The following is a 55,206-nucleotide window of genomic DNA, read 5'->3' as shown; positions in this document are numbered from 1 at the left end:
AGGGCGCGCGGGCGCGCGGCGACCTGCGGCTGGCGCCGGCCAACCTGTCGGGCGTGCGCATGCTGCTCAAGGCGCTGCGGCAGTGTCAGCCGGTGGGCGTGCTGCCCGACCAGGTTCCGCAGAACGGCGAAGGCGTGTGGGCGCCGTTTTTCGGCCGCCGTGCCTATACCATGACGCTTCCCGGCAAGCTGCATCAGCTGTCCGGCGCCCCCATCATCCTGACTTATGCGGAACGCCTGCCGCGCGGCGCCGGTTTCGTGCTGCGCTTCGTCGCCTTCGACCAGGCGCTCGGCGAGACGCCCGAACAGCAGGCGCGCGCCATCAATGCCGCGATGGAGCAGCTGATCGCACGCTGCCCCTCCCAATATTTCTGGAGCTACAACCGGTACAAGGTGCCGCCCGGCGTTCCAGCGCCCGTTCAGCAGGAAACCGCTTGATGAAATTATTGCTTGGATTGATGTGGCTGCTGCACTGGCTGCCGCTGCCCATACTTGGCCGCCTCGGCGAGGCGGTCGGCAGCCTGCTGTTCATGATCATGAAGCCGCGCCGCGATATCACGCTGACCAACCTGCGTCTGTGCATGCCGCAGCTGTCCGAGGCCGAACGGCGCTCGCTCGCACGCAGGCACTTCCAGAACTACGCGCGCAGCGTGCTGGAGCGCGCCCTGCTGTGGTGGGCGCCGCGGCAGCGCCTCGAGCGCCTGATCGTGGTGGAACCGGCCATGCCCGTCGCCGAAATGACGGCGGGCCCGACCATCCTGCTCTGTCCGCATTTCGTCTGCCTCGATGTGGCCGGCCTGGCGGTGATGCTGGAGGGCCCGACCGCCTGCTCGATCTATACCCGGCAGCAGAACGAAGTGTTCGACCAGGCGCTGCGCAAGGGCCGCACGCGCTTCAATGCGGATATCAAGCTGTTTTCCCGCGGCGAGGGGGTCAAGCCCATCATCCGCGCGCTGCGCCAGGGCATGCCCTTCTTCATGCTGCCCGACATGGACTTCGGCGAGAAGGACGCGGAGTTCGTCCCCTTCTTCGGCATTCCCGCCGCCACCCTGACCGCGCCCGCGCGCATTGCCTCGGCGACCGGCGCGAAGGTGATCCCGGTCATCGCCACCTATCTGCCGAATTACCGGGGCTGGAGGGTGCGGTTCTATCCCGCCTGGGAAAATTATCCGGGCGGCGACATGGTAGAGGCGACGCGCCGGATGAATGCCTTCATCGAGGAACGCATCCTGGAAGCCCCTTCCGAATATTTCTGGGCGCACAAGCGATTCAAGACGCGCCCGCCCGGCGTGCCCGGCGTCTATGCCAAGGGCGGTGCGGACCAGCTGCCGCTGGAGTCCTGAGCGCCTTTGCACCGTTGGGCCCGACCGCTTGTCCAGATTATCTATAATCGAAGCCATGAAACTCAAATTCACCAAAATGCACGGCGCCGGCAACGACTTCGTTGTGATCGACGCCATCAGCCAGCGCATCGACTTCACCCCGGAGCAATGGAAGGCGCTGGCCGACCGCCGCTTCGGTGTCGGCGCCGACCAGATGCTGGTGGTTGAAAAGCCACAGTCCCCCGGCGTCGATTTCCGTTATCGCATCTACAACGCCGACGGCGGCGAAGTGGAACAGTGCGGCAACGGCGCGCGCGCCTTCGTCCGCTTCGTCACCGAGAAGGGCTTGACGAAAAAGCAGGCAATCAAGGTGGAAACCATGTCCGGCATCATCGAGCCGACACTCGAAGCCGACGGCGGCATCACGGTCGACATGGGCGCGCCCATTCTCGAACCGGAACGCGTTCCGTTCGATGCCGGCGGCCTGCAGGGACGGCAGATGCACCAGGATCTTTTGTGGCCGCTGGACGTCAACGGCGGCACGCGCTGGATATCGGTGGCATCCATGGGCAATCCGCACGCGGTGCAGGTGGTCGACGATGTCGAGGCCGCGCCGGTGCACCAGGAGGGCCCGCTGATCGAGCGCCATGCCCGCTTTCCGAAACGGGTCAATGCCGGCTTCATGCAGATCCTCGACCGCCACGCGGTCAAGCTGCGCGTCTACGAGCGCGGCGCCGGGGAAACGCTGGCTTGCGGCACCGGCGCCTGCGCCGCCGTCGTCGCCGGCATCCGGCGCGGACTGCTCGACTCGCCGGTCAGGGTCGCGACCCGCGGCGGCGATTTGCTGATCGCCTGGCAAGGCGAAGGCAGGCCGGTGATGATGACCGGCCCCGCCGTCACCGTTTTCGAAGGCGAAATCGACATCTGAGCCGCCAGGGCTGTTTCGCCTTGACCGGCTTAGTCAACGTCGAGGCAGATTGCCGCCCCGGCTATTAGAATCCGGCAACCCGCGGCCCGTCTTTCCGCCGGGTTGTCGGGTAAAATCACGGCTCGATCCTTGGCCGGCATGCATGCCGTTGCGAAACCTTCCGGCTGTTGAATGCTGCGACCATCACAGAACTTCCCTCCCCTCCTATGACCTACGAACTGGATTCCAACGCCGTCGCCAATTTCCTGTCCGACAATCCGCGTTTCTTCGAAGAGCACAGCGAACTGCTTTCCCGCGTCAAGCTGACCAGCCCGGTGGCCGGCCGGGCCGTCTCGCTGCAGGAGCGCCAGATGGAAGTGCTGCGCGAAAAGATCAAGGTGCATGAACTGCGTCTGTCGGAATTGCTGCGCATCGCCGAGGAAAACGATGCGATCACGCAAAAGTTTCTGCAATGGACCCGCTCGCTGCTGCTGGCACGCAACGATGTCGACATGCCGCATACCCTGGTGAGCGGGCTGCAGGCCACCTTTTCGGTGCCGCAGGCGACCCTGCGCATCTGGGGCGTGGCGGAAGACTATGCGCATACCTGGTTTGCGGCGGAGGTGTCGGAAGATGCCAAGATTTTCGGCAACGGCCTGACCGCTCCCTACTGCGGCGCCAATCAGGACTTCGAAGCGGCTTCCTGGCTGGAAGACCCCGCTTCCGTACAGTCGATCGCCATGCTGCCGCTGCGCGTCGGCGGCGCGCCGGAAGCCTTTGGCCTGCTGGTGCTCGGCTCGGCGGATCCGCAGCGCTTCACCGCCGACATGGCCACCGACTACCTGACCAAGATCGGTGAAATCGCCAGCGCGGCGATGAACTGCCTGCTCGACTGACCGCGAACGACCGCGTACCGTGAATTCCGAGATCAACCGGGCTCGCCTCGCCGCCTATCTCGACCATCTGGAAAAGCAGCGCAAGCTGGCGCCGCATACCGTCACCAGTTACCGCCATGACTTGCGGCTGCTGGCCGGGATGGTCGACAAGCTGCCCGGCGCGCCGCCCATGTCGGAAGTCGGGCATTTTCATATCCGCAAGTTCGCCTCCCAGCTGCATGCACAGGGCCTGAACCCGCGCTCCATCGCGCGCAAGCTGTCCGCATGGCGCGGTTTTTTCGAGTGGCTGTCGGACCAGGAGCCGCTGCCGGCCAATCCGGTGGACGGCGTCAAGGCGCCCAAGCGCAGCAAGCCGCTGCCGAAAGCCTTGTCGGCCGACGACGCGATCCGCGTGGTCGCCGAAAGCACGCCGGGACGCGATGCGCAGTCGCCCACCCAGCTGTGCAACCGCGCCATGTTCGAACTGCTGTATTCGAGCGGATTGCGGGTATCGGAACTGACCTCCCTCGACCTGCGCTTCGTGCGCGAAGGCGAGTATCAATCCGCCGGCTGGATCGATTTTGCCGAAGCCGAAGTCAACGTGACCGGCAAGGGCAGCAAGCAGCGCAAGGTGCCGATCGGCAAGCCTGCGCTGGAAGCCCTGCGCGCCTGGGTTGCCGTACGCGGCTCGCTGGTCAGGCTGGACCCGCATCCGCTGTTCCTGACCGAGCGCGGCAAGCGGGTGACGCCCGGCATCGTGCAATTCCGGCTGAAGAAGCATGCGCAGGCACTTGGCATTCCCGCCAACGTCCATCCGCACGTATTGCGCCATTCCTTCGCGTCGCACGTGCTGCAATCGTCAGGCGACCTGAGGGCCGTGCAGGAAATGCTCGGCCATGCGTCGATCGCCGCTACCCAGGTCTATACCTCGCTCGACTTCCAGCGCCTTGCCGCGGTCTACGATGCGGCCCATCCCCGCGCCAAGAAGAAAGCCGATACGGAGGGCTGATCCCGTCGCCATGGCGACCGCCGCCTCACCTGACCCCGACCCGCGGCAGTCGCCGCAACCATTTTGAACCGACTCCATATGCTGACCATTACCCTTAAACCCGGCAAGGAAAAAAGCCTGCTGCGCCGCCATCCCTGGATTTTCCCGACCGCGATCGACCACATCGAAGGCAGGCCGGACGAGAAGAACAAGCCGGGCGCCACGGCGGTCGTGCAATCGGCGTCGGGCCAGTTCCTGGCGCGCGCCGCCCATAGCCCGAAGTCGCAGATCCGCGCACGCGTCTGGAGCTTCAACGAAAGCGAGCCAATCGATCATGCAATGATCAAGCGCCGCATCAAGAAGGCACTGGCCCATCGCATGAGCATGGTGAGGGACACGGATGCGATCCGCCTCATCTTCGGCGAGGCCGACGGCTTTCCGGGCCTGGTGGTGGACTGGTACGCCGGCAGGACAGGCCATTTGGTGTGCCAGTTCCAGTCGGCCGGCGTCGAGGCATGGAAGGCGCCGATCGTGCAGGCGCTGATCGCCGAGACCGGCTGCCCCAACGTCTATGAACGATCCGATGCCTCGGTGCGCGAACGCGAAGGCATGCCGCTTGTGACCGGCACGCTGGCCGGCGATGAACCGGGACCGGAAACCCTGGTGGCCGAGAACGGCGTGCGCTACGCGGTCGACATCAAGACCGGCCACAAGACCGGTTTCTACGTCGACCAGCGCGACAACCGGCGACTCGTCATGGAACACGCGGCCGGGCGCGAGGTGCTGAACTGCTTCTGCTATACCGGCGGCTTTTCGCTGGCGGCGCTCAAGGGCGGCGCGGCCGGCGTGACGTCGATCGACTCGTCCGGCGAAGCGCTGGCGATCGGCCGGCGCAACGTCGAGCTGAACGGCTTCGACGCCGGCCGCGCCGAGTGGCAGGACGCCGATGTCTTCAAGGCCCTGCGCGCCTTTCGCGAACAGAACCGGAGCTTCGACCTGATCGTGCTCGATCCGCCGAAATTCGCATCGTCGCCGGACCATGTGGATCGCGCGGCGCGCGCCTACAAGGACATCAACCTGCTGGGTTTCCAGCTGCTGCGCGAAGGCGGCCTGCTGTTCACCTATTCCTGTTCCGGGGCCATCAGCGCCGACCTGTTCCAGAAAATCGTGGCCGGCGCCGCCAATGACGCGAAAGTGGATGCCCGGATCCTGAAACGCTTATCGGCCGGCGTCGACCATCCGATGACCACCAGCTTTCCCGAAGGCGAGTACCTGAAAGGCTTGCTGCTGCAGAAAGCGTAATGCCAATCCCAAGTCGTAACGTGCCATGAGATCGATGGATGTTTTCGACTGACGAGGCCGATGCGCATTGTCAGGAATCCATAGCGGGCGATGGATGACGAGTGCAGCGCGGCCGGACGGAAAAAGACGCGATCTCATGCTTCATGGAATGACTTGGGATTGGTATAAGGTCAGGCCGCACTGCCGCCACGGCGCCCGCGACAATTTCTGCAACTCGATTGCAAATTGCGTCATAATTTTCATTCCGGGACCGATGAGCGGCTCCGGCGCTGCGCATGCCGATGCATGCCAGGCATCTTCCACTCTTACCCGGTCTTGTTTTGCAGCATGGCAAAGAGCACAAAAGCGAAAATTTCCGCCGGCCCGCCCGCCGATACCGCCGCGCGGGCAGAGGCGCAGTTGCGCCAGGCTTCGGTACGCATCACCGCCGCGCGCGTCAATGTCCTGGCGGCATTGCTGGATGCGCCGCGCGCATTTTCCCACCAGGACATGCAGGATGCGTTCACCGACATGGACCGCGTCACGCTCTACCGCGCGCTCGACTGCCTGATCGATGCCGGCCTGGCGCACAAGATCGCCGGCGACGACCGCGTGTTCCGCTACAGCGCCGGCACCGAGCATGCGGCTTCGCCCGACCCGGAAGTCAGGCACCACCAGCACGGCCATTTCAAATGCACCCGCTGCGCCAAGGTGTTTTGCCTGGACAGCATCGGCGAGGCCGGCCTGCTGCGCGACGCGCTGGAAGAAAGCCTGGGCAAGGGCTTCCAGAGCCATGACATCGAATTCACCATCAAGGGCTGGTGCGCCGACTGCGCCCAATGAAGCATTAAAGGAAACACCCGATGACACTGATCCCCGCCACGATACTGACCGGCTTTCTCGGTGCCGGCAAGACCACCCTGCTCAACCGCATCCTGCGCGAGCCGCATGGTCACAAGATTGCCGTCATTGAAAATGAATTCGGCGAAGAGAACATCGACAATGAAATCCTGGTGCAGGACAGCAAGGAGCAGATTGTCGAAATGAGCAACGGCTGCATCTGCTGCACCGTGCGCGGCGACCTCATCGTCGCGCTCGCCACGCTGGCGCAGAAGCGAGATGCCGGCGAAATCGACTTCGATCATGTGGTCATCGAAACCACCGGCCTGGCCAATCCGGGGCCGGTGGCGCAAACCTTTTTCATGGACGATGAAGTGGCCGCGCATTACCTGCTCGATGCGATCGTCACGGTGGTCGATGCGCGGCATGCGATGTACCAGCTCGACGAGCATGAGGAAGCGCAGCGCCAGGTGGGCTTCGCCGACAAGCTGCTGCTGTCGAAGACCGACCTGGTGGATGAGAATGCAGTGGCGGCGCTCGGCGCGCGCCTGAAGCGCATCAACCCGCGGGCGCCGGTATCGAAGACGGATTTCGGCAAGGTGCCGATCTCGGAAGTGCTCGATCTGCGCGGCTTCAATCTCAACGACAAGCTGGAAATCGATCCGGACTTCCTCTCCGAAGAGGAGCAGGGCCATGACCACGCCCACCATGATCATGACCACGGCTGCGATGAGCATTGCGGCCACGATCATGCGCATCACGACCATCATCATGCGCATCATTCCGACGACATCGCCGCCTTCGTATTCCGCAGCAACCGGCCTTTCAATACCGCCCGCCTGGATGAGTTTCTCGGCGGCGTGGTCCAGGTCTTCGGACCGCGCATGCTTCGCTACAAGGGCGTGCTATGGATGGAGGATGCGGACCGCAAGGTGCTTTTCCAGGGCGTGCATCAAATGATGGGGACCGATATCGGCGCGAAATGGACCGATGGGGAAGTGCGCGGCAGCAAAATGGTTTTCATTGGAAAAAACCTGCCGAAAGACTCCATTTTGCAGGGACTGGAGCAGTGTTTGGTATAAACTGTTGCCGTTTTTGATTTTTATTCATGCAATGAAGATGGTGGTTTGGCAAGATGCAAGGACGTCGTATACCGCTTGATGAAGCCTGAAAATGCCCTCAGGGCAGGCATGACATAGTTCGGGCCGGGGGAGCTGACAGTCGGGCGGTTCACTTAGCGAGGGCAATATGAACGCAACGGTCACCAAGTCCGCCCCGAAACGCAACGCCGTGAAAAGCGCCGATAAAACCGCGGCGCTGGTCCGAACGGCGACCGCCAAGGCGGGCAATCCGGGATCGGTTCAGAACAAGATCGCGCCCAGCCCGGCCTCCAAAAACGCCGCCGCACTCAAATCTGCCGCCGCGGCAACAAAATCGATTGCCAAACCTACCCAAAGCACGGTAAAAAGCAACTTAAAACCTGCTGCGAAGACAGCAGGAATGAAGAATGCCAAGGGGACGATTTCGAAAACGGCAGCACCCACCAGGGCGCAGAAAAAGTCCGTCGCCGACGCGGCCCCGAAAGCGAGCAAGGCAGCAGCAACGGATTTGAAACGGTCGTCGAGTACCTCCGCTTCAAAGGTCGGTTCCAAAGAGACGTCCAGCCCTTCCATGAGCGGTAACAATGCAAGGGATGGATTAATGGATACAATGGAAAAACCCGTAGTTTCGAAAGTAAGCGAAGTGGCTACCAAAACAACTAAACCCACCCCGGCCGTCCAGGATGGCACCCTGTTGACCGAAGAGCAGATCCTTCAGATGAACGAGAAGGACTACATGAACGAGGCGCAGTTGGCCTTCTTCAAGGCGCGCCTGCAGCAGCTTGAGCGCGACTTGCTGAAAAACGCCGGCGAGACCACCGAACATTTGCGCGAAACCGTCCTGGTGCCCGACCCGGCGGACCGGGCGACGATCGAGGAAGAGCACGCGCTCGAACTGCGTACCCGCGACCGCGAGCGCAAGCTGCTCAAGAAGGTGCAGCAGGCCATCGCCAGCATCGATGCCGGCGACTATGGCTGGTGCGAGGAAACCGGCGAGCCGATCGGCATTCCCCGGCTGCTGGCCCGACCGACCGCGACACTGTCGCTCGAAGCGCAGCAGCGCCGCGAACTGAAACAGAAGCTCTACGGCGACTGATCACGGCGCCGCAATATTGCGGCGCCGTCTCCTGTCGCTCGCCCTCCCGCAAGCGTACGATGCCCCGGCTCGTACGCTTGTTTGCTTTTCGCGCTCCCGATGCGATGGGAAGCTTGCATAGCTATATAATGCAACCTGGTTGCACACAAGTGCGCGCCGATAGTCCCGATAGTCCCGATAAGCCCTGATGCCGCATGATGAGAGCGAAGTGTGAGTGGGGTACAGGGAAGAATCGGTTGAATCGGTTTGCCTCGGGTTGCGGGACAAGGCGAGAGAAGCGCCGCGGGCGGGGAGCCCAGCGCCGGACAACGCTGCCATGCGCCCCAGGCAGGTCGAGGCAGGTCGAGGCGACCTTATACCAATCCCCAATGCCGCTCTGATTTCGCTGCATTGATCTGCCGCCGCGCAGGTATGCTCCCGACGTCTTAAAATTCAAATCATGCCGTTCCGATCCTGCCAACACCAAACAAGCGGTGCGCTCGCCTTCCTGCTGGCGATGGCACTCCTGCTTGCGCAATGGTCGGGCCTGGCTCACCGGATCGAGCATGCCCGCCTGCAGGCCGGCATCACGCAGCAGGCGGATTCCCCGGGCGAATCGTCATCCGGGTTTCACCACTCCTGCCTCGCGTTCGATGCGGCCGCCATGGCCGACGGCATACACGCGCTTCCGCTTGCCGCCCCGCTGCTCAATGCCGTGAGGGTGCCGGCATTGCTGGCGGCATTCCGCTCCTGGGATGCGCCGCCCGTCTGCCATTTCTCTTCACGCGCGCCGCCCGCTGCCTGACCATCTGCTTCGATGCCGCGGCGGCGGGTCCGTCGCGCAATGCCGTTGATGCCGCCCAGCCCGTCGCCCAGCCCGGTGCGCCGCGCAGGCGGCTCATTCCTACGCATGTCACCATTCAGCAAGTAACGACCATGGCCATTCAACGCACACTGATGGCAGGCGCCGTATTGTCGGCGCTCGCCTCCCCCACTCTATCCAACGCTCAGACCGCAGACCCGACCCTGCCTGCGGTAACCGTCACCGCGGCACCTTTCGGCAATGAGGAAAGCGCGCAGATTCTCGCGCCTGCCAAGGTATTGACCGGCAACGAACTGCGCAACAAGCTCGGTTCCTCGCTTGGCGAAACGCTATCGCAGGAACTCGGCGTCACGGCATCCGGATTCGGCGCCGGCGCATCCCGCCCCATCATCCGCGGGCTTGAAGGCCCGCGCGTGAAGATTCTGCAGAACGGCATGTCCGTCTCCGACCTTTCCACCCTGTCCAGTGATCACGCTGTCGCCGCGGACGCCGCCACGGCGCGCCAGGTTGAAATCCTGCGCGGTCCCGCCGCGCTGCTTTATGGATCGGGCGCCATCGGCGGCCTGGTCAATGTGGTCAACGACCGCATACCCACCGAGCTGCTGTCCAAGCCGTCCGGTGAAGCGGAGCTGCGTTTCGGCTCGGCGGACCGGGAACGGATGTTCAGCTTTTCGGGAGACGGCGCCGCGGGCAGCATCGGCCTGCATCTCGACGGCAGTGCGCGCAATACCGACGATTACCGCATCCCCGGCCTTGCCGCACCTGGCGATCCGGCATCGGCGTCCGGCCGCCTCCCCTCTTCCTTTACCCGTGCGCGCAGTCTCGGCTTCGGCGCCTCCCATGTCGCCGACTGGGGCTACATCGGCGCATCGGTCGATACCCGCGACGATCGTTACGGCATTCCGACCGATGAGCGTTCCTTCATCGATCTGTCGCAGACGCGCGGCGACATCGCCGCCCACATCAAGCAGCCCTTTGCGGGCATCGAGTCCGCTACCATCAAGCTCGGCACGAGCGATTACAAGCACACCGAAAAGGAAGCGGACGGCACGCCCGCAACCGATTTCGCCAACCGTTCGCACGAGACGCGCTGGGAACTCACGCACCAGCCGATCGCCGGCTGGCGCGGCACCTTCGGCCTGCAGAGCGAATACGCCAAGCTGTCGGCCCTGTCGGCCGAGACCGGGCGTCCCGACACCATTCCGGCGACCAGGTCTTCCTCGTTCGCGGCGTTCCTCGTCGAGGAACGCGATTTCGGCCCGCTGCGCGCCAGCGCGGGCTTGCGCAGCGAGGTGGCGAAACGCCGTCCGGAAGACGAGGCATTCGCCGACCGGCGCTTCCGGCTGAACTCCTATTCGCTCGGCGGCCTGTGGAACTTCGGCCAGGGCTACGGCGCCGGCATCACCTACACCATTGCGCAGCGCGCGCCGGCGGCCGAAGAGTTGTATTCGAACGGCCCGCATGAATCGACGGCCACGTTCGACATCGGCGATGCGGGCCTGGACAAGGAAAAGTCCCGCAATCTGGAACTGACGCTGCAAAAGACCGAAGGCCTGGTGCGCTGGAAAGCCAACCTGTTTGAAAACCGCATCCGCAATTACATCTTCGGGCGCGTCGACGGCACCACCGTCGACGAAGATGGCGCCGCAGACCCGGCAGGCGAGTTCAGGACTCGCTTCTGGGCGCAAGGCAAGGCGACCATCCGCGGCGCGGAAGCGGAAATAAGCTACAACCAGCGTGGCAACGGCCTGTCGCTGCGGGCCTTCGCGGACACCTCGCGCGGCAGGCTCGACGGCGACGGCAATCTGCCGCTGCAGCCGGCGACACGCTACGGCGCCGAAGCCGGCTACCGGCAGGCATCCTGGCGCGGCGGCGTCTCGCTGCTGCGGGCATTGCGGCAGGATCGCCTGGCGGCCTTCGAATCGACGGTCACGCCGGCCTATACGATGCTCAATGCCGATCTGTCGTATACGGTGCGCGGCGGCGCCGCGCAATGGACCTGGTTCGCGCTCGTTCGCAACCTGCTCGACAAGGACATCCGATACTCCACCTCGCTGTTGCGCGATGTCGCCCCGCAGCCGGGCCGCAACCTGATCGTCGGCGTCCGCGCCCGCTTCTAGAAGCGGTTTCGGCAATCTGTCCCGCGCAGGCGCGGCGATGTCCTCTGGTCTGCCGGACAGGATGCACAAGCTTGGCAAGCCGGCCAGGGACTTGACGATAACCTACCTCCGGAAGCGGCAAAAATGTGACAAAAAGTCATCATCTGCCGCTTCCCCGCGACAACTCCGCATGGGGATGTGTTACCTTTACACACTTGTAATTTTCCTCCAGCCGCCCAGGCTGCGGACAGCACCGTTTTCCAGGCAGGGATATCTTGGGTATTTTTTCGCTTTTCGGGAAGAAGGACCGCCAGCCGGCCAAACCGGCTGACAAGGATGCTTCTCGCACAAAGCGCATCCCGGGTTCTTCCGGCAGCACCTCCCCTTCCGCGCCATCTCCGGCATCTTCCGGCTCCTCCAGCTCATCCCATTCGTCCAGCGCCTCTTCCCGCAATACCGGCAAAGGCGTGACGGCGAAGCGCGACACGAATACAGCGTTGGAGACCGCATTGAAGATCGATGCGATTGAAACGGAAATGTCCATCGAATATGTCAACCTGCCCCTCAATCAGCGTTCGCGCGCCAGAACCACATCGTCCGATGCCGCTCCGGTAAAGCCAGGGCCGGAAGTGGAAGCGAAGGCGGCTCCGCACGACGCATCCAGAAAGCCGGCACGCCAGGAAAAGACGGCGGCACCCGCTCCGGCCGCCCCGGCCACCCTGCAGCCGCTCGGTCCGGAAGTCGGCAGCACCACGGAATTCCTGCTCGACGGCCAGACCGCCGTCAGCAATATCGCGACGCCGTCCTCGGAGACGGATGCCGTGATCGAGGAAGCCGCGATCATGTATGCCAACGGCCAGGCCTCGCTCACCACGCAGATGCTGCAGGCGGCGATCGCGTCCGACGATCTCGGCGAGTTGCCGCAGACTGCGTGGCTGATGCTGCTCGACCTGCACCAGATCAGCGGCAGGCAGGCCGAGTTCGAGGAACTCGCCATTGACTATGCGAGCCGCTTCGAGACCTCGCCGCCCGCATGGACGGACAGGCCGTTGCGCAATCAACCCCAGACGACCGCCGCCGCGGCGACGCCGACGGTTCCGTTCTCGGGCAAGCTCGACGGCGGATGCGAGAAGCAGATCGAACGCATCCGGAACCTGGCGGAGCATCACCGCACCCTGCGCCTGGAGTTCGCGAAAGTCACGGCGGTGGATGCCGCCGGCTGCGGACTGCTCCTGGCCACGCTGCGCAAGCTGCAGAAGAGCGGCCACGACCTCGTTCTCGTGGGTGCATCGGAACTGGCTGACCGGATCCGCGCCATCATCGAGGTCGGCCGCCGCGACGATACCGAAGATTGCTGGCTGCTGCTGCTCGAAGTGCTGCAGCTGCTGAACCGGGAAAAGGAATTCGAAGAGCTGAGCATCGATTACTGCGTGACTTTCGAGGTATCGCCGCCGGCCTTCGTTGCACCGTCCGACGGCATTGTGAACGCCCCCGACGAATCATCCGCACCTGTCCGCTCGGAGCATTTCATGATGCCCGCCGTTGTCTCCGGCCAGGTCGATGAGCTCATCGTTGCGATCGCCACTTATTCCGACGAACACGATCCGGCCATCATCGACTGCTCATGCCTCGAACGCATGGATTTCAATGCCGCAAGCCGCCTTCTCACGGGCCTCAGCCCATTCTGCGGCAACGGCAAGGCAATCGAATTCCATCACGTCAATCATCTCGTTGACGTACTGCTGAAGGTAATCGGCCTCAGCGAAATCATCCGCATCACCCCCCGCAGGAACTGATCCGCCGCCTTCTTGCCGCCCTTCAGGCAGCATGTTCCGCCAGCCGGAGTACACTTGTATTCTGGCGTCCTGCCCTCATCTGCGGACAATTATCAGCATCCGAGGCATTCCCCATGGAACAATTTCACGGCACCACCATTCTTTCAGTACGCCGCGGCAGCACTGTCGCGCTCGGTGGAGACGGTCAGGTTACGCTTGGCAACGTGGTCATGAAGGGCACCGCGCGCAAGGTGCGCAAGCTTTACCAGGGCAAGGTGCTGGCAGGTTTCGCCGGCGGCACCGCCGATGCCTTCACGCTGATCGAGCGCTTCGAGGCCAAGCTGGAAAAGCACCAGGGCAACCTGATGCGCGCCTCGGTGGAGCTTGCCAAGGACTGGCGCACCGACCGCATCCTGCGCCGCCTGGAGGCCATGCTGCTGGTGGCCGACCGTGAAGCGACCCTGATCATCACCGGCAACGGCGATGTGCTGGAACCCGAGGCAGGCGTCGGCGCCATCGGCTCCGGCGGCGTGTATGCCCAGTCCGCCGCCAAGGCGCTGCAGGAAAACACCGATCTGCCGCCCGCGGAAATCGTCAAGAAGGCGCTGACCATCGCCGGCGAGCTCTGCATCTACACCAACCTGTCGCACACCATCGAAACCCTGGAATAACGCGTCCGCCGTGCCGCGCAAACCATCATGAACATGACACCCCAAGAGATCGTTTCCGAACTTGACAAACACGTCGTCGGCCAGGCCCGCGCCAAGCGCGCCGTCGCCATCGCGCTGCGCAACCGCTGGCGCCGCCAGCAGGTCGCGGATCCGCTGCGGCATGAAATCACGCCGAAGAACATCCTGATGATCGGCCCGACCGGCGTCGGCAAGACCGAGATCGCGCGCCGCCTGGCCAAGCTGGCCGATGCGCCCTTCATCAAGATCGAAGCGACCAAGTTCACCGAAGTGGGTTACGTCGGCCGCGATGTCGATACCATCATCCGCGACCTGATCGACATCGGCATCAAGCAGACCCGCGAATCGGAAATGCGCAAGGTGCGCTCGCATGCGCAGGACGCGGCCGAAGACCGCATTCTCGATATCCTGCTGCCGCCGGCGCGCGACTTCGGTTTCAGTTCGACGCCGAATGCCGTGTCCGACGGCGACAGCGGCAATGCCACCCGCCAGACCTTCCGCAAGCGCCTGCGCGAAGGCTCGCTCGACGACCGCGAAGTTGAAATCGAGGTTGCCGAGGCTGCGCCTCACATGGAAATCATGGCTCCGCCCGGCATGGAGGAAATGACCGAGCAGATCAAGTCGATGTTTTCCGGACTCGGCGGCGGGCGCAAGAAAAAACGCAAGGTCAAGATCCGCGAGGCGATGAAGCTGCTGCTCGACGAGGAAGCCGCCAAGCTGGTCAATGAAGACGAGCTCAAGCAGAAGGCCATCACCAATGTCGAGCAGAACGGCATCGTGTTTCTCGACGAGATCGACAAGATCGCGACCCGCTCCGAAGTCGGCGGCGCCGACGTGTCGCGCGCCGGCGTGCAGCGCGATCTGCTGCCGCTGGTCGAAGGCACGACGGTCAACACCAAGTACGGCATGATCCGCACCGACCATATCCTGTTCATCGCTTCGGGCGCCTTCCATCTCGCCAAGCCGTCGGACCTCATTCCCGAACTGCAGGGCCGCTTTCCGATCCGCGTCGAGCTGGAGTCGCTGGCCATCGCCGATTTCGAGCGCATCCTCACCAGCACGGACGCCTGCCTCACCCGGCAGTACGAAGCCTTGCTCAATACCGAGGATGTGAAGCTGGACTTCACCCCGGAAGGCATCAGGCGCCTCGCGGAAATCGCCTACTCGGTCAATGAAAAGACTGAAAACATCGGCGCGCGCCGTCTCTACACCGTGATGGAAAAGCTGCTCGAGGAGATTTCCTATGCGGCCAGCGAATCCACCGGCAAGACGGTGACGGTCGATGCCGGATATGTCGACGAAAAGCTGGGCGCGCTGGCGATCGATGAAGACCTGTCGCGCTACGTGCTGTAGCAATTCCCATCCTGTCCTGTTCCAGTGCGTGCGTCCGCCACCGGCACATCATGGAACGGGACAGGCACAGCGAAGGACACCGCAATGGCAAACAAGGCGCTCGCGAAACGGCAGAAAATGACGATTCGCACCGAACCGTCTCAACAACCCCTCAAGGCGCGCAATGTTGCCGTGGCGGGAGCAAAACGCAAGGCGCTCGCCACCGGCACCACCAAACATGCAAGCGGCCTCAGCCTGCATGCGCGCCTGTTCGGAAAGCTCTCCGGAGAATCCGGCGGCGAAAAATAGCAAATCCAATACCAGTCCCGCGCCAAATCCTGGGACGGGCATTCCGTATTCGAATCAGGCAACGATTGACCACGCCGCCACCGCTTGATCCGCAGTGGCTTGGCTTGGCAGAGAGACTTAGCGGCTTTGCAGCGGCGGTGCACCAGGCACCGTGGATGTGCCGCTGGATCCGATCGAGCCCGGGACGACGGGCTGCGGCGCCGGCGTCAATGCGCCTGGAGGAGTCGCCGGCTGTGCAATTCCCGTGCTGCCCGCCTGCGCGGGCGGAGTGACTACCACGGTCGGCGGTGCATTGGTGACGGCTGGTTGCGGTACGACGGGAGGCTGATTGCCGGTTGCCGCCGGAGGTGCTGCGGCAGGCTGCTGGGGGATGAATACCGGTGGCGCGGGCTGTGCGGTTGGCGGCGGTGCGGCAGGAGCGGCCGGCGGGTTCGGCGGCGTGGCGGCCGGGACATTGCCCGCCCCGGGCATGCTCGCCCCCTGCGAGCGGTTGCCCATCATGCCCCGGCCCGGCGGCATGGGCTGGGTTGCCGGACGCGGCGCGGCTGCTGGCGAGGTAATGCCGGCATCCCGTCCGGTCTCGGGTAGTTCCAGGCGCTTCGATGCCCCGTTCTCCGACAGGATCACATAACCGGGATGCACTTCCTTGACGGTCACCCCGGGCACCACTTCGCGGTCGACCCGGATCGCCTGCGGCGGCTTGCCGTCGGCGCTGATGATGGCCACGCTGTCGCGTGCGCTGCCGGAAAAGATCACGCCGCGCAGCTGGTAATTGCTGGCGGCGGCAACCGGGGCGGCACGCCCGCCGAAGAGAGCGGTGGCGGATTCCGGCCGGACTTCCGGCGGCGCTGCGCGCGGCGGGGCCGCCACCGGACGTAGCGGCGGCTTGAACATCTGCAAACCCCAGTATGCGATCGATGCGCACAGCAGGATGAACAGCACAAAACTGATGGCGAGCGGCAAGCGCTTCATCTCATTCCTTTTCTAGTTATCATTTTTCCGCACCTCCCGGCATTCCTGTCGCGGCATTAATGGTGCCTAGCGCACCAGCTGATTGATTTCAATGATCGGCATCAGCACCGCCAGCACGATCAGCAGCACCACCACGCCCATCACCAGGATCAGCGCCGGCTCCAGCAGGCCGGCAATGGTCAGCGCGCGACGTTCCAGGTCCTGTTCCTGCGCATTCGATGCGCGTTCCAGCATGGCGGGCAGTTCGCCGGTGACTTCGCCGGCGCGGATCATGTGAATCAGCATCGGCGGGAAATGCTTGTGCGCCGACAGCGCGCGCGCCAGGCCCACGCCTTCGCGCACGCTGGTGGTGGCTTCCTCGACCTGCTCGCGCATGGCCACGTTGGAGAGCGTGTCGCGGCTGGTCTGCAAGGCGCGCAGGATGGGCACGCCGGAACCGGTGGTGATGGCCAGCGTGCTGGCGAAGCGGGCCGTGTTGAGGCTGCGCTCGAACTTGCCGTACAGCGGCGCGGTCAGCAGCCAGCGATGCCAGCGGTACTTGATGTCGGGATTCTTCAGCGCATTGCGCCACAGCAGGAAGGCGCCGATCAGCACCAGTGCGACAATCCAGCCATAGCTGCGCACGAAGTCGGAAATGGCCAGCATGATCACGGTCAGCAGCGGCAGCTTCTGCTTGGTATTGGCAAACACCGAAACGATCTGCGGCACGACGTAGGCCAGCAGGAAGATCACGATCGCAAACGCCACCACGGTGACGATGGCCGGATAGGTGAAGGCCAGGCGCACCTTCTGCACCAGCGAGTTGCGGCGCTCGATATAGTCGGCCAGCCGCGACAGCACGCGCGACAGCTGGCCGATCTGCTCGCCGGAGGCAACCAGCGCGCGGTAGATGTCGGCGAAGTCGCGCGGATGCTTGGACAACGCATCCGACAGCGAGGAGCCGCCCATCACCTCGGCGCGGATCGAGGCCACCAGGTCGCGCACGTAGGTGCGCTCGGCCTGTTCCAGCAAGGCGGTGAAGGCTTGTTCCAGCGGCAGGCTGGCTTCCAGCAGGCTGGCCAGCTGGCGGGTGAACAGCGCCAGCTCGGTCGTTGACAGCTTGTCGCCGAAGGCGCGGCTGCGCGTCTGGCCGAGTTCATCGACCTGGGCGGCGATGGCATCGACCACGATGGGCACCAGCCCCTGCGCGCGCAGGTCCGAGCGCGCCGCGCGGGCGCTGTCGGCATTGACGACGCCCTTGCGGGTGGCACCCGCGGGATCGACGGCTTCATAACGAAATGCGGGCATGTCGGGTCAGGTTTCCATCAATACGTTCGTTGCTGCGTTCATGTCGGCGCTCACGGTCTCAGTCCTTGGTCACGCGCAGCAGTTCGGCCTGCGTGGTGACGCCCTCGGCCAGCCAGCGGTCGCCGTCTTCACGCATGGTCTTCATGCCGTCGCGCTGCGCGGTGGAGCGGATCTCGGCCTCCGGCGCCTGATCATGGATCTGCTTGCGGATCTGGTCGGTCGTGGTCAGCAATTCATAGACGCCGACCCGCCCCTGGAACCCGGTATGGCCGCACTTGTCGCAGCCGACCGCAAGCCACTGTCCGCCGTCATGCCTGCGGCAGACCGGGCACAGCTTGCGCACCAGGCGCTGGGCGACCACGCCGAGCAGCGAGGACGACAGCAGGAAGGGTTCGATGCCCATGTCGAGCAGACGGGTCACCGCCGACGCCGAGTCGTTGGTGTGCAGCGTGGCCAGCACCAGGTGACCGGTCAGTGAAGCCTGCACCGCGATCTGCGCGGTTTCCAGGTCGCGGATCTCGCCGATCATGATGATGTCCGGATCCTGGCGCAGGATGGCGCGCAAGGCCTTGGCGAAGGTCATGTCGATGCGGGAATTGACCTGGGTCTGGCCGACGCCGGGCAATTCATATTCAATCGGATCCTCCACCGTCAGGATGTTGGTGGCCGGCGCGTTGAGCCGGGTCAGCGCCGCGTACAGCGTGGTGGTCTTGCCCGAGCCGGTCGGGCCGGTAACCAGCACGATGCCGTGCGGCTGGCTGATCAGGTGGTCGAACTGCTGCAAGACGTCCGGGCTCATGCCGAGATGGCTGAGGTCCATGCGTCCGCCTTCCTTGTCGAGCAGACGCAGCACCGCGCGCTCGCCGTGGCCGGTGGGCAGCGTGGAAACGCGGACGTCGACCGGCTTGCCGCCGACGCGCAGCGTGATGCGGCCGTCCTGCGGCAGGCGCTTCTCGGCGATGTCGAGCTGGGCCATGATCTTGATGCGGGAGATCAGCGAGGCATGGATCGCCTTCTTCGGCCGCACGATGTCGCGCAGCGCGCCATCGACGCGGAAGCGCACCACCGAGATCTGCTCGAAAGGTTCGATATGGATATCCGACGCCTCCTCGCGCAGCGCCTGCGTGAGCAGCGCGTTGATCATGCGGATCACCGGCGCATCGTCGGCCGATTCGAGCAGGTCCTCGATGGCCGGCATGTCGAGCATCAGCTTGGCGAGGTCGAGATCGGATTCGACTTCATCCACCACCTGCGCGGCATCGTTGCCGGAACCGGCATAGGCTTTGGCGATCGCCATTTCGAGGTCTTCGCGCGACAGCGACTTCAGCTTGACGCGGCCGAAGCGGCGGCTGACTTCGGCAATCGCCGAGGGCACGGTGGCATCCGATACCCAGACTTCAACGGCATTGCCGGCGGCTTCGCTGCGGCGCGCAAGCAGCGCATGGTCGCGGGCGAAGGCATACGGGAGAAGACGGGCATCGGTGAGGACTGTACTCATTACTGCATTCCTACTGTCTGTTGGTTGCGGGGGCGCCCTGCTGCTGCCCGGAGCCCGGCGCCGGCGAGGGAGCCGGTGCCGGTCCCTGCGACGGCGCGGGTGCCGGCTGGGGCGGCGCGGGGGGCGCCTGGTTGGGCGACAAGGGCGGCGGGTTCTCCACGGTGCCGGCCGGTATCTGCGTGCGCGGGTCGACGTTGACCACGCCGCCGCCTACCGGGCGGCCGTTCTGCAGCGGCGGCACGACCGGGGTGCTGACATCGCGCAGCAGCAGAGGATTGGTTGACTGCGCATTGCCCTGGACGTTCCGTATGTAGTCGTAGCGGTCCGCGGCGAGATTGATGCTTTGTTCATTGCTGCGCAGGACCGTCGGTTTCAGGAAGACCATCAGGTTGGTTTTCCGGCCCGAACGGTTGCGGTATTTGAACAGGTTGCCAACCACCGGCAGGTTGCCCAGGCCCGGCACCTGCTCGACGCCGTCGGTGACGCGATCCTCGATCAGGCCGCCGAGCACGATGATCTGGCCATCGTCCACCAGCACGTTGGTTTCGATCGAACGCTTGTTGGTGATGATGTCCGAGGCATTGCTGGTCGGCTGGATGTTCGAGGTTTCCTGGTAGATGGCCATCTTGACCGTGCCACCTTCGGACACCTGCGGACGCACCCGCAGCGACAGGCCCACGTCCTTGCGCTCGATGGTCTGGAACGGGTTGACGCCGGCCGCGCCGCCCGAAGCGGCGGTGGTGAACTGACCGGTCACGAACGGCACGTTCTGGCCGACGATGATGCGGGCTTCCTCGTTGTCGAGCGTGATCAGGTTGGGCATCGACAGGATGTTGGCATTGCCTTCGGATTCCAGCGCGCGGGCCAGCACGCCCAGCGTCAGCGAGCCGCCGACCTGGCGGAAGATGCCGAGATTCAGGCCGTTGCCCGGAGGCAGCGGATTGCCGGAGGTGACCTGCGAGATGGCCTGGCTGATCAGGTTGTTGCCGCCGCCCTGCGTGGTGAAGCCGGTCGCACCGCCGACGCGGTAGCTGCTGGTTTCGTCGCCCGACAGGCCGGCCCACTGGATGCCGAGTTCGGCGGCACGGTCGGCGCTGACTTCGACGATCAGGGTTTCGACATAGATCTGCGCGCGGCGCGCATCCAGCTGGTCGATCACGGCGCGCAGGTTGCGGTAGACCGCTTCGCTGGCGGTGATGATCAGGGCGTTCGTCGCGGGGTCCGCCTGGATGAAGCCGCCGGCGCCGCCCGTCGGCAAGGGGTTTGCCGACTGCGTGTTCTGGTTCAGCGCGCCCTGGCCGAGCTGGGTCTGGGAGCCGGGTGAAACCTGCTGCGGCTGCTGCGGCTGCTGCTGTTGGGCCTGATTGCCGAGGTTGGCCTGCGCGTTCGGGTCGGAGGCGACCACCGCGCGCAGCGTCTGCGCCAGCCGCACGGCATCGGCATTGCGCAGGTAGACCACGTGCACGTTGCCGGGCTGCGAGGTTTGCTGATCGAGCTTGGCGATGAGGGACTTGGCCAGGTTGGCGCGCGCCACCGACGGCGCGCGCACGATCAGGGAATTGGTGCGGGTATCGGCCAGTACGGAGACGCGGCCCGCGTCGCCGCCGGCGGCCGGACCGCTCTGCTCCAGCAGGCGGTTGACCATCACCGCCACATCGGTGGCGACCGCATTGCGCACCGGGACCACGTCGAGGTCGCCCACGGCCGGCGAGTCGAGCGCGGCGATGATGCGCGAGAGGCGCTTGAGGTTGTCGGCATAGTCGGTGATGACGATGCTGTTGTTGCCGGGGTTGACGTTGATGGTGTTGTTGGGCGAGATCAGCGGACGCAGCACCTGCACCATGTTGGCTGCGGACTCGTAGTTGAGGCGGAAGATCTGCGTCGCGATCTGGTCGCCGCGCACATCGCCGGTGGTCTGGATCGGCCCGGCCTGCAACTTGGCGTCGGCTTCCGGCACCACCTTGGTGACGCCGTCGCTCCTGACCATGGCGAAGCCCTGCAGCCGCAGCGAAGAGGCCAGCATCTGCAGCGCCTGCTGCTTGGTGACCGGCTTTTCCGACACCAGGTTGATGGTGCCCTTGACGCGCGGATCGATGATGAAGGTGGTGCGGGTGTAGTGGCCGATCGCCTTGACCACCGACTCGATCTCGGCGCCGACGAAGTTGAGCGTCGCCTGATTGGAGCTCGGGTCCTGCGCGTTGACGTTCGGCATGCCGGCCATGGCGCACAGCAACAATGCGGCGGCGCTGATGCGGCGCCACGGCGCCGTCGTCAGACCGGAGGTAATGGTCGCGGACATCTTAGCCGTCCGTCGGAATGTTTCTGCTGATCGATTTTTTTTCATTTGAACTCTAGCGCGATAACATCTTTGCCGTTTTCTCGTCGGCGTTGTCCCAGCAAATTCAAGAGATTTGCCAGCCGTTCTTCCTGCCCTTCTTCTGCTTCGGCCTTGCCGGAAAACCGCAGTCTTCCATTGGCCAGCGAACCTGTGCCGCTCAGCAGCAGCGGACCTCTTATGCTTTTCAGGGCCAGCTGTGCCTGCTGGCCGCGCCAATCCATTATCAGTTGGTAAGCTCCCAGCGGTTTGATCGGTGACAGACGCGAGGCGATGTCCTCCATCTGCAGCGTCGTCGTGCCGCTGACTTCGACCGCATTGCCGTTGCGCGCCACCTGCAGCGGCGTCCAGTTCAGCACCATGCGGCCAGAGGGCTGGATGGTGTTGAGCGGAGCGCCGAGGCCGGCGAGCCGCTCGGCCGGCAGCTTCAGGCCGCCGGGCGTGACCTGCCACTGGTTCCAGCTGCCGGTGATGCGCACGGGCTGGGTCAGCGCTTCCTTGTTCTCCAATGCAATATCCACCTGGCCCAGCAGCACCAGCGGCGACAGGCGCCAGTTGAACCGTCCCGGCAGCAGCGGCGTCACCGGATCGTTCGGTCCGGGCGCGCCGCCGATGAAGCCCGAGCCGTTCCACAGCGTGCCCTGCGCATCGCCCAGCGTCAGCCGGCCGTTGGTCTGCTTTTCCAGCAGCAAGCTCATCCACGATGCCGGGCAGAACACCACCACGGTCAGCGCGACGGTGACGGTCGCGGCCACTAACCATATCATGAGGCGTCGCACTTTTATTGTTTCTCCCCTGCTTTGCCCATGGCATCCTTCATTGCGGCTTTCATTGCGCCTTTCATTGGCTTTTCTGCTGGCGCAGCGACAGCGTCGCGTTGACGGTATCGGGCTGCGCCTGGGCTTCGACCACGGCATCGACCACGCCGACCCTGGCCGTGCGCTGCAATTCCGCCAGCCATTCCACCGTGCTGGCGAAGGATACGCCGGCAAGCTGCACCCGCGCCAGCTCGCCGGTCAGGCTCAGGCTCTGCGCCTTCAGGCCCTTGTCGGTCAGCGAGGCCTCCAGGCGCTCGCGGGTGATCGGCGGCGGTGGCGGCGTGTTGGCATCGGCATTGGCGCCTGCCGCCACGCCCGAGCTGGAAGCTTCCCTGGCCAGCGCCTGCACTTCGGCCGACTGCTGGCGCAGCGCTGGCAGCCGCCGCTCCAGTGCGGCACGTCCGCTGAGCGCGGGATCGATGAGCAGCACGTACAGCAGGCCGAGCACGACCACGGCGGCGGCAATGCTCAGCATGTTGCGCTCGCGCTTGTTGCGCGCATTCCAGAACGCCGAGAAGGATTGTTTCAGGCCGCCTGCGCGGCTGGTGGCTGCATTCATTTTCCGCTCCTGATCTGCCATACGCCGGCGCTGGATTGGGTCGCCGACAGGTTGCGCGAGGACAGCGCGCTGTTGAGCTGGTCGGCCGGCACATTGGCATCGGGCTTGAATTTCACGGTCAGGCTGCGGTCGCGGTATTCGAGTCCGGCAATGGCGTTGCCGCCCTGCCCCAGTCCGCTCCAGGCCTCGCCGAAGCTGGCGGCGAGCGCGACGAAATCGTCGGGTGCGAGCTGGCCGGCCTGGCGCTGGCCGCCGGCCAGCTTTTGCCGCAGCTGCACCAGCGGATCGATGACGACCGTTTCTTTCGGGAAGGCGGATTTATAGGTCTGCACCATGCCGGCCTGCAGCACTTCGGCCTCGCGCTTCATGCGCAGCCAGTCGACATTCAGGCCGATCAGGTTGACCAGCAGCAGCAGCAGCGCCAGCGCCACCGGCCAGCGCCAGCGCGACCAGTTGAACTTCGGTCCGGCCTCCGCGCCCAGTCCGCTCATCAGGTCGATCTTGGTCTTCGACGCAACGCCGATCCAGCGCTGCCAGTTGTCGGCATGCAGCGTGATGCGTTCGCTCAGGGTGGGGGCGATGTGCAGCGAATCCTGGTAGTCGCGCACCCTCGCCTGCGGCACGTACAGCGTGATCGGCGCCTGCGGCACCACCATGGCGAGCGACTGCATCACTTCGAACGCGGCCGATTCCGGCTGGTCGGCGACGATCGACAGTCCGAGTCCCTCCTGTTCCGACAGGCGCACCGCCACGTCGATGTCGCCGCCATGTTCCGCCACGGTGGCGCTGACCGCGTCCGCCTGGACCGGCAGGCACAGCTGCGCCGGCACGGCGGACACGCTGCGCGCGCCCAAGGTGGCCAGCGTGCGTGACAGCAGTTCCAGCCAGGAACGCTGCACCACCGCGACCGTGCGGGTTTCATTGCGGGTATTGTCCGCGACCACCACGCATTCGGCGGGATCGCTCATCAGCTGGTCTTCCACCAGGTTGGGCAGCGCGGCCTTCAGCCGTCCCGGTGACAGCGGCGGCACTTTCACCCGCAGCAGGGTCACGTCGCCCGGCGCCAGCAGCAGCACGACGCGCTGCGCCTTGCGCACCAGTTCATGCATGTCGGGCAAGGCAGCCATGCCCTCGCGTTCCAGCGCTCCGCTATTGGTCGCCGACGCATATTCGCAGTACAGCGGCATGCCCGGCTGCAGGTTTTCGGCAGTGGCATGCGACGGCAGGCGTATGTAAAGGGTGCTCAATGTTCTGCTCTTTCTTTTTAGAATTCGCGAATCCAGATGACTTGGGAACTGCCTTGCCCAACACCCGGCGTGTTGCTTTGCTGCTTCCTGTTTATCAGAGCCTGCATCTGCATGCCGGCGCGGTTAAGACGAACCTTGCCGTTAATCAAAAAATAGTTCGTCTGGAAACCAGCGCCGGCGCCCAGCGTCTTCTGCCCCAGTACGGCCACCAAGGCGGCATCACTGCTGCTGCGAAACGAGGCATTCCTGCGCGCCATGACGATTGCCCTGGCATCCGAAATGGATAGTGTATCAATGGCTGCATGAATCACTTCGGCCGAAGCGGTGTTGATGTTGATGGTATTGGCATCGTCGAGCACGATCAGGTATGGCCTGAGCTTTTCGACAATCTCGGGCGTAAAACCGGGTACGGCGAGCAGATCGTCAACATGCACCAGATTCAATGAACGCTGCCCTGCGGTGGAAGAAATCTGGCCGCCGGGATTGGCGCCGGCGCCGGCCGCGGGATTCGCCCCCGTTGCGCCGCCTCCCCCATTCGCGGCACTACCCGGGTCGGGGTTCAAGGTGCCGACCGTATTGCCTGCTGCCCGCGACGATACCAGGTAGTTGGCTGTCGCCTGCGCCAGCGACGCATTGAGCTGCAGCGCGCTGAGCAGCCTTGCGAACGCGGCGACCTTCTTGGCATCAGGCTGGTTGTTCGTGCAGCACATGCCGGCAAGATTGAAGCGCGCCTGCGCATCCTCGATGCCGCCGGACAGCACCGCATCCGGCACATCCGACCCCGAACGTCCGTTTTCCACGTAATCGTCAAGCCGGGTTTCCGCCAGCGGAACCGCCCATGGTTCATCGAGACCGTCGACATCCTTCCTTGTGTCGGCCATCAGGATCAGCCTCGCATAGTCGATCGCACCGCGCAGAATCCACTGCTTCTGCATCTGCAGACGCTGGTTCTCGATCGAGCGCACCTGCACCTGCTGCTGCCAGAACAGGCTGGCGACGATGGTGATCGCCAGCGTCGTGAGCAGCAGTGCGGTGACCACTGCGACGCCGCGTTCACGGGAATGCATGCGCATGTTCATACCACCCCCACCAGGAAGACCTTGACCAGCCCTGCGGGACGGTCCCGCAACTGCAGCGTCACTTCGAGGCCGGTCGGCTCGGTGGTCGTCAGCGGCGCGTTTGGCAGGCCCCGTACGGTCGTACCCGCCGGCGTCCCGGACATCGAGGCCGCATTCTCCACCGCGGGGCGCCATCCCTGGTTATCCGGAATGAAGATGCGCACCGGCATGGCCACCACATCCGTCGTCAGCTGGACCACCGCCGAGTTGTCGGTATCGGCAAGCATCGCCCGCCATGCGGTATCGAGCTCCAGCAGGTTGCGCGTGGCGAGAGATTCGCGCCGCGTCAGCAAGCCGTCGCGAATGCGATAGGCCACCACCTGCACCCGCGTCGGCTGGTTCTCGGCGTACACGCTGCGCACCAGCGTCACACGTCCCGCCTGCGAGGAAAGGACCGAGCGACTGCCGATATTCTTCTTGACTGCGATATGGTCGAGATCGCTCTGCATCTGCGCGAACGCCAGCTGCATGCCGCGCGTCTGGTCGAGGTCGGCATTGAGCGCCACGCGAGCCCGCACGATGCTGTCGAGGCCGCGCCAGCCGAGCACGGCAACGATCGCCAGCACCATGATGGAGACCAGCAGTTCGATCAGGGTGAATCCGCGCTGTGTCTTCATCGCGCCCTCTGCGGATCGGGAACAATCTGCGCCAGCTTGATGAGGCGCCGCTGCGTGTCGCCGCCGTCGTAGACGCTGACTTCAACGCGACGGAAGAACGGATTCGGCGTGGTCAGCACGTCTTCTTCGCAGGTCAGTTTCAGGTCGCCCTGCGAGCATTCGAAACTGCGCTTGCCGATGGCCGGATATTCGCGCGCGAGGCGGATCTGCGCCAGGCGGTTCTCGGCCGACCAGGTCGCCATCATCGCCGCGCGCAGGCCGCTGCTGTTCTGCGTGAGGCTGCCGACCGCGCGCAGGCTGGCGCCGAGCGCGGTGCCGACGATGACCAGCGCCACCAGCACCTCGAGCAGGGTGAAGCCTTGTTGCGACCGTGATGAAGGACGGGAGATACGCATCTCATTCCACCGTGAAGTGACCGACGCCGTCGGCGCGTATCGCGACGCTGGAGTCGCCCATGGCCAGCGTCAGCACGAAGGGCCGGTCCACCGGCTCGCGGCCGAATACGATGCGCAGCGGACCGTTGTCCGCCGACAGTACGGGAACGATCGACAGCGCGATCGGAGCGCGGCTGAATTCGCGCTCGCGCAGCAGGTCGTCCTGTCCCAGCGTCTGCCACTGGTTTTCCTCCCGGATGAGAAAGCGGTAACGGGTGTTGTCGGCTTCGAAGGCAATCGGGCGGTTGCGCACGATGGCTTCGTCGCGCGCCAGCTGCAGCAGCAGCGCAATGCGCTGCGCCTCGTTCTGCAGCGCCTGCCGTTCGCCAGGCATGGCGTTGAAGGCCACCACGCCCATCAGCAAGGCGGCGATGATCAGCACCACCAGCAGTTCAAGCAGGGTAAAGCCGCGTGCGGCACGCGGGCGCGCACGCTGGATCAGGGTCGGCGAAGTATGAATCAGAGATCCCACGAACCTACGTCTGCATCATTGCCGGAACCGCCGGCCTGGCCATCGGCGCCGAAGGAAAAGACGTCGATCTCGCCCTTCACGCCGGGCGACAGGTACTGATAGGGATTGCCCCACGGGTCGTTGGGCAGCTTGTCGACATAGCCGCCGCTCTTCCAGCCGTTGGCGGCCGGACCGCTGGTCGGCTTGCTGATCAGGGCCTGCAATCCTTGTTCGGTAGATGGATAGCGCTGGTTGTCGAGCTTGTAGAGCTTGAGCGCGGACATCAGGGTGGCGATGTCCTGCCGCGCCGCGGTGATGCGCGCATCATCGGCGCGGCCCATCAGCTTGGGCACCACCAGCGCGGCGAGAATGCCCATGATGACCACGACCACCATGATTTCGATCAGGGTAAAGCCGCGGCTGACGGCGCGCGACAGGGTACGACGCGGAGCGAAGGAGATGGTGTTTTGCATAAAAATAGATCTAATTGAAGGACGAACAAACCACTAGTATATGACGGAAGTCTGGCAACCCCCGATGACTTCCCTATTACCGTCATGCATCATCAAAGTGCTGCGGCGTGCTTTCTTATATGAAATATTGCACGCAATTAAATCAATGATGCCGGTACATTATGCAGGCAATTGCCGACAAGAACTTTGACAAGCCAGAAACATTGTTCATTGTCAGGACGCTGCGGGATGACGGCCGACTTCCCGACTGGTTTACCGAAGCCTGGAAGGCGGCACATTGCCTGTGTCGCGTGCACTGTGACTTGAGTTTCCTCAATTAGTTTGCGTGACGGGCATATTGATACAAAAAAACTTGAAGGGTGATTCCTTCCGGAAAGGCAATTAGCGGATTAAGCATGTCCTGATACGTGCGAGCAATTGCCGATGCGGTAACAGCCCGGTGCGTTTTGCGCGAACGTCGTGGGGGTCGGCTGACCTTGACCTTGCTGCCTACCCGGTGGACGTTGTACCCCGCCGCGCCGGACACCGCATTCGGGCAAACCCGACACTGACTCGTAACCCGCTCCAACGAGAAGCCGGCAAAACACGACGCAACCCGATACTTTTAAGCTATTGATGCAATGCAAGCCCCTCCGACCTTCAGGCAACGATGCGCCGCGGCATGTAGTAACCGGCGATTACCCGACGGATGCCGACAGGGCGAACAATGCCGGTTCGCGCGCGCATATTCCCGTGCTCCCGCGCTCACACCAGGAGACCATCATGGCTGCGAAAACCATACTGATGCCCGTCGGCGACTTCGGCGAAGACTATGAAATCATGGTGCCCTTCCAGGCACTGCTTGCGGTCGGACACCAGGTGCATGCGGTCTGCCCCGGCAAGAAAGCCGGCGAGTTCATCACCACCGCCATCCACGACTTCGAAGGCCACCAGACTTATTCCGAGAAGCCGGGCCATCGCTTCACGCTGACGCATGATTTCGATGCCATCAATCCGCAGGATTACGATGCGCTGCTGATCCCCGGCGGTCGCGCGCCCGAGTACCTGCGGCTCAACGCCACGCTGCTGGAGAGCGTGCGGCATTTCGCCAAGGCGGACAAGCCGATCGCCGCCATCTGCCATGGCGCGCAGATCCTGGCCGCGGCCGGCGTGCTGCACGGCAAGCGCTGTTCCGCCTATCCTGCCTGCCGTCCCGAAGTCGAACTCGGCGGCGGACAGTATGCGGAGATCGAAGTGACTGCCGCAGTCACCGACGGCAACCTTGTCACCGCGCCCGCATGGCCGGCGCATCCGGCATGGATTGCGCAGTTCCTCAAACTGCTGGGGACGCAGATCGTGCTATAACAATGGGCTCCGCGGGCCTGCCGCATGCATGACGCATCTGCGATGCGCTTGCGCACGGTCCCGCGCCTTCCCTCATGAGGAGCCGTCATGTGTGAAATCTTCGTCAAGGCCGACCCGCATCTTTACGAATGCCGTGCCCGTTCGATCCGCCTGCACGGGGCCGTCACTTCCATCAAGCTGGAAAATCTTTTCTGGCAAGCGCTTGATGAAATCGCCGCGCGCGACGGGCTGACGACGACGCGGTTGATCTCCAAGCTCTACGATGAACTGGTGGCCTACCGCGGCGAGGTCGACAATTTCACGTCCTTCCTGCGCGTCTGCTGCCTGCGCTACATGTCACTGATGGCCGAAGGCCGGATTCCGGCGGACAAGCAGCTGCCCCTGCATGGCATCCAGGCGGAAAGATCTCCGACGGCGCTATTGGCGGCAAACAAAGGAACAAACCGGGTATTGATGCAGTCTGGATAACATCGAGAACGAGGATGCATAAGGAGAATGCCCATGTCACTGCACCATGCCACTCCCGGTGAACTGATCGATATCCGCCCGCTCGGCGACAAGTTGATCGACTCCGCATCGATAGCGCTGGTGCGAACGAATGACTTCGAAGTGATGCGGCTGGTGCTGCCGAAGGGCAAGTCGATTCCAGAGCATCAGATCGAGGGCGAACTGACCCTGCATTGCCTTGAAGGCAGCGTGGAAGTCGAGGCGCTTGGGCAGCGCCGGCAATTGCAGGCCGGGCAGATGCTTTACCTCGAGGGGAATACGCCGTATGCGCTGGCGGCGGCGGAGAATGCTTCGGTGCTGATGACCATGCTGCGCAAGGGCGACGACAGCAAGGCGGATGGAAGTTAATGGATGACGCGTAGTACAGGCCTCTGGGCCTGCACACAGGCGGTTGTCCGAAGCACTAATCCGTCGCGGCTTGCTAGGCTGGCTACGCCGCTTCGTCGCGCGGATCGCGCGACAGCAGCCGATGCACCATCTCGCGCGGCGAATCGCCGTCGAACAAGACCGCCGCCACCGCCTGGGTGATCGGCATGTCGATGCCATGTTCCATGGCCAGTTGCCGCACCGCCTGCGCACAGCGCACGCCTTCGGCGACATGCCCAAGCTCCGCGACGATGGTGTCCAGGCTCTTGCCTTCGGCAAGGCCGAGGCCGACCTTGCGGTTGCGCGACAGGTCGCCGGTACAGGTAAGTATCAGGTCGCCGACGCCGGCCAGGCCCATGAAGGTTTCCGGGCGTCCGCCGAGGGCGATGCCGAAGCGGCTGATTTCAGCCAGGCCGCGCGTGATCAGCGCGGCGCGCGCATTCAATCCGAGACCGAGGCCGTCGATGACGCCGGTGGCGATGGCAAGAATGTTCTTGACCGCGCCGCCGACCTCGACGCCGGCCAGATCGTCGGTGGAGTAGACGCGGATCGAGCGTCCATGCGCGGCATTGACCACGGTGTCGCGCAGCGCGGCCGCATGCGAGGCGATCGTCAGCGCGCAAGGCATGCCGCGCGCAACCTCCTGCGCGAACGACGGCCCGGACAGAGCGCCGTGCGGCACGTCGCTGCCGAGCACCTCGCGCACCACCTGATGCGGCAGCAGCCGCGTGTTTTCCTCGAAGCCCTTGCACAGCCAGACCAGGTTTGGAATGGCACGGCCTTGCTGCCGCTGCAGTGCGAGTTGCTGCGCCAGCGGCCGCAGGCCGGAGACCGACGAGGCGATGATCAGCAGGCTGTCCTGCGCCTGGCCTGCCTGGCTTGCCGCAGCCGCATGCTCGACCGCGCGTTCGAAATCGGCGCCTATTTCGAGCGCCGCCGGCAACTGGAATCCGGGCAGATACTCGCGGTTTTCACGCGTTGCCGCGGCATCCCGCATCGCAGCCGCATCCCGGCCCCACAGCAGCACGCGGTGCCGGTCGGCCAGGGCGATTGCCAGCGCGGTACCCCAGGCTCCCGCGCCAAGTATGGTGATATTCATGTTCTTGTTGTGATCGAAGAGTTGCGTGCCGGCGGCGCAGCCGGGTCAGCTGCCCCAGACTTCTGCGGCCTTGATGAAGCCGCTCTGGCCGTCGCGATGGCGGACCTTCAGCCATCCGGCAGGAGCGGTTTCCAGCAATTCGAGCAGCACGCCCTTGTCGGCCGTGAAACTGACCGGCGCGGCGTCGGCGGCGCTTTCGCGGATGCGGGCGCCGGCGGCCTTGACCAGCACATTGCGCCGGACCACCAGCATCTTCGATTCGACCCATGACAGGTCGCCGGCCGAATCGCGCACCTTGGCCCAGTCGCCGTAAGTGAGCACCACTTCGACCGGCATGCCGCGCGGCGCAACGAAGACCTTGCGTCCCTTCAGGGACGGCGCGTCATAGAGAATGGCCGGCGCGGGGCCGATGGATTTGTATTCAATGGCTTGTGCAGCGCCTGTCGCACACAGCAACGCGGCGCACGACAGGAACAGACGCGCAGATTTCATCATGACCTCCCTGGTCTATTCATGATCTCGTGAGCGGCAGGAGCGCCATCTCGCCCGGCGGTTCCTGCCCTCCCTGGTCGCCTTACTGGCGTGCGGCGGTGCCGTCAGGCATGACAAGACCGGAACCTTGCGGCAGTTGTTGCTGCTGCTGTTCCGCCAGGGCCTGCAGGCGCTGCTGGTAGAAAGCCTCGAAATTGATTTCGGCCAGGTGCACCGGAGGAAAGCCGGCGCGGGTAATCATGTCGGCGATATTGGCGCGCAGGTAGGGATAGATGATGTTCGGGCAGCCGATGCCGAGCAGCGGGTCGAGCTGTTCCGGCGGAATGTTGGCGGCTTCGAAGATGCCGGCCTGCTTGCCTTCGACCAGGAAAGCGACCTTGTCCTTGATCTTGGCGGTGACGGTGATGGTGACGGTCGATTCGTAGATGGTTTCCGCGAGCGCCTCGGCGCCGACATCGACGGCGACTTCAATGCTGGGCGCTTCCTGTTCCAGGAAGATGGCCGGCGAGTTCGGCTGCTCCAGCGACATATCCTTCAGATAGACGCGCTGGATCTGGAATACGGGCTGTTGGTTTTGATCGGACATGGGCTGCTTTCGTCAGGTGGGAGATGGGTAGAAGAAAAAGGACGGCGAACCCGCCGTCCTTATTTTGAAATGAAGATGCTGCGGATGATGCCGTATCAGGCAGCGGCAAGCAACTGGTCGAGCTTGCCTGCGTGTTCGAGCGCGCTCAGGTCGTCGAAACCGCCGACATGGGTGTCGCCGATATAGATCTGCGGCACGGTGCGCCGCCCGGTCTTCTGCATCATCTCGGCGCGGCGCTCGGGATCGAGGTCCACGCGGATTTTCTCGATATTGGAGATGCCCTTCTTTTTCAGCAGGTTCTCCGCCATCACGCAAAACGGACAGACGCCGGTGCTGTACATCACGACATGGGCATGCTGGTTCGCTTGTTCGGTCATAGTCATCGCTCCATTACTTGGCAATCGGCAGGCCTTGCGCCTGCCAGGCCGCAATGCCGCCGTCCAGGCTGACGGCTTCATTGAATCCTGCCTTCTTGAGCTGCGCGGCGGCCTTGGCCGACTGCACGCCCGCCTGGCAGACCGCAATGACGGCCTTCGACTTGGCCTTGTCGAGCTCGCCTACGCGGTTCGACAGTTCCTTCAGCGGAATGTTCTTCGCATCACGCAAATGCCCGGCGGCATAGGCGGCCGGATCACGGACATCGACGATCACCGCCTTGCCCTGGTTGATCATCTGGGTGGCCTGCAGCGTCGTTACCTTGGTGCCGCGGCGCTGCAGGTTTGGCAATATCAGGGCGCCGCCGGAAATCAGGGCAATGCCGATCAGCCAAATGTTGTCAATCAGAAATTTCACGCTACTCCTGGGGTTCAATGGTTTTAAGCAATCCCAACATTATAAAATAGAAGCCGAATTAGGATTTCAAATCGCAGCATCTCACTCTCTCACTCTTTACACAATTCAACATGTACAAAATCGTATTGATGCGCCACGGCGAATCCACCTGGAACCTGGAAAACCGCTTTACCGGCTGGACCGACGTGGATCTCACCGAAAAAGGGATCAGCGAAGCGCGCCAGGCAGGCAAGATCCTCAAGGAAGCCGGCTTTACCTTCGACCTCGCCTATACCTCGGTGCTCAAGCGCGCCATCCGCACGCTGTGGCTGACCCTCGATGAAATGGACCTGATGTGGCTGCCGGTCAAGCATGACTGGCGCCTGAACGAGCGCCACTACGGCGCGCTGCAGGGACTGAACAAGGCCGAGACCGCCGCCAAGTACGGCGACGAGCAGGTATTGGTATGGCGCCGCAGCTACGACACGCCGCCCAATCCGCTGGAGCCGAACGATCCGCGCACTTCCTACGGCGATCCGCGCTATGCCGGCCTGTCGAAGGAACAGATTCCGCTCACCGAATGCCTGAAGGACACCGTGGCGCGCGTGATGCCCGCCTGGGACGAATCGATCGCCCCGGCCATCCGCGCCGGCAAGAACATCATCATTTCCGCCCACGGCAACAGCCTGCGCGCGCTGATCAAGAGCCTGGACGGCATCAGCGACGAGGACATCGTCGGCCTCAACATCCCCAACGGCCAGCCGCTGGTCTATGAACTCGACGCCGATCTCAAGCCGATCAAGAGCTATTACCTCGGCGATGCCGCGGCCATCGAGGCGGCGATGAAAGCCGTCGCCAGCCAGGGCAAGTCGAAGTAAGCGAAGTCAGCATCCATCAGCAATGCCCCATGCGCCTGCCGTGGACGGAACCGCGGCGGGCGCATGGCGAGTGTCAATCGCGCCGCATCACTGAAAGCCGAGGAAGTCAGATTGTTCAAGCAGCACCGCAGGCCTCGCCGTCGTTTTCTCCCCTCGATTGGATTCGCCACGGCCCTGGGCATCATGAGTGCCGCCAGTGCCATCTGTGTCCTGGGCGCCTCACCGGCCCATGCCGAAAAACTGAGCGAGCGCGCCAAGCAAAAGCGCGCCGCCGAAGAAGAACGTGCGGAACTGCAGAAAAAGCTCAGCACGCTCAAGCGCGACATCACCCAGACCGAAGCCGCCAAGGGCCATGCCGCGGATGCCCTGTCCCAGACCGAGGCGGCCATTTCCGATGCCAACCGGGCCTTGCACGGCCTGGCGGCCGACCAGCGCGCCACCGAAGCCAGGCTGGCCAGGCTCACCGAGGAGCACAACCGGCTGGCGAGGCAGGTCGACAGCCAGCAGAAGCGGCTGGCGCGCCTGCTGCGCGACCAGTATGTCGCGGGCAACGAGGACCGCATCAAGCTGCTGCTCTCGGGCGACAATCCGAACCGCATCAACCGCGAACTGCAGTACATGGGTTACGTCTCGCAGGCGCAGGCCCGGCTGATCGATTCGCTGCGGGCGAACATGGCCGCGGTCGAGGCCAACAAGATAGCGACCCAGGAAGCCCGGCAGGAACTGGAAGAGATTGCCTCCGAGCAGCGCGAGCAGAAGCTGGTGCTGGAGAAGGAAAAGACCCGCCGTGCCGCCCTGCTGACCCAGCTGTCCGGCAAACTCGCCGTGCAGCGCAAGGAAGCCGGCAATATCGAGCGGGATGAACAGCGCCTCGGCGGCCTGGTCGACAAGCTGGCGAAGTTGATCGAAGAGCAACGCAAGGCGGAAGCCATCGCCCAGGAAAAGCGGCGCCAGGAGCAGAAGGAACGGCAGGAACAGCTGGCCAGAGAACAGCTGGCCCGCGCCAAGGCGAAAAAGGAGGCCGAAGCCAACGCAAGGGTGAGCTCCGTCAAGACTCCGAAACCCAATCCTGATGCAATTGATGACGACGAGCCGCCTTCGAAATTGTTGGGGCGAAATGAACTCATACCGGAACCCACCGTCCAAAACGGTGGCGCGACGCGGGCGTTCAGCGGATTGCGCGGGCAGCTGAGGCTGCCGGTCAAAGGGGATCTCATTGCAAAATTCGGCAGCAAGCGGAGCGACGGACCAAGCTGGAAAGGCTTGTTCATCCGCGCGCCCGAAGGCGCCGAAATCAAGGCAGTTGCCGGAGGCCAAGTCGTCTTTGCGGAATGGCTGCGCGGATTCGGCAACCTTGTCATCATCGACCATGGCGGCCAATACATGACAGTCTATGGCAACAATCATGCCGTACTGAAACACGCGGGCGACATCGTCAAGACCGGCGACACCATCGCCAGCGCCGGCAACAGCGGCGGCAACGAACAATCGGGTTTATACTTTGAAATGCGGCATCAGGGCCGCGCCATCGATCCCTCCGGGTGGATTACTTTTAGGTGACACATGAGCAGCAAACTGAAGAACTTTGGCCTTATCGGATTAGGCGTGGTAGCTGGCATCGCAGGTTCGATGCAATTCGAGGCGAGCGCCCAGAAGAGCAGCGCCCCGCTGCCGCTGGAAGAGCTGCGCCAGTTGTCCGAAGTATTCGGGCTGATCAAGACCGATTATGTCGAGGCGGTCGAAGACAAGAAACTGCTCACCGAAGCGATCTCGGGCATGGTCGCCTCGCTCGACCCGCATTCCGCCTATCTGGACAAGAAGGCATTCAAGGAACTGCGTGAAGGCACGCAGGGCAAGTTCGTCGGTCTCGGCATCGAGGTCGGCATGGAAGACGGCTACGTCAAGGTCATCTCGCCGATCGAGGATTCCCCGGCATTCAAGGCCGGCCTGAAGTCGGGCGATCTGATCACCCGGCTCGATTCGACGCCGGTCAAGGGACTGACCCTCGATGAAGCGGTCAAGCGCATGCGCGGCGAGCCGAACACCAAGATCACGCTGACCATCGCCCGCAAGGAAGAGGACCGCCCCATCATCGTCACCATCGTGCGCCAGGAAATCCGGGTGCAGAGCGTGAAGTCCAAGGTGATCGAGCCCGGTTACGCCTGGCTGCGCGTGGCGCAGTTCCAGGAACCGACCGTGGACGACATGGTAAAGAAGATCAATGCCATCTATGCGCAGGAGCCGAACCTGAAGGGTCTGGTGCTGGACCTGCGCAATGACCCGGGCGGCGTATTGCCGGGCGCGATCGGCGTATCGGCCGCCTTCCTGCCGAAGGATGTGCCGATCGTCTCGACCAATGGCCAGTTGCCGGATTCCAAGCAGACCTACTACGCGCGCCGCGATGCCTACACCTCGTCGCGCATCTCGACTGGCGATCCGCTGGCAAAGCTGCCCGACGCGATCAAGAAGGTGCCGATGGTGGTGCTGGTCAATACCGGCTCCGCATCGGCCTCCGAAATCGTCGCCGGCGCCCTGCAGGACTACAAGCGCGCCACCATCATGGGCACGCAGACCTTCGGCAAGGGTTCGGTGCAGACCATCCGCCAGCTGTCCGCAGACACCGCCGTCAAGCTGACCACCGCACGCTATTACACGCCGAACGGCCGCGCGATCCAGGCCAAGGGCATCGTTCCGGACCTGCTGGTCGATGAAACCGCGGACGGCGACGGCCTGAACGGTCTGCGCCTGCGCGAAGCCGACCTGACCAAGCATCTGTCGAATGACAAGGAAAAGGACGAGGCCGCACGCAAGCTCGACCAGCTTGAGGAAGAGCAGCGCCTTGCCGCGCTCGAAAAGAAGCGCAAGCCGCTGGAGTTCGGCGGCAAGGACGACTTCCAGCTGGCCCAGGCGCTCAACCACCTCAAGGGACTGCCGGTGCAGTTGTCCAAGGCGCCGAAGGTGGAAAGCAAGAAGGAAAACACCATCAATGACGACAAGAAGAACGGCAACGGCAATGGAAACGGCGACAAGAAATAAGCCCGCCCCATAGCACTCCATGAAGGCCGCAGCGATGCGGCCTTTTCTCTTTGTGCCCATGCAGTCATGTGTCGCCATGCGGACAGGCATCGCATGGCGACACATTGATACCATCCGTTCCGGGGCATGGCGGGCATCGCGTCCCGCCGCCGCTGCGGCGGGTTAAAGATGCTAAGCTACCGCCACTCCTTCAAGCCCTTGCCCGCGCCATGAACGACAATCAGCTGCTGCGTTATTCCCGCCACATCCTGCTCGATGACATCGGTATCGAAGGACAGGAAAGACTGCTGGCCGGCCATGCGCTGGTCATCGGCGCCGGTGGCCTGGGATCGCCGGCGGCGTTCTACCTTGCTTCGGCCGGCATCGGCAGGATCACGCTGGTCGACAATGACACCGTCGACCTGACCAACCTGCAGCGCCAGATCCTGCATACCACCGAACGGGTCGGCCGGCCGAAGGCGGAATCGGGGCGGCAGACGCTTGCAGGAATCAATCCGGAAGTGGAAGTCATCGCGCTTGCCGAGCGCGTCGAGGGAGCGCGTCTTGCCGAGCTGGTAAGCCAGGCCGGCGTCGTGCTCGACTGCAGCGACAACTTCGCCACGCGCCATGCGGTCAACCGCGCCTGCGTCCAGCACCGCGTTCCGCTGGTATCGGGGGCGGCGATCCGCTTCGACGGCCAGATCTCCGTGTTCGATACGCGCCGCGATGATGCGCCCTGCTATGCCTGCCTGTTTCCGCCAGACCAGCAATTCGAGGAAGTGCTGTGCTCGACCATGGGCGTGTTCGCGCCGCTGGTCGGCATCATCGGCACGATGCAGGCGGCGGAGGCATTGAAGCTGGTCGCGGGTATCGGCGAGTCGCTGGCGGGAAAGCTGCTGCTGCTCGATGCGCGCAGCATGGAATGGAACAGCATACGGGTGGGCCGCAGCGCTTCATGCCCGGTATGCGGCCATGCCCACGGCGAGCAAAGCTGATCCGGCGCAGGGCGATAAGCCGTTGCGGGCGGACGCTTGCGTCGCAAAGGAATTAGCGAGCGTCAAGAAATAATGAATGGGGTTCCGGCCCGCAGGATGCGGGCGGCTGCAGCTGCAATTCAGATTCCGATTGCGATTCCGAGACCGGGATCAACCCCGCCGCCGCATCTGCTCAATCCAGCGTCATCAGTGCCCGCATCGAGCAGCCGCTGAGTGCATGGCTCAGGCTCGATGCGGAAAAGCTGATAACCGCATGCCTCAAGGCACCCTCCGCACCATCTGCGCCATCATCATCCACTTCATCATCGACGCCGTCGGCGGTCCCATGCATCTGCCTGGCGGCGAGCATGCGGTAATGCCGGTAAAGATCGAAATGGCGCCCTTCGATGCGGCTGATCCGGTTCATCATGGCCTCATCCGCGGCCGTCATATCCCGCGCTTCATCGGCATCCGGAGCCGGCTTCTGCGACATCGCGTCGGATGCCGGACGGGACTGGCTGCCGCTGCGCGCGTCCCTTGTTACTGCATCGCCGCAGCCGAAAAGCGGAATCGCAACCAGTGCCATCACCACCAGGTCGGCAAGGCGTCTTAACGTAAGCATGAGTGTTCTTCTCCCTTGCCGTGATTATTTTGTTTTTTGGACAAGATCTCTTTGGCTTGTGTCAACTGCCTGACATAGCGCGCGCGCCGCTTGTGCCGGCTCAATGAAAACCGCCCTGCGCAGTGGCTCCGACGCCACGCAAAGGCCGGTGCTACAATCGACCGGCCCCTTCACTCATCAAGACTCCTCGTTCCCGCGCCGCCTTCATGTCCGCATCCGACCTCGCCAAGCTGGTGTTCCTTTCCGCGATCTGGGGCGGGTCCTTCATCTTTCTCCGCATCGCCGTGCCGGAAACCGGTCCTGTGCTCACCGCCGCCCTGCGCACCGGCCTGGCGGGAATGGCGCTGATGGCTTTCGCCCTTGCCACCGGCGTGCGCATGGACTGGCGGCGCAACCTCAAGCCGTTTGCCGTCGTCGGGCTGTTTGCCGGCGTCATTCCGTTTTCCTGTTTTTCCTTCGCCGCCCTGCATCTGCCGGCCGCGCATTCGGCGGTGCTCAATGCCACCGCGCCGCTGTTCGGCGCCGTGTTTTCCGTGGTCTGGCTGGAAGAGACGCTGACGCTGCGCAAGCTGGCAGGCCTGGTGCTGGGCATCATCGGCGTCGGCATCCTGGTGGGCATCGGGTCGGTGGCGATGCGCGCGCCCACGCTGCTGGCGATTGGCGCCTGCCTCGCGGCGGCGGCGTCCTATGCGATGTCGAGCATCATCGTGCAGAAGACCGGCAAGCCGGGCGGCATTCATCCGATTGCCATGGCCACCGGATCGCTGGCATTGGGCGGACTGATGATGCTGCCGGCCCTGCCCTTTTCACTGCCGCCGGCCATGCCTTCCGGCCTGGCGCTGGGCTGCATCGTGGCGATGTCATTGCTGTCGTCCGGCCTGGCGCAGGCCATCTTCATTCCGCTCATCGTCAAGGTCGGGCCGACGCGGGCGATGTGCGTGTCCTTTCTGATTCCCTTGTTCAGCATGCTGTGGGCCTTCCTCTTCCTGCAGGAATCGGTGGGCTGGTCGACCCTGGTCGGCGGCGTCATCGTGCTCATGGCGATGGGCCTGGTGCTGACTTCACCGTCCGGCAAATCCGCAGTGCGCAAGACATGACGGCGCGCTCCGGTCTTGCCGAACGCAGTCCCCTGCTTGTCGCGCTGGGCATCTCGCTGGGCGCGGCCATCTCTCTCGGCCTGTCGCGCTTCTCCTACGCCTTGCTGCTGCCGCCGATGCGCAGCGACCTGGACTGGTCGTACCTGCTGGCCGGCGCGATGAATACCGCCAATGCCTTCGGCTATTTCCTCGGCGCGCTGGTCACGCCGGCACTGATGCGCCGCTTCGGCGCGCAGGCCGCGCTCATCGGCGGCGCGCTGCTGACGGCATTGTTCATGCTGCTGTCGGGCTTCGTTGTCGAGGCGTCGCTGCTGCTGACGCAGCGGGTGCTGGCCGGCGTCGCCAGCGCCTTCATCTTCATTGCCGGCGGCGTGCTGGCCGCGCGGCTGGGCGCGCTGCATCCCGGCCGCGCCGGCTTCCTGATCGGCCTGTATTACGGCGGCACCGGATTCGGCATCGTGTTCGCGGCGCTGCTGGTGCCCGCGGCAATCGATGCGGCCGCCTCGCAAGGCAGCGCGCATGCGTGGCAATGGGCATGGCTGGCGCTGGGCGCGCTGTGCCTGCTGATGACCCTGCTCATGGCGCTGCCGGCACGCAGCATCGACGGCGCGCCGGCGGCGGCGAATGGCCAGGGCGGCTTTCGCCTGCGCGCATTCGCTTTCGGACTGGCCGGCTATTTCATGTTCGGCGTTGGCTATATCGGCTACATGACCTTCGTCATCGCACTGCTGCGCGAACAGGGCATGCAGCAGGCGACCATCACGGTGTTCTATGCCTGCCTCGGCCTTGCGGTGGTGGCCTCGTCGCGCATCTGGGCGGGCATGCTGGACCGTTTCAAGGGCGGGCAGTCTCTGGCCATCCTCAATGCGCTGCTCGCAGTGGCGACCCTGCTGCCGGTGCTGCCGGCGCTGTCGCATTCGCTTGCGGCGGTGTTCGCCTCCGGCATCCTGTTCGGTGCGGTATTCCTGTCGGTGGTCGCATCAACCACCGCGCTGGTGCGGCACAATCTGCCGCCGCAGTCATGGTCGGCGGGCATCAGCGGCTTTACCACCGTGTTCGCCTTCGGGCAGATCGTCGGCCCCGCCGTCGTCGGCTGGATTTCCGACGCTGCCGGCGGACTGGAACGCGGGCTGATGTTTTCGGCCGGCGCGCTGGTGCTCGGGGCCGTGCTGGCATCGCGCCAGCGGGCAGTGGCCGGAGCGCATTGAGCAGAAAAAACTCCGGGGCCGACGTGTCCGAATCCGGCCAGCACGGTCGTCTTCTTTCGCCTATGCTGTGCGTCTGAATCCACCGGAGTTGCCATGCGTAGTGCCGACCTGACCCGTCTCCTGATCCTCGCCGCCATCTGGGGCGCATCCTTTCTTTTCATGCGCATCGTCGCGCCGGTGCTGGGCGCATTCTGGACGGCCGAAACACGGGTGGCGCTGGCCGGCATCGCGATGCTGGCCTTCATGCTCCTGACCCGCAGAAACATGGAGTTCGGCAAGCACTGGAAACAATACCTGATGCTCGGCATCCTCAATTCCGCGCTGCCTTTCTCGCTGTTTTCCTTCGCGGCGATGACGCTGCCGGCAGGCTACTCCGCGATCGTCAACGCCACCAGCCCGCTGTGGGGCGCGCTGGTCGGCGCCCTCGTGCTCGGCGAGCGCCTGACCGCACGCAAGCTGGCCGGGCTGGTGATCGGCGTGGCGGGTGTGGCCTTCCTGGTGCGGCTGGGGCCGGTCGCCTTCACCTCCCAGGTGCTGCTGGCTGCGCTGGCCTGCGTCGGCGCGGCGGTGTGCTACGGCATCGCCGGCGCCTACTCCAAGAAAAAGTCGGCGGGCATTGCGCCGCCGCAGATGGCCACCGGTTCGCAGCTGGGCGCGGCGCTGGTGCTGCTGCCTTTCGCGGGCGCATCGTCGATGCCGGGCGAACTCACGCCCTTCGTGCTGGTAATCGCATCGCTGCTGGCCCTGCTGTGCAGCGCCGTCGCCTATTTCATCTACTTCCGCCTGATTGCCGACCTCGGTCCGACCAGGGCGCTGACGGTGACCTTCCTGATCCCGCTGTTCGCATTGGCATGGGGTGCGATATTCCTCGGCGAAACCATCAATGCGAACACGCTGATCGGCTGTGCGCTGGTGGTGCTGGCGACCTGGCTGGTGGTGTTCCAGCCGTCGCCGGTGATGGCATCAGTGCCGGACAAGCTCGGCCGCTAGCGCGCCGCGCAAGGCATTGCAGACCAGGATTTCCCGGGCGCGCTCCAGGTCGGCCAGGCGTATCGCCTGCTCGCCGGCTCCCAGCTCTGCCAGCAGGACTTCCCGCATCACGCCGGGCAGCAAGCCGCAGGAAAGCGGCGGCGTCAGCCAGCGGCCGTCGATCCTGACGAATACATTGCTGCGGCCGCCCTCGGTGAGTTCGCCCTTCTCATTGAAGAACAGCATGTCGAACGCGCCTTGCGCTTCGGCCGCCTGCCAGGCCGCATCGTAGGAGGCGCGCAGCGTCGTCTTGTGCCGCAGGAAAGGATCGTCCGAGCGCATCGGCTGCGGCGCGAGCAGGACCTTCACCCTTGGCGGCAGCGGCGCGAGCGCTCCGCTGCGGATCTCGATACTGCCGTCCTGCGCCAGCGCCAGGCGCAGGCGATGGGGCCCTTCCGGCAGCGCCGCGCAGGCTTGCGCAAGCGCCGCATGCACCGCCGGCGCATCCCAGCCGAAGCCGAAATAAGCGGCGGATGCCCGCAGGCGCCGCAGGTGCCGGTCGAGATGGCGGATGCCTGCGCCGCGCTCGGCATGCATGGTTTCGAACAGCGAAAATTCATTCGGCAGGCCCGTCAGGAAACCCGCCTTGAGCCGGCATTCCTGGTATTCGTCGGCGGCCACGCTGTCATGGACGATGCCCGCGCCGACGCCCATTTCTCCCCGGCGCATGCCGCCGCCCTGCCGGTCTCGTGGCGGCGCCAGGGCCAGCGTGCGGATCGGCACCGACAGGCAGAAATCGCCCGCTTCCCGATCCGGCGCGCAGGGATCGAACCAGCCGATCGCTCCCGTGTACAGCCCGCGCGGCAGCAGCTCCAGTTCGCGGATGATCTGCATGGTGCGCCGCTTCGGCGCGCCGGTGATCGAACCGCAGGGATAGATCGCGGAAAACACCTCCTGCAGGCGCACGCCGGGCCGCATGTCGGCCTGCACCGTCGAGGTCATCTGCAGCACGCTGCGGTAGCGCTCGACCTGGAACAGCGCCGGCACCCGCACGCTGCCGACACGCGCGATGCGGGCGAGGTCGTTGCGCAGCAGATCGACGATCATCAGGTTTTCCGCGCGGTTCTTGTCATCGGCGGCCAGCGCGGCGGCGCGCCGCGCATCGCGCACCGGATCGTCGCTCGCCGGCGCGGTGCCCTTCATCGGGCGCGCGGTGAGCACGCCGCCTTCATGCCGCACGAAGAGCTCGGGCGACAGGGAAAGCACGCTCGCGCCGTCGGGCAGCGCGATCAGCGCGCCGTAGGGAACCGGCTGGCGTGCGCGCAGCCTGCGGTAAAGCGCGGCTGGCGAACCGTAGGCATCAAAGTGGATGCGGTAGGTGTAATTGATCTGGTAAGTGTCACCTGCTTCGATATAGGCATGGATGCGGGCGATGGCTTCGCCGAAAGCCTGCTCGTCGACGCTGGAGCGCACGCCCGCGATGCCCGCCGGCCCGGCGTCTCCATCCTGCCGCGCAAGCCACCGCTCCGCCTGCTCGCCGGTCAGCAGGTCGCAGCGCGAAAACAGCAGTACTCGCGCGAGCGGCCCCTGTTGTTCGCGGGCGTCGATGCGCTGCATGGCGGCGCCGAGCTCGTAGGTGAACAGTCCGACCGCATGCAAGCCTTGCCGCAGCGCCTGCTGCAGCCGTTCCAGCATGCCGGGGAAATCTGCGGCATCGTCGCATTGCAGGGTGTCGACATGCGCGGTGTAAAGACGCGAACGGGCTTCACCGGCGTGCGCGCTGCTGTCGTCGAGCAGCGCATAGCACGCGGGAAGGTCCGGTGCGGGCGAGGTAGCGGACATGGAAGTCGAGGCCAAGGAAATCTCTTGAAGCGGTGCGGAGCAAGGCGCTATTGTAAGGCCGCCTTGCCCGCTTGCCGGGGCATCAGTGCATCAGCAAGTCATTGCGTGATGGCGCCGGCACATCAGCTGCCGCGCTTGGACAGATAGATGCCCAGCAGCAGCAAGGCGCCGCCGAGCATCTGGACCGGTCCGATCGCCTCCTGGAAAATCAGCCATGCCGCCACCGCCGCGGTCAGCGGCTGGATCAGCAGGCTCACCGAGGACAGCGAGGCCGGCAGATGCGCGAGCGCATAGGCGATCACGGTCTGGCCGCCGATCTGCGCGACCACCGCCAGCGCCAGCAGCGGCAGCCAGCCCGACAGTTGCGCCGGAAAGAAGGCACCCGGCGACATCAGCGCGAACGGCAGCAGGGCCAGCCCGGTAATGGTAGTGCTCCATGCCATGAGCCTCGCGGTGGAATACTGGCTGCGCGCATCCTTGACCGCCAGCTGATAGGCCGCATAGAACACCGCGCTGGCCAGCCCCAGTCCGTCGCCGATCAGCTTCATGCTGCCCTGCGCGGGGCCGTTGCCGGCGGCATTCGGCCCCACCAGCATGATTGCGCCCACCAGGGCGAACACCATGCCGACCACGAAGACGCGGGCAAAGCGCGCCTTGTACGCGATCCACATCCACAAGGCGATGAAGATGGGTGCGAAGTTCGACAGCAGCGTGGCGTTGGCCACCGTCGTGTAATGCAGCGACAGATGCCACAAGCCCATGTCGGCTGCGAAATAGATCCCGGCCAGCACCAGCGAGGCGGCGAAGCCGGTGCGCTTGCCGGCGGCGACATCCTGTCCGCGTACCGCGAAGGCCCATGCCCACAAGATCGGCGCGGCCAGCGCCATGCGCCAGAACGCGGAGGCGATGGGATTGACATCGGACAGGCGCATGAAGATGCCGGCGAAACCGATGGCCATGCCGCCCATGAGCAGCGAAGCGAAGGCAAGTGCGGGAAATTTGTTGGAAGGCGTCATGGATTGTTTTGGTTGGCTTGCAGCCGCATCGCCGCGGCAGGCGTCACCGAGTATAGGAGGCTGGCAGTGTAATGAGATTCGGATTTTGCTGCAGCGGCCCGAATGTCGTATGTGCGGGACGGGACTGGAAAGGGAGCGGCTGAAGGAAATTCGGCTGGCGTTGATAGCGGCTTGGCGTTCATGGGGCGGCGCGGCCCAAGGGCCGGTTCCGGGACGGATCACGGCACAGGCCCGTCTGTCATTCTGGTCTGCTGCAAGCTTGCAAATGCCGGAGGCAGAATTCCAGTGGTAGGCTCAACCCGCTATGTCGGCATCGTGCGGCAAGGCAGCACCTGCACGACAAAAAGAAATTCCCAATCCGAGTACGACAAGTTAATCGGCCTTGGATTTCCTGCGCTATCCCATCAAGCTGCGCGCGAAATAAGACAACTCTTCGAATATCGGCGCAAAATCAACTCGGCATTCGAAGAGAGAACGATGAAAGCCGCCGGGTATCACGAGTTTGTTTCGTCTCTGCAGCCTATGAGCGCACGGATACCAACCGGTGAAATCCCGCTCCTGCCCGCCTTGCATGCATGATGTTTAACTGTTTGGCCGACCTCAAACCAGCAGCACCGCAAGCTGCCCTTGCAGATTATCGGTCGGCACCTGCTTGAACCCGCTCTTGGCAAACCGGTGCCAGCGCCCGACCACCATGCAGGCAATCAGGTTGGCGCGGTTGACGGCATCCATGTCGCTGGCCTGCCCCTGCGTTGCCGCCAGTTTCAGCGACTGACGCAGCGCCAGCTCGACGCGCTCGATGAACTGGTTCATGCGCAATTGCAGCCGCTCGTCTTCATTGACCAGCGCGTCGCCGATCAGCACGCGGGTCATGCCGGGGTTGCGCTCGGCGAAGTTGAGCAGCATGCCGGTGATGGCCTGCGCCTGCGACAGGCCGTTTTCCTGCTGTTCGCTGATCTGGTTGATTAGGCCGAACACGCTGGTCTCGATGAATTCGATCAGCCCTTCGAACATCTGCGCCTTGCTGGCGAAGTGCCGGTACAGCGCGGCCTCCGATACCTCCAGCCTGGCCGCCAGCGCGGCGGTCGTGATTTTCTCCCCTTTTGGCTGCTCCAGCATCTGTGCGAGAGTCTGGAGAATCTGAAGCTTGCGTTCGCCCGGTTTTGTCGTAGCCATATGTCTCGTCGTTGTCGTTAGTGGCGCAATCGGTGCAGCATGTCAGGCAGCTGTATGACGGACCGGACCTTGGCATCCACGAAGGCAGGCCGCCGGTTCAGACGGGCCGGGCTGCGCATGCCGGCCAGTTGTTGATGATTCGGGCTCGTCGCCAGGTATTGCGTGACCCAGGCGGTGCGCATGCCGAGCGCCTTGGCCGCCTTGAGGTTGTCGGTCGTGTCCTCCACCAGTACACAACGGCCGGCGCGGAGGCGTTCTTTAGCCAGCAGCTTGCGCAGCAGCAGCTTCGACGGCTTGGGCCGCAGCTGGCGGTGCACATGCATGGACTCGATCGGTATGTGCTTGGCAAAGTGGCGATGCAGGCCGAGGTGGCGCATCACGTCATGGGAATAGCGGCGCGGCGCATTGGTCAGCAGGATCTTGCGGCCCGGCAGGCGCCTGAGCAGGCGGCCCACGCCGCGCTCGGCGCGGATCATGGCGGACAGGTCGTCAAACGCATGCGCCTCGCGCAGGAAATCCTCCATCCGCACGCCGTGATGCCGGACCATGCCCAGCAGCGTCGCGCCATAGCGCTTCCAGTAGGCGATGCGCGCGGCATTGACCGTCTCCGGATCCGCCGGGCTGTCGTCCTGTCCGAGCACCTTTGCCATGTAGGCATTCATGTTTGCATTGATCGCCGGGAAAATCGCATGTGACGCGTTGTGCAGCGTGTTATCGAGATCGAAGAGCCAGACCGTGTCGCGCATGATGACTATCTTGATGAGACTGCCTCGCGGCCATTGCGGGAATGGCCGCGGGTGAATTGTGGTTGATCGATGCGCACTCTTGCCGCCCTTCCGGAATCGCACCGGAACTTACATTAGAGCAATAATGCAACAGGGTTGGAATCTGCACAAGTTGTCGACATGGCAAGCCCATGCGCCGCGGCTTGGAAAACACGCCGGAAAAGGCGCTGCCCGCGGGACCGGCAAGCGATTCCCGCGGGCAGCGGTGATACTGCGACAGCGACGGACCGGCATCGCGCCGGCCCGTGTTTCGGATCAGTGGGAACGGATCATGGTGCCGAACGCCTGTTCGGTAAGCACTTCCAGCAGCAGCGAATGCTCGATGCGGCCGTCGATGATGTGCACGGTGTTGACGCCGGACTTGGCGGCATCGAGCGCGGACGAGATTTTCGGCAGCATGCCGCCGGAAATGGTGCCGTCGGCGAACATTTCATCGATCTCGCGGGCCGACAGGTCGGTCAGCAGATTGCCCTGCTTGTCCTGCACGCCGGCGATGTTGGTCATCATGATCAGTTTTTCCGCCTTCAGGATTTCCGCGATCTTGCCGGCCACCAGGTCGGCATTGATGTTGTATGCCTGTCCATCCTCGCCGAAGCCGATCGGGGAAATGATGGGAATGAAGGCATCGTCCTGCAGCGCCTTGACCACCGCCGGGTTGATCGCATCGATCTCGCCGACGAAGCCGATGTCGAGGAACTGGCCCGGATTCTCGCGGTCGGCCAGCTTCATCTTGCGGGCGCGGATCAGGCCGCCGTCCTTGCCGGTGAGGCCGACCGCCTGGCCACCGTAATGGTTGATCAGCATGACAATATCCTGCTGCACTTCGCCGCCCAGCACCCACTCCACCACTTCCATGGTTTCCTCGTCGGTGATGCGCATGCCCTGCACGAAGGTGCCCTGCTTGCCGATCTTCTTGAGCGCATTGTCGATCTGCGGACCGCCGCCATGGACGACGACAGGATTCATGCCGACCAGCTTGAGCAGAATGACATCGCGCGCGAAGCCATGCTTGAGGCGTTCCTCGGTCATCGCATTGCCGCCGTACTTGACGACGATGGTCTTGCCGTGGAACTTGCGGATATAGGGCAGCGCTTCTGCCAGGATTTCCGCCTTGATTTGCGGAGCAACCGCACTCAGGTCGGCGGCGGGAGCGAGTTGATCGGTCATGGTCAGTCCTGAAAATCAATTTTCGCGATTTTACAGGAAACGTTTCGAATTCTTCGTTGATTTCCTGGTTTTAAAATGGTGTATTACGCATGTTTGATCAAATGACCATCCAGCTTTTATGAGCGTTCCCCCGAATAGTGAATTGGAAGCCTTGCGCCCCGCCCTGGTGCGCTTTGCGGTGTTGCAGCTGCGGAACAATGCCGCGGCCGAGGATGTCGTCCAGGAGACGCTGATGGCGGTACTGGAAAAGCCGGGCAACTTCGCCGGGCAATCCAGCCTGCGCACCTATGTCACCGGCATTCTGAAGCACAAGATTCTCGATGCGATGCGGTCAAGCCGGCGTGAAGTGCAGTTCTCCACGCTGCTCGACGGTGCGGCCGATGGCAACGGCAACCAGTCCGACGCCGACTTCATCGATGCGCTGTTCCGTCCCGACGGCCATGTGGTCGACATGCCGCGCCGCTGGGGCGACCCCGACGCCGCGCTGGAACAGAAGGATTTCTTTCGCATGCTGGAACTCTGCCTGGAGAAACTGCCTCCCAAAACCGCGCGCATTTTCATGATGAGAGAATGGCTGGAAATGGAGACCCCGGACATCTGCAAGGAATTGCGGATCAGTTCCTCCAATGCCTGGGTAATGCTGTACCGGGCGCGCCTGCAACTGCGTGAATGCCTCGACCTGAACTGGTTCGGCAAGCACAACTGACGGGAAACATCATGTCGATCAAACCGACCTGCAAGGAAGTCCACCGGCTGACATCCGAAGGCCTGGACCGGGAACTGTCCCTGGTCGAGCGCACGCGCATGCAGCTGCATCTGCTGACCTGCCACGCCTGCCGCCACTTCACCGAACAGACGCAATTGCTGCACAAGGCCATGCAAAGACTGTCCGGGCGAGCCGGCGAGTACCAAGACAAAGACAAGGATGAAACGCCGTGAGCACCTGTTCCGCCTGCGGCGCCATCTTTGAATGCGGCATGACGGAGGGCCGGGCGGAGTCGCCTTGCTGGTGCACCCGCTTGCCGACACTGCCGCCGGAAGCTTATGTGCGCGACGCCTCGGGCAGCGGCGTCGGCTGCTTTTGCCCGGACTGCCTGCAGGCGTTGATCAACCGTACCCGGGACCGCTCCGCAGCCGGCGAATGAATCCCCGCCGCGATGCGGCTTATGCTCCCTCGCAGCTGCGCATTTCCTGCCTGGCGTAACCGGCCTTGATTTTCTGCACCGCGTTCCTGCTTTCCTCGTCGAGGTCGCGCAGGCGGAATGCCACCAGGTGGGTACTGACGGTGCGCTGCCCGATGCGCGCGGTGCGCACGCCCTTCTGATTCAGGTTGGCAAGATGGGCGCGCGCCGCTTCCTCCATCTTGAACACGCCGAGCGATATGCCCCAGCGCAGGGGAGAATTGTCCTGGATGATGAAGAAGTCGCTGACGCCGAGGCGGCGCAGTTCGCCCGCTTTCTTCTCGGCGGCTTCCTTGTCGCCCTGCGGCGGAATGTAGACCATGTGCGTTGCCACTTCCTGCACCTGGCGCTGCGTGACCCGCGGGCCCAGCGCCAGCGGCGCAAGCTGCGCGCTGAACCGCTTCGCGTCTTCCGCGTTGAAATTGCCGATCTCCGCGCAGACGAGCACGACGGGCTTGCCGGCATCGAGCGCAACCGTCCTGGCGGTTGCCACCTGGGCTTCAGCCGGCATGGCGCTGACCGGACCGGGCGGCGGCGCGGGCGTTGCCGCTGGGGCCGCTGGGGCCGCTGGGGCCGCTGGGGCCGCGGGTGCGGTTGGTGCGGTTGGTGCGGGAGGCGTGACAGGAGGCGATGGCGCAGCGGGAGCAGCCGGCGCCGCAGGCTTGGCCGGGGCCACCGGTGCGGCGGGTGCGGCAGGTGCGGATGATGCGGCCGGCGCAGCGGGTTCGGTCCGGGCTGCCGGATCGGTTTCGGGCGGCTTTTCCAGTTTCAGCTTGTCGGCATTGAGCTGGTTCTTGATGCGAGCCGGTTCGCGCCCGCTCGGGAACATGGTCTCGAAATAGCCCAGCTGGTAGGCCAGCAGGGCGCCATTGGCCAGGAGCAGGATCCAGAAGAAAAATTTCAGCATGATGTATTCATGGCGACGTGATGCAGGCCGATCAGCACGAGATTATCCACGAGCAGGGGCGGGAAACCGAGATGCGGCGCAATCAGCGGCGCCGCGCCGCCGGACAGCACGCATTGCACGTCGCCATGGTGCTGATGGTCCGGATAATGCTGCCGGTGCGCCCGCATCGCGCGTTCGATGGCGCCGGCCTGCGCCGCCAGGCAGCCGCTGATGATGGCCGCATCGGTATGGTCGGCGAAAGCTTCGGTGATGCCCGTCGTTTCGGCAACCCGGGGCAGTTGCGCGGTATGGCGCGCCAGCGAAGCGGCCATCAATCCCAGCCCCGGCAGGATCATTCCGCCCTGGAAGATGCCGTCGGGCGTCAACGCATCGATGGTCGTGGCGGTGCCGCAGGTGGCCACCACAAGCGCCTTGCCGGGATAAAGCGCATGCGCGCCGATGACCGACGCGAAACGGTCGCAGCCGAGCTGCGCGGGATTGCGGTAATGATTGCGTACGCCGGCCAGGCTGGCGCAGGAGGCAAACCATTCCAGCGGCACAGGCTGCAGGCCGAGCACCCGCATGAGAGCCTGTTCCAGCTTCTCGCGCATCTCCTGTCCGGCGACATTGGACACCAGCACTCGCACAATCCTGTGCTCCCTCCAGGTATCGCTCAGCGTGGCCATCTGCGCATGGTCGACCATGCCCGAGGCGGTCCACTGGCCAAGCGCCGATGCGCCGCGCGCACCGCTCGGCACCAGCGCCCACTTGACCCGGCTATTGCCCGCATCGATCAGCAGCAGCATGCTCAAGCCTCCTTTGGCCGCAGCGATACATCGCCCGCCATGACGGCGACCTGTCCCGCCGGGGTATCGATCAGGAAGCGGCCGGCGGCGTCGATGCCGCGCCCGATGCCCTCGTGCAGCACCTTGCCGTTATCGAGAATGACAACCGCCTGCCCCTCATGCGCATGCAGCGCATTCCAGCGCCCCGTGAACGCGGAAAGCCCCTCGTGTTCGAATTGCACCAGCGCCTCCGCCAGGCTGCTGATCAATGTTGCCATCAGCATGTTCTGGTCGAGGTCGGCCAGCCAGGGAATGCCGGCGGCGGCCCGGCCGATCTCGGCGGCCATCCCGTCGTCGATCGCGATATTGATGCCCACGCCGATCACCGCCCAGCTGGCATCATGCGGAACGCTGCCGGCGCCGGCGGATTCGATCAGGATGCCGGCCAGCTTGCGCCCCTGGAGCAGCACATCGTTCGGCCACTTCAGCCTGGCATCGATGCTGAACATGGCCAGCGCCTCGGCCAGGGCCACGCCCGCCGCCAGCGGCAGGCCGACCAGCGCATGCACCGGCAGATGGAATTTCCAAGCCAGCGAAAAGGTCAGCGACTTGCCCTCCGCCGAATGCCAGCTGCGCCCCGCCCGGCCGCGGCCGGCGGTCTGGCGTTTCGCCTGCAGCAGCACCGGACCGCTCAGTGTGGGCAGCGCCGCCAGCAGGTCGGCATTGGTGGAGCCGGTTTCCTCCACGATGCGCACCGTCACATGCTGGGCGGCGGGCCGGAGAAGCGCGGAAATCCGTTCGGAAGTCAGAGTGTCAGTCATGCCTACATTGTAGCGGCATGCCTGCGGGGTAGTGATGCAGTCTGGCAACAACACCCTTGTATTATTTGCTAGCCTCCAACAGCGTGCTTGGCCAAGTCGTTACAGGGCATGCCGCTGCGAGCGACTTGGATCGTCAAGATCGGCGGTTTGCAGAAACGCCGCGCGCTAGATCAGCGCGTAGTTGTATGTCACAAAAATGCTTTTATTGCGGCCGTAAAACCAATTGTTTGATGGCCTGCGCGGTTTGACGTTCAGGAGTTCTAGTAAAGAATTTATGCTCGAGAATAAAACTAGACCCTTCTGGCACAACTGCAAGGAATTTACCTTTCAAATTGGAATTTCCCCTTGTTTCCCATATTTCCAGAAATTGAGCTTTGCTATAAGTTCGATTTCCAAGGGAAGGATCTGCCAGCCATACGGTGTCTTCGCTAATACCTCTCAGTACAGAAAAATGCTCATCTTTTCTGTGTTTGAGATATACGATGACGGGAATCTTGAGTTTCGCAAGCTGTTCATATGTCACCGCATAACCATGAGCGCGAAACCCGAACTGAGGCAAGACGCGTTGCATGTCTTCAAATGAAGAGCACATCTCTTCATTATCCAACGCCAAGAGCAAGTCCCGCTCGGTTACTGGTATGTCATAAAATTCTTTCAGAATGGTAGCAAGCGAAGCAGCACCACAGGAAAAATCCTTGTCCTGTTTTATGACCTGCTTGTCACGCAAAGTTTTCCAGGATTGTACAGGGACGTGACCTGCCAGCGTCGGCGCGATGACCACGGCATGTTCGGCTTGCACAATCGAACCGTAATACAGTGCGACCATCGCAATTGCGATTCTTAAGGTCCAAAACTTATTTTGCATTGTTATCAGAATTCTTCTTTCTTTTGCTTTCCGCAAGAACCAATAAAGGACCACCAATAAATATCGCGGCTCCAATCAATAACCACCACCATGCAGTATTTTTTTGTTCTGGATTGGGCCGAATCAGCATACGAGGCAGAAAGAGCGCGCACCAAGCCAAGGCACCAAGAAATATTGACATTAAAACTCTGCCTTGCCTCGCCACCTTCCACGATATCATCATCAACGCCCACATAACTCCATTAAGGACCACTCTCCCGAAAATCATTCATCTTCCAAACTAAGCCAGCCTTGGGTTTGATCAACGCCTACTGTACAGGTGCACATTAATTCTTTACAAGAACGTAGCCCTTTTATGCCAAGTCGTATATGAAAAACCGCGCTTTAACAATAAGCCCATCGTTAGCGAAGTATGTTTTTCACGATCAGATAGAGTAACAATACATATCAGAGAACAATGATTTACGATTGCTTTTGTTTTTTCATATTCAATAACAGCATGAGTAATGGGACTCCGATAATACCTATGACGCCTATGGATAGTACCCACCAATTAATTTCTCTCTGATTCCGATCCGACCAGATAAATATATGTGGCAAAAAGAGAGCGCACCATGACAATGCCCCGAAGCTTAAAGTCGGTATCACCTTACATCGTTTCGCATATTGTCCCGACTTTACCAGCAACGTAAAGCCCAAGAAAAAGAATAGTATTTCTCCAATGCTCATATTTTCACCGCATCCACTAAATATTAAGAAAGATCATGAACCTTTCCCTTTCGCAATGCACTTGTTGTCTAGACACTTGCCATCTTCCTATTGAAGCAAGGAAGATGGGCTTTAGTTATTTAGAAAATTATTACCAACTAGTCACATGCGTGCTATACATGCTGCCCAAAGTTGCAATTCCGGAGCCAGCGAATCCACCAATAGCTCCTCCAAGCATCCCCGTAGTCACTGCGGTTGTCAGTCCAGCATAATTCCAGTTTGGATTATTGTAATAATAGCCGGCACCACTGAATACACCTCCGGCCAAGGGCATTAAAAGCCATGCGCCCTTAGTTTCCTTCATCTCTTGCTGAGACAACGCGGCCACCTCAACAGGATTATCCTCAAATATTAAATTCGTATCCAACTCTTGCCCGAAAGCAGGAAGTGTAGAAATTGCCAATACACCTGCCGCCAATAACTCTTTCAAAAACATACTTTTAAACCTTTACTTTGTTAATTTAATAGGGCTACTTAAACCACCAGCGATACATGTAGATCAGAAAGTGTATAGCCAGTTTGCTCTGAGGTCGGCCCCATCGCGACCTGATGCATTTTGTTTTAACGAAAGAGAAAGTGTATGCCCTCTTGAAAATCCGTAAGCCATACCGATAAGTAGATCTGTACTGGTTCTTCTAAATCCTTGAGGTTTTCCCTCAACAGTGTCTGCCTGCGCGTTCATCCATTGCACACCGGCAGAAAGTGTTATTCGATCATTGACCGCAAATGCAATTGATGGATTAAGCAACAGGGTATTACCCGGGTCGTAGGCGGCATGATCGTCTCTACGCTTAAAATTCGCGCGATAGGCGGCAGTTAATGATAGGACTATCGGGTCAATTGCCTTAAACGCTGTAAGCCCCAGAAGAGCAGACTTAGCATATGCATTACTTATCCTGTGTTTTTCATACAGGGCAACTTCAACAAAACTTAACAGTGCCGGAGTATCGTCATCTTCCTTGAATTTGTAATTCACACCTACCCAAGCGTCAGCCAATTTCTGATCACTGGAGTAACTCATATTTGAAGCTTCAATGTTGCGATGGCTGCTGTAAAGGTAACTGATCCGAGAGTACAACTCGGTTCTTGCATATAGCCCGTATCGCAGGCCAAGAGTTCCTACGACAATGTCACTATTGCCTTTGCTTTCCGTTACAGAATAGGGTAGCGAAACGAAGGAAGCCGGGCCTATCTGAATGCTTAATGGTCGACCCGTAAGTATTTCCTGTCGGTCGTTATTTGCATAGGAAAGCCCTCCTTCAAATTTGAACTTACCTCTCTCCGTAATAAGATCCTCAATCTGCATTGGCAGCTCGGCATGAGCCACAAAAGCAGCCATGCAAAGTAAAACACCGACACATACTCTTAACGACATTACGCGGCTTTCAATGTTATCTCCGACGCAACATTAAATTATAAAATTAAGGTCAGCAAACCGCTTCTTACAAATTGTTTATATGGTATGCAATATTTATTTCTATGGCTTGTTTAGGCACTCATAAAAATATCTATGGCATCGATAATTTATTCTTGATTCGGGAATATGGTAAGAACCCGATATTTTCCACTTGCTTATTTTTGAATTAATTATTGTTGGATACTGCATGCCCCATGGTTGCAGCATCTATTGCGTTGCGGTCCGGTTGTTATGTATAAAAAGCTCTTCAAAGTCTCCGTAGCAAGACATCAAGGGAGCCAGCGCGACCATCTGCTGTCTGTTGTGGCGCGTGCGTTCTCAGTTTTCCATATCCGATTGCACTTATCGAGCTAGGCGAAGGAACGTTCCACGCCCCATCGCTTCGAGATCACTACGAAGCAATGCGGTTTCGGCCGCTGAGCAATCTTCACGATTGCACCAAGCATCATTGCTGCACGTGGCTGAATGACTTACAGCGATAGCCACTATCGACTAGTATTCTTACCACATCAGATAGCGTGCTTGCATTGAGCAGCGGTGCCAGTATGCCGCCTCCAGTCATTCACATTGGCTGCCGCGACCTCGGTTGCATGTTGCAGGCCCTGGGTAACTACGGCTAGATGGCGCTTGATGCCTGCTACCTTCTTACCAGCGTCATATCCTTTGCCCCGGGGCCGTATCACCGTTCTTCACGCTTTGTGCGTTAAGAAAGCAAAAAATGTTTTTTCGACGAGCCCATTCCTCATACGCTCGTGCCTGACCAGATTTTATTAATGCATGTTCGAACAGGCTGCTTCCCGAATTGCCCATCTTGGTCCACAAATCGAAGTAGTAGCGTACTGTAGTCCATCCTAGGAAATCGTCTGGCAATGCTCGCCATTCTGTACCAGCTCTTGCGCAGGTAAAGAATGGCGCCGAGCACATCGTAGAGGTCGTTGCACCGTGGCTTCGTCCTATGTCGCGCCTGCTCAAGCAGACTTCTTATCGCCTCAAACTGTTGCCGGCTTATATCACTCGGATATACCTTCCCGTCCATCGCAGCACCTCATCAGCAGCTGATGTCGTTTTTGAGTCGAAGACACTGAACCTTTCTCAGTAATACTTGGAATAACTGGCAACCTGTAATATATAGATAAGAGAGAAGCCGCAAGTTTCTTCCCCTCTTACGTTTTCTGTTCGGAGTAGAACATGAACTTGAAAGACCTGAAAAGAACCTTTAAGAACGTGAACGATATTTTTTTGTCCAAACCGGGTTTGTGATGACATTGATCCGGAATGAGCAGGAAGTATTATCCAAGCGATATCACTCGTGAACAGTTTGACCAAGTTCGTCCCCTGTTGGAGGG

61 protein-coding genes and 1 pseudogene (1 of these 62 only partly in view) are annotated in these 55,206 nt (G+C 62.6%); 28 read left to right on the top strand and 34 right to left on the bottom strand.

Annotated elements, in window-relative coordinates:
* The 8 genes from FH061_RS09600 to FH061_RS09565 form a co-directional block, all read left to right on the top strand.
* Window positions 1-437, top strand: partial view of a lysophospholipid acyltransferase family protein gene (locus FH061_RS09600; RefSeq protein WP_151635386.1) — the 3' portion only. 415 nt of this gene lie to the left of the window's left edge; only the last 437 of its 852 coding nucleotides appear in the window; the start codon falls outside the window, past its left edge; its stop codon occupies window positions 435-437.
* Window positions 437-1,342, top strand: coding sequence for an LpxL/LpxP family acyltransferase (locus tag FH061_RS09595; RefSeq protein ID WP_151635384.1), 906 nt, complete (start codon window positions 437-439; stop codon window positions 1,340-1,342). The genes FH061_RS09600 and FH061_RS09595 overlap by 1 nt, the downstream gene beginning before the upstream one ends.
* A 55-nt stretch (window positions 1,343-1,397) precedes the next feature.
* Window positions 1,398-2,249: a diaminopimelate epimerase gene (gene dapF, locus FH061_RS09590; RefSeq protein WP_151635382.1), complete on the top strand. Its 852-nt coding sequence runs from the start codon at window positions 1,398-1,400 to the stop codon at window positions 2,247-2,249.
* Window positions 2,250-2,455: 206 nt separating this feature from the next.
* Window positions 2,456-3,124 carry a DUF484 family protein gene (locus tag FH061_RS09585; protein ID WP_151635380.1) on the top strand — a complete coding sequence of 223 codons (669 nt, stop codon included), beginning with the start codon at window positions 2,456-2,458 and terminating at the stop codon, window positions 3,122-3,124.
* Window positions 3,125-3,143: 19 nt separating this feature from the next.
* Window positions 3,144-4,112: a tyrosine recombinase XerC gene (locus tag FH061_RS09580; protein WP_151635378.1), complete on the top strand. Its 969-nt coding sequence runs from the start codon at window positions 3,144-3,146 to the stop codon at window positions 4,110-4,112.
* Window positions 4,113-4,190: 78 nt separating this feature from the next.
* Window positions 4,191-5,393, top strand: coding sequence for a class I SAM-dependent rRNA methyltransferase (locus FH061_RS09575; protein WP_151635376.1), 1,203 nt, complete (start codon window positions 4,191-4,193; stop codon window positions 5,391-5,393).
* 327 nt (window positions 5,394-5,720) lie between these two features.
* Window positions 5,721-6,215: a Fur family transcriptional regulator gene (locus FH061_RS09570; protein ID WP_151635374.1), complete on the top strand. Its 495-nt coding sequence runs from the start codon at window positions 5,721-5,723 to the stop codon at window positions 6,213-6,215.
* Between the two features lie 20 nt (window positions 6,216-6,235).
* Entirely contained in the window at window positions 6,236-7,294 is a 1,059-nt protein-coding gene (locus FH061_RS09565) for a CobW family GTP-binding protein (RefSeq protein ID WP_151635372.1), read from the top strand.
* A 279-nt stretch (window positions 7,295-7,573) separates the two neighbouring features.
* Here the strand turns inward: FH061_RS09565 and FH061_RS09560 are convergent, their stop codons facing one another.
* Window positions 7,574-7,885: a hypothetical protein gene (locus FH061_RS09560; protein WP_151635370.1), complete on the bottom strand. Its 312-nt coding sequence runs from the start codon at window positions 7,883-7,885 to the stop codon at window positions 7,574-7,576.
* Window positions 7,886-7,913: 28 nt separating this feature from the next.
* Here FH061_RS09560 and dksA point away from each other — a divergent pair, with 28 nt between their 5' ends.
* The 3 genes from dksA (at window position 7,914) to FH061_RS09545 (ending at window position 11,330) form a co-directional block, all read left to right on the top strand.
* Entirely contained in the window at window positions 7,914-8,408 is a 495-nt protein-coding gene (dksA, locus tag FH061_RS09555) for an RNA polymerase-binding protein DksA (RefSeq protein WP_192804995.1), read from the top strand.
* A 439-nt stretch (window positions 8,409-8,847) separates the two neighbouring features.
* Window positions 8,848-9,192, top strand: a complete 345-nt coding sequence (locus FH061_RS09550) for a hypothetical protein (protein WP_151635368.1) — start codon at window positions 8,848-8,850, stop codon at window positions 9,190-9,192.
* A gap of 131 nt (window positions 9,193-9,323) precedes the next feature.
* Window positions 9,324-11,330, top strand: coding sequence for a TonB-dependent receptor (locus tag FH061_RS09545; RefSeq protein WP_151635366.1), 2,007 nt, complete (start codon window positions 9,324-9,326; stop codon window positions 11,328-11,330).
* A gap of 139 nt (window positions 11,331-11,469) precedes the next feature.
* Here FH061_RS09545 and FH061_RS30930 read toward each other — a convergent pair whose 3' ends face one another.
* Window positions 11,470-11,853 carry a hypothetical protein gene (locus FH061_RS30930; protein WP_225984567.1) on the bottom strand — a complete coding sequence of 128 codons (384 nt, stop codon included), beginning with the start codon at window positions 11,851-11,853 and terminating at the stop codon, window positions 11,470-11,472.
* On the opposite strand from FH061_RS30930, the gene FH061_RS09540 reads away from it, so the two are divergent.
* The 4 genes from FH061_RS09540 (at window position 11,846) to FH061_RS09525 (ending at window position 15,414) form a co-directional block, all read left to right on the top strand.
* Window positions 11,846-13,105, top strand: a complete 1,260-nt coding sequence (locus tag FH061_RS09540) for an STAS domain-containing protein (RefSeq protein ID WP_225984566.1) — start codon at window positions 11,846-11,848, stop codon at window positions 13,103-13,105. The two genes, FH061_RS30930 and FH061_RS09540, sit on opposite strands and share 8 nt — an antisense overlap.
* Before the next feature lie 113 nt (window positions 13,106-13,218).
* Window positions 13,219-13,755, top strand: coding sequence for an ATP-dependent protease subunit HslV (hslV, locus tag FH061_RS09535; protein WP_151635362.1), 537 nt, complete (start codon window positions 13,219-13,221; stop codon window positions 13,753-13,755).
* 27 nt (window positions 13,756-13,782) lie between these two features.
* Window positions 13,783-15,126, top strand: coding sequence for an ATP-dependent protease ATPase subunit HslU (gene hslU, locus FH061_RS09530; RefSeq protein ID WP_151635360.1), 1,344 nt, complete (start codon window positions 13,783-13,785; stop codon window positions 15,124-15,126).
* A gap of 84 nt (window positions 15,127-15,210) precedes the next feature.
* Complete coding sequence (locus FH061_RS09525) at window positions 15,211-15,414, top strand: hypothetical protein (RefSeq protein WP_151635358.1); 204 nt, start codon at window positions 15,211-15,213, stop codon at window positions 15,412-15,414.
* Window positions 15,415-15,531: 117 nt separating this feature from the next.
* On the opposite strand, the gene FH061_RS30370 is transcribed toward FH061_RS09525, so the two are convergent.
* From FH061_RS30370 to gspG, 12 genes are all read right to left on the bottom strand, one after another.
* Window positions 15,532-16,386, bottom strand: coding sequence for a type II secretion system protein N (locus FH061_RS30370; protein ID WP_192804986.1), 855 nt, complete (start codon window positions 16,384-16,386; stop codon window positions 15,532-15,534).
* A gap of 66 nt (window positions 16,387-16,452) precedes the next feature.
* A complete protein-coding gene (gene gspF / locus FH061_RS09515) occupies window positions 16,453-17,673 on the bottom strand; it encodes a type II secretion system inner membrane protein GspF (protein ID WP_151635356.1) in 1,221 nt (406 codons plus the stop codon).
* Between the two features lie 58 nt (window positions 17,674-17,731).
* Window positions 17,732-19,171, bottom strand: coding sequence for a type II secretion system ATPase GspE (gene gspE / locus FH061_RS09510; protein ID WP_151635354.1), 1,440 nt, complete (start codon window positions 19,169-19,171; stop codon window positions 17,732-17,734).
* 10 nt (window positions 19,172-19,181) lie between these two features.
* Window positions 19,182-21,470: a type II secretion system secretin GspD gene (gene gspD / locus FH061_RS09505; protein WP_192804985.1), complete on the bottom strand. Its 2,289-nt coding sequence runs from the start codon at window positions 21,468-21,470 to the stop codon at window positions 19,182-19,184.
* Between the two features lie 41 nt (window positions 21,471-21,511).
* Window positions 21,512-22,285 (bottom strand): type II secretion system protein N, encoded by a 774-nt coding sequence (locus FH061_RS09500; RefSeq protein ID WP_151635352.1) that lies wholly within the window; start codon window positions 22,283-22,285, stop codon window positions 21,512-21,514.
* Window positions 22,286-22,346: 61 nt separating this feature from the next.
* Window positions 22,347-22,883: a type II secretion system protein GspM gene (gspM, locus tag FH061_RS09495; RefSeq protein ID WP_151635350.1), complete on the bottom strand. Its 537-nt coding sequence runs from the start codon at window positions 22,881-22,883 to the stop codon at window positions 22,347-22,349.
* Window positions 22,880-24,130 (bottom strand): type II secretion system protein GspL, encoded by a 1,251-nt coding sequence (gspL, locus tag FH061_RS09490; protein WP_151635348.1) that lies wholly within the window; start codon window positions 24,128-24,130, stop codon window positions 22,880-22,882. Before gspL ends, gspM begins: the two co-directional genes overlap by 4 nt.
* A 17-nt stretch (window positions 24,131-24,147) precedes the next feature.
* Complete coding sequence (gspK, locus tag FH061_RS09485) at window positions 24,148-25,197, bottom strand: type II secretion system minor pseudopilin GspK (RefSeq protein ID WP_151635346.1); 1,050 nt, start codon at window positions 25,195-25,197, stop codon at window positions 24,148-24,150.
* A gap of 8 nt (window positions 25,198-25,205) precedes the next feature.
* Window positions 25,206-25,865, bottom strand: a complete 660-nt coding sequence (locus FH061_RS09480) for a prepilin-type N-terminal cleavage/methylation domain-containing protein (protein WP_151635344.1) — start codon at window positions 25,863-25,865, stop codon at window positions 25,206-25,208.
* Window positions 25,862-26,260 carry a type II secretion system minor pseudopilin GspI gene (gene gspI / locus FH061_RS09475; RefSeq protein WP_151635342.1) on the bottom strand — a complete coding sequence of 133 codons (399 nt, stop codon included), beginning with the start codon at window positions 26,258-26,260 and terminating at the stop codon, window positions 25,862-25,864. Before gspI ends, FH061_RS09480 begins: the two co-directional genes overlap by 4 nt.
* 1 nt (window position 26,261) lies before the next feature.
* Window positions 26,262-26,771 (bottom strand): GspH/FimT family pseudopilin, encoded by a 510-nt coding sequence (locus tag FH061_RS09470; RefSeq protein WP_404822436.1) that lies wholly within the window; start codon window positions 26,769-26,771, stop codon window positions 26,262-26,264.
* Window positions 26,759-27,223 (bottom strand): type II secretion system major pseudopilin GspG, encoded by a 465-nt coding sequence (gene gspG / locus FH061_RS09465; RefSeq protein ID WP_151635340.1) that lies wholly within the window; start codon window positions 27,221-27,223, stop codon window positions 26,759-26,761. Before gspG ends, FH061_RS09470 begins: the two co-directional genes overlap by 13 nt.
* Window positions 27,224-27,985: 762 nt before the next feature.
* Here gspG and FH061_RS09460 point away from each other — a divergent pair.
* From FH061_RS09460 to FH061_RS09450, 3 genes are all read left to right on the top strand, one after another.
* Window positions 27,986-28,567: a DJ-1/PfpI family protein gene (locus tag FH061_RS09460; RefSeq protein WP_151635338.1), complete on the top strand. Its 582-nt coding sequence runs from the start codon at window positions 27,986-27,988 to the stop codon at window positions 28,565-28,567.
* 87 nt (window positions 28,568-28,654) lie between these two features.
* On the top strand, window positions 28,655-29,035 hold the full coding sequence (locus FH061_RS09455; protein WP_151635336.1) for a ribbon-helix-helix domain-containing protein: 381 nt from the start codon (window positions 28,655-28,657) through the stop codon (window positions 29,033-29,035).
* Between the two features lie 33 nt (window positions 29,036-29,068).
* Window positions 29,069-29,422 carry a cupin domain-containing protein gene (locus tag FH061_RS09450; protein WP_151635334.1) on the top strand — a complete coding sequence of 118 codons (354 nt, stop codon included), beginning with the start codon at window positions 29,069-29,071 and terminating at the stop codon, window positions 29,420-29,422.
* An 82-nt stretch (window positions 29,423-29,504) separates the two neighbouring features.
* Here FH061_RS09450 and FH061_RS09445 read toward each other — a convergent pair whose 3' ends face one another.
* The 5 genes from FH061_RS09445 to FH061_RS09425 all read right to left on the bottom strand — a co-directional run bounded on the left by FH061_RS09445 (window position 29,505) and on the right by FH061_RS09425 (window position 32,409).
* Window positions 29,505-30,539 (bottom strand): NAD(P)H-dependent glycerol-3-phosphate dehydrogenase, encoded by a 1,035-nt coding sequence (locus tag FH061_RS09445; protein WP_151635332.1) that lies wholly within the window; start codon window positions 30,537-30,539, stop codon window positions 29,505-29,507.
* A gap of 45 nt (window positions 30,540-30,584) precedes the next feature.
* Window positions 30,585-31,031, bottom strand: a complete 447-nt coding sequence (locus FH061_RS09440) for an SH3 domain-containing protein (protein ID WP_151635804.1) — start codon at window positions 31,029-31,031, stop codon at window positions 30,585-30,587.
* 82 nt (window positions 31,032-31,113) lie between these two features.
* On the bottom strand, window positions 31,114-31,617 hold the full coding sequence (gene secB / locus FH061_RS09435) for a protein-export chaperone SecB (RefSeq protein WP_151635330.1): 504 nt from the start codon (window positions 31,615-31,617) through the stop codon (window positions 31,114-31,116).
* Window positions 31,618-31,712: 95 nt separating this feature from the next.
* The gene (grxC, locus tag FH061_RS09430; protein WP_151635328.1) at window positions 31,713-31,994 is read right to left on the bottom strand and encodes a glutaredoxin 3; all 282 of its coding nucleotides are present in this window, start codon (window positions 31,992-31,994) and stop codon (window positions 31,713-31,715) included.
* 13 nt (window positions 31,995-32,007) lie between these two features.
* A complete protein-coding gene (locus tag FH061_RS09425; protein WP_151635326.1) occupies window positions 32,008-32,409 on the bottom strand; it encodes a rhodanese-like domain-containing protein in 402 nt (133 codons plus the stop codon).
* 110 nt (window positions 32,410-32,519) lie between these two features.
* Between FH061_RS09425 and gpmA the strand changes: the two genes are divergently transcribed.
* The 4 genes from gpmA (at window position 32,520) to FH061_RS09405 (ending at window position 37,276) form a co-directional block, all read left to right on the top strand.
* Entirely contained in the window at window positions 32,520-33,266 is a 747-nt protein-coding gene (gene gpmA, locus FH061_RS09420) for a 2,3-diphosphoglycerate-dependent phosphoglycerate mutase (protein ID WP_151635324.1), read from the top strand.
* A gap of 183 nt (window positions 33,267-33,449) precedes the next feature.
* A complete protein-coding gene (locus tag FH061_RS09415; protein ID WP_151635802.1) occupies window positions 33,450-34,826 on the top strand; it encodes a murein hydrolase activator EnvC family protein in 1,377 nt (458 codons plus the stop codon).
* 3 nt (window positions 34,827-34,829) lie between these two features.
* Window positions 34,830-36,302 carry a S41 family peptidase gene (locus tag FH061_RS09410; protein ID WP_151635323.1) on the top strand — a complete coding sequence of 491 codons (1,473 nt, stop codon included), beginning with the start codon at window positions 34,830-34,832 and terminating at the stop codon, window positions 36,300-36,302.
* A 209-nt stretch (window positions 36,303-36,511) separates the two neighbouring features.
* Window positions 36,512-37,276 (top strand): HesA/MoeB/ThiF family protein, encoded by a 765-nt coding sequence (locus tag FH061_RS09405; RefSeq protein WP_151635321.1) that lies wholly within the window; start codon window positions 36,512-36,514, stop codon window positions 37,274-37,276.
* A 172-nt stretch (window positions 37,277-37,448) separates the two neighbouring features.
* Here FH061_RS09405 and FH061_RS09400 read toward each other — a convergent pair whose 3' ends face one another.
* Window positions 37,449-37,877 carry a hypothetical protein gene (locus FH061_RS09400; protein ID WP_151635319.1) on the bottom strand — a complete coding sequence of 143 codons (429 nt, stop codon included), beginning with the start codon at window positions 37,875-37,877 and terminating at the stop codon, window positions 37,449-37,451.
* 206 nt (window positions 37,878-38,083) lie between these two features.
* On the opposite strand from FH061_RS09400, the gene FH061_RS09395 reads away from it, so the two are divergent.
* From FH061_RS09395 to FH061_RS09385, 3 genes are all read left to right on the top strand, one after another.
* A complete protein-coding gene (locus tag FH061_RS09395) occupies window positions 38,084-38,974 on the top strand; it encodes a DMT family transporter (RefSeq protein ID WP_151635317.1) in 891 nt (296 codons plus the stop codon).
* On the top strand, window positions 38,971-40,182 hold the full coding sequence (locus FH061_RS09390) for a YbfB/YjiJ family MFS transporter (protein ID WP_151635315.1): 1,212 nt from the start codon (window positions 38,971-38,973) through the stop codon (window positions 40,180-40,182). The genes FH061_RS09395 and FH061_RS09390 overlap by 4 nt, the downstream gene beginning before the upstream one ends.
* A gap of 93 nt (window positions 40,183-40,275) precedes the next feature.
* Window positions 40,276-41,172 (top strand): DMT family transporter, encoded by an 897-nt coding sequence (locus FH061_RS09385; RefSeq protein WP_151635313.1) that lies wholly within the window; start codon window positions 40,276-40,278, stop codon window positions 41,170-41,172.
* On the opposite strand, the gene pabB is transcribed toward FH061_RS09385, so the two are convergent.
* The 5 genes from pabB to argB all read right to left on the bottom strand — a co-directional run bounded on the left by pabB (window position 41,146) and on the right by argB (window position 47,137).
* Window positions 41,146-42,993 carry an aminodeoxychorismate synthase component I gene (gene pabB / locus FH061_RS09380; RefSeq protein WP_151635800.1) on the bottom strand — a complete coding sequence of 616 codons (1,848 nt, stop codon included), beginning with the start codon at window positions 42,991-42,993 and terminating at the stop codon, window positions 41,146-41,148. The two genes, FH061_RS09385 and pabB, sit on opposite strands and share 27 nt — an antisense overlap.
* Before the next feature lie 122 nt (window positions 42,994-43,115).
* A complete protein-coding gene (locus tag FH061_RS09375; RefSeq protein ID WP_151635311.1) occupies window positions 43,116-44,009 on the bottom strand; it encodes a DMT family transporter in 894 nt (297 codons plus the stop codon).
* A 600-nt stretch (window positions 44,010-44,609) separates the two neighbouring features.
* On the bottom strand, window positions 44,610-45,185 hold the full coding sequence (gene slmA / locus FH061_RS09370) for a nucleoid occlusion factor SlmA (protein ID WP_151635309.1): 576 nt from the start codon (window positions 45,183-45,185) through the stop codon (window positions 44,610-44,612).
* A gap of 17 nt (window positions 45,186-45,202) precedes the next feature.
* Window positions 45,203-45,931, bottom strand: coding sequence for a pyrimidine 5'-nucleotidase (locus tag FH061_RS09365; RefSeq protein WP_151635307.1), 729 nt, complete (start codon window positions 45,929-45,931; stop codon window positions 45,203-45,205).
* Between the two features lie 294 nt (window positions 45,932-46,225).
* The gene (gene argB, locus FH061_RS09360; protein ID WP_151635305.1) at window positions 46,226-47,137 is read right to left on the bottom strand and encodes an acetylglutamate kinase; all 912 of its coding nucleotides are present in this window, start codon (window positions 47,135-47,137) and stop codon (window positions 46,226-46,228) included.
* 118 nt (window positions 47,138-47,255) lie between these two features.
* On the opposite strand from argB, the gene FH061_RS09355 reads away from it, so the two are divergent.
* The 3 genes from FH061_RS09355 to FH061_RS09345 are packed head-to-tail and all read left to right on the top strand — an operon-like array spanning window position 47,256 to window position 48,282.
* Window positions 47,256-47,843 (top strand): sigma-70 family RNA polymerase sigma factor, encoded by a 588-nt coding sequence (locus FH061_RS09355; RefSeq protein ID WP_151635303.1) that lies wholly within the window; start codon window positions 47,256-47,258, stop codon window positions 47,841-47,843.
* An 11-nt stretch (window positions 47,844-47,854) separates the two neighbouring features.
* Window positions 47,855-48,076: a zf-HC2 domain-containing protein gene (locus FH061_RS09350; RefSeq protein ID WP_151635301.1), complete on the top strand. Its 222-nt coding sequence runs from the start codon at window positions 47,855-47,857 to the stop codon at window positions 48,074-48,076.
* On the top strand, window positions 48,073-48,282 hold the full coding sequence (locus FH061_RS09345) for a cysteine-rich CWC family protein (RefSeq protein WP_151635299.1): 210 nt from the start codon (window positions 48,073-48,075) through the stop codon (window positions 48,280-48,282). Before FH061_RS09350 ends, FH061_RS09345 begins: the two co-directional genes overlap by 4 nt.
* 19 nt (window positions 48,283-48,301) lie before the next feature.
* Here the strand turns inward: FH061_RS09345 and FH061_RS09340 are convergent, their stop codons facing one another.
* From FH061_RS09340 to FH061_RS30920, 9 genes and pseudogenes are all read right to left on the bottom strand, one after another.
* On the bottom strand, window positions 48,302-49,225 hold the full coding sequence (locus FH061_RS09340) for an SPOR domain-containing protein (RefSeq protein ID WP_151635297.1): 924 nt from the start codon (window positions 49,223-49,225) through the stop codon (window positions 48,302-48,304).
* Entirely contained in the window at window positions 49,219-50,010 is a 792-nt protein-coding gene (locus FH061_RS09335) for a type III pantothenate kinase (protein ID WP_151635294.1), read from the bottom strand. Before FH061_RS09335 ends, FH061_RS09340 begins: the two co-directional genes overlap by 7 nt.
* A gap of 2 nt (window positions 50,011-50,012) precedes the next feature.
* Window positions 50,013-50,810: a biotin--[acetyl-CoA-carboxylase] ligase gene (locus FH061_RS09330; protein WP_151635292.1), complete on the bottom strand. Its 798-nt coding sequence runs from the start codon at window positions 50,808-50,810 to the stop codon at window positions 50,013-50,015.
* A gap of 202 nt (window positions 50,811-51,012) precedes the next feature.
* Entirely contained in the window at window positions 51,013-51,675 is a 663-nt protein-coding gene (locus FH061_RS09325; RefSeq protein ID WP_225984565.1) for a C39 family peptidase, read from the bottom strand.
* A gap of 5 nt (window positions 51,676-51,680) precedes the next feature.
* Window positions 51,681-51,908, bottom strand: a complete 228-nt coding sequence (locus tag FH061_RS09320; protein WP_151635290.1) for a hypothetical protein — start codon at window positions 51,906-51,908, stop codon at window positions 51,681-51,683.
* A 626-nt stretch (window positions 51,909-52,534) separates the two neighbouring features.
* Window positions 52,535-52,879, bottom strand: a complete 345-nt coding sequence (locus FH061_RS09315; protein WP_151635288.1) for a hypothetical protein — start codon at window positions 52,877-52,879, stop codon at window positions 52,535-52,537.
* A 63-nt stretch (window positions 52,880-52,942) separates the two neighbouring features.
* Window positions 52,943-53,818, bottom strand: a complete 876-nt coding sequence (locus FH061_RS09310) for a transporter (protein WP_151635286.1) — start codon at window positions 53,816-53,818, stop codon at window positions 52,943-52,945.
* 289 nt (window positions 53,819-54,107) lie between these two features.
* Window positions 54,108-54,896: pseudogene (locus FH061_RS30925) on the bottom strand (IS5 family transposase).
* A 56-nt stretch (window positions 54,897-54,952) separates the two neighbouring features.
* Window positions 54,953-55,206 (bottom strand): hypothetical protein (locus FH061_RS30920; protein WP_225984564.1); only part of this gene is annotated, 254 nt, incomplete at its 5' end.

The organism is Noviherbaspirillum aerium, assembly GCF_008929045.1.
GTDB lineage: Bacteria > Pseudomonadota > Gammaproteobacteria > Burkholderiales > Burkholderiaceae_D > Noviherbaspirillum > Noviherbaspirillum aerium.
Note: the sequence above shows the minus strand (reverse complement) of the source record. Positions and strands in the feature narration are given on the sequence as shown.

Bases quoted from the DNA above. Each gene is read 5' to 3' on its own strand.
- FH061_RS09375 (WP_151635311.1), bottom strand. From the start codon at position 44,009: ATGACGCCTTCCAACAAATTTCCCGCACTTGCCTTCGCTTCGCTGCTC.
- hslU (WP_151635360.1), top strand. From the start codon at position 13,783: ATGAACATGACACCCCAAGAGATCGTTTCCGAACTTGACAAACACGTC.
- FH061_RS09540 (WP_225984566.1), top strand. From the start codon at position 11,846: ATGTCCATCGAATATGTCAACCTGCCCCTCAATCAGCGTTCGCGCGCC.
- FH061_RS09525 (WP_151635358.1), top strand. From the start codon at position 15,211: ATGGCAAACAAGGCGCTCGCGAAACGGCAGAAAATGACGATTCGCACC.
- argB (WP_151635305.1), bottom strand. From the start codon at position 47,137: ATGACCGATCAACTCGCTCCCGCCGCCGACCTGAGTGCGGTTGCTCCG.
- FH061_RS09415 (WP_151635802.1), top strand. From the start codon at position 33,450: ATGAGTGCCGCCAGTGCCATCTGTGTCCTGGGCGCCTCACCGGCCCAT.
- FH061_RS30930 (WP_225984567.1), bottom strand. From the start codon at position 11,853: ATGGACATTTCCGTTTCAATCGCATCGATCTTCAATGCGGTCTCCAAC.
- FH061_RS09410 (WP_151635323.1), top strand. From the start codon at position 34,830: ATGAGCAGCAAACTGAAGAACTTTGGCCTTATCGGATTAGGCGTGGTA.
- gspG (WP_151635340.1), bottom strand. From the start codon at position 27,223: ATGCAAAACACCATCTCCTTCGCTCCGCGTCGTACCCTGTCGCGCGCC.
- FH061_RS09355 (WP_151635303.1), top strand. From the start codon at position 47,256: ATGAGCGTTCCCCCGAATAGTGAATTGGAAGCCTTGCGCCCCGCCCTG.
- grxC (WP_151635328.1), bottom strand. From the start codon at position 31,994: ATGACCGAACAAGCGAACCAGCATGCCCATGTCGTGATGTACAGCACC.
- FH061_RS09450 (WP_151635334.1), top strand. From the start codon at position 29,069: ATGTCACTGCACCATGCCACTCCCGGTGAACTGATCGATATCCGCCCG.
- FH061_RS09575 (WP_151635376.1), top strand. From the start codon at position 4,191: ATGCTGACCATTACCCTTAAACCCGGCAAGGAAAAAAGCCTGCTGCGC.
- slmA (WP_151635309.1), bottom strand. From the start codon at position 45,185: ATGGCTACGACAAAACCGGGCGAACGCAAGCTTCAGATTCTCCAGACT.
- FH061_RS09325 (WP_225984565.1), bottom strand. From the start codon at position 51,675: ATGCAAAATAAGTTTTGGACCTTAAGAATCGCAATTGCGATGGTCGCA.
- FH061_RS09570 (WP_151635374.1), top strand. From the start codon at position 5,721: ATGGCAAAGAGCACAAAAGCGAAAATTTCCGCCGGCCCGCCCGCCGAT.
- gpmA (WP_151635324.1), top strand. From the start codon at position 32,520: ATGTACAAAATCGTATTGATGCGCCACGGCGAATCCACCTGGAACCTG.
- FH061_RS09480 (WP_151635344.1), bottom strand. From the start codon at position 25,865: ATGAAGACACAGCGCGGATTCACCCTGATCGAACTGCTGGTCTCCATC.
- gspM (WP_151635350.1), bottom strand. From the start codon at position 22,883: ATGAATGCAGCCACCAGCCGCGCAGGCGGCCTGAAACAATCCTTCTCG.
- dapF (WP_151635382.1), top strand. From the start codon at position 1,398: ATGAAACTCAAATTCACCAAAATGCACGGCGCCGGCAACGACTTCGTT.
- FH061_RS09460 (WP_151635338.1), top strand. From the start codon at position 27,986: ATGGCTGCGAAAACCATACTGATGCCCGTCGGCGACTTCGGCGAAGAC.
- FH061_RS30370 (WP_192804986.1), bottom strand. From the start codon at position 16,386: ATGAAGCGCTTGCCGCTCGCCATCAGTTTTGTGCTGTTCATCCTGCTG.
- FH061_RS09390 (WP_151635315.1), top strand. From the start codon at position 38,971: ATGACGGCGCGCTCCGGTCTTGCCGAACGCAGTCCCCTGCTTGTCGCG.
- FH061_RS09395 (WP_151635317.1), top strand. From the start codon at position 38,084: ATGTCCGCATCCGACCTCGCCAAGCTGGTGTTCCTTTCCGCGATCTGG.
- gspK (WP_151635346.1), bottom strand. From the start codon at position 25,197: ATGCATTCCCGTGAACGCGGCGTCGCAGTGGTCACCGCACTGCTGCTC.
- FH061_RS09315 (WP_151635288.1), bottom strand. From the start codon at position 52,879: ATGTTTTTGAAAGAGTTATTGGCGGCAGGTGTATTGGCAATTTCTACA.
- gspD (WP_192804985.1), bottom strand. From the start codon at position 21,470: ATGTCCGCGACCATTACCTCCGGTCTGACGACGGCGCCGTGGCGCCGC.
- FH061_RS09550 (WP_151635368.1), top strand. From the start codon at position 8,848: ATGCCGTTCCGATCCTGCCAACACCAAACAAGCGGTGCGCTCGCCTTC.
- FH061_RS09330 (WP_151635292.1), bottom strand. From the start codon at position 50,810: ATGACTGACACTCTGACTTCCGAACGGATTTCCGCGCTTCTCCGGCCC.
- gspE (WP_151635354.1), bottom strand. From the start codon at position 19,171: ATGAGTACAGTCCTCACCGATGCCCGTCTTCTCCCGTATGCCTTCGCC.
- FH061_RS09405 (WP_151635321.1), top strand. From the start codon at position 36,512: ATGAACGACAATCAGCTGCTGCGTTATTCCCGCCACATCCTGCTCGAT.
- FH061_RS09340 (WP_151635297.1), bottom strand. From the start codon at position 49,225: ATGCTGAAATTTTTCTTCTGGATCCTGCTCCTGGCCAATGGCGCCCTG.
- FH061_RS09365 (WP_151635307.1), bottom strand. From the start codon at position 45,931: ATGCGCGACACGGTCTGGCTCTTCGATCTCGATAACACGCTGCACAAC.
- FH061_RS09440 (WP_151635804.1), bottom strand. From the start codon at position 31,031: ATGAAATCTGCGCGTCTGTTCCTGTCGTGCGCCGCGTTGCTGTGTGCG.
- pabB (WP_151635800.1), bottom strand. From the start codon at position 42,993: ATGTCCGCTACCTCGCCCGCACCGGACCTTCCCGCGTGCTATGCGCTG.
- FH061_RS09595 (WP_151635384.1), top strand. From the start codon at position 437: ATGAAATTATTGCTTGGATTGATGTGGCTGCTGCACTGGCTGCCGCTG.
- FH061_RS09445 (WP_151635332.1), bottom strand. From the start codon at position 30,539: ATGAATATCACCATACTTGGCGCGGGAGCCTGGGGTACCGCGCTGGCA.
- FH061_RS09545 (WP_151635366.1), top strand. From the start codon at position 9,324: ATGGCCATTCAACGCACACTGATGGCAGGCGCCGTATTGTCGGCGCTC.
- FH061_RS09585 (WP_151635380.1), top strand. From the start codon at position 2,456: ATGACCTACGAACTGGATTCCAACGCCGTCGCCAATTTCCTGTCCGAC.
- FH061_RS09385 (WP_151635313.1), top strand. From the start codon at position 40,276: ATGCGTAGTGCCGACCTGACCCGTCTCCTGATCCTCGCCGCCATCTGG.
- FH061_RS09350 (WP_151635301.1), top strand. From the start codon at position 47,855: ATGTCGATCAAACCGACCTGCAAGGAAGTCCACCGGCTGACATCCGAA.
- secB (WP_151635330.1), bottom strand. From the start codon at position 31,617: ATGTCCGATCAAAACCAACAGCCCGTATTCCAGATCCAGCGCGTCTAT.
- FH061_RS09560 (WP_151635370.1), bottom strand. From the start codon at position 7,885: ATGGAAGGGCTGGACGTCTCTTTGGAACCGACCTTTGAAGCGGAGGTA.
- FH061_RS09565 (WP_151635372.1), top strand. From the start codon at position 6,236: ATGACACTGATCCCCGCCACGATACTGACCGGCTTTCTCGGTGCCGGC.
- FH061_RS09310 (WP_151635286.1), bottom strand. From the start codon at position 53,818: ATGTCGTTAAGAGTATGTGTCGGTGTTTTACTTTGCATGGCTGCTTTT.
- gspF (WP_151635356.1), bottom strand. From the start codon at position 17,673: ATGCCCGCATTTCGTTATGAAGCCGTCGATCCCGCGGGTGCCACCCGC.
- gspI (WP_151635342.1), bottom strand. From the start codon at position 26,260: ATGCGTATCTCCCGTCCTTCATCACGGTCGCAACAAGGCTTCACCCTG.
- FH061_RS09455 (WP_151635336.1), top strand. From the start codon at position 28,655: ATGTGTGAAATCTTCGTCAAGGCCGACCCGCATCTTTACGAATGCCGT.
- FH061_RS09335 (WP_151635294.1), bottom strand. From the start codon at position 50,010: ATGCTGCTGCTGATCGATGCGGGCAATAGCCGGGTCAAGTGGGCGCTG.
- FH061_RS09400 (WP_151635319.1), bottom strand. From the start codon at position 37,877: ATGCTTACGTTAAGACGCCTTGCCGACCTGGTGGTGATGGCACTGGTT.
- dksA (WP_192804995.1), top strand. From the start codon at position 7,914: ATGGATACAATGGAAAAACCCGTAGTTTCGAAAGTAAGCGAAGTGGCT.
- hslV (WP_151635362.1), top strand. From the start codon at position 13,219: ATGGAACAATTTCACGGCACCACCATTCTTTCAGTACGCCGCGGCAGC.